General features: G+C 62.2%; 38 protein-coding genes (1 of these 38 running past the window's edge). 17 read left to right on the top strand and 21 right to left on the bottom strand.

Annotated elements, in window-relative coordinates; all coding sequences use genetic code 11:
* Positions 1–157 precede the first annotated feature (157 nt).
* Together L0U80_RS24125 and L0U80_RS24130 are read left to right on the top strand one after the other, a co-directional pair.
* Positions 158–1,999, top strand: coding sequence for an alkaline phosphatase family protein (locus L0U80_RS24125; protein ID WP_373322280.1), 1,842 nt, complete (start codon positions 158–160; stop codon positions 1,997–1,999).
* Positions 2,000–2,243: 244 nt separating this feature from the next.
* Entirely contained in the window at positions 2,244–3,257 is a 1,014-nt protein-coding gene (locus L0U80_RS24130; RefSeq protein ID WP_233871636.1) for a Gfo/Idh/MocA family protein, read from the top strand.
* 84 nt (positions 3,258–3,341) lie between these two features.
* On the opposite strand, the gene L0U80_RS24135 is transcribed toward L0U80_RS24130, so the two are convergent.
* Positions 3,342–5,573, bottom strand: coding sequence for a SulP family inorganic anion transporter (locus L0U80_RS24135; protein WP_233871639.1), 2,232 nt, complete (start codon positions 5,571–5,573; stop codon positions 3,342–3,344).
* 273 nt (positions 5,574–5,846) lie between these two features.
* Between L0U80_RS24135 and L0U80_RS24140 the strand changes: the two genes are divergently transcribed.
* Positions 5,847–9,113: an adenylate/guanylate cyclase domain-containing protein gene (locus L0U80_RS24140; protein ID WP_233871642.1), complete on the top strand. Its 3,267-nt coding sequence runs from the start codon at positions 5,847–5,849 to the stop codon at positions 9,111–9,113.
* A gap of 72 nt (positions 9,114–9,185) precedes the next feature.
* Here the strand turns inward: L0U80_RS24140 and L0U80_RS24145 are convergent, their stop codons facing one another.
* On the bottom strand, positions 9,186–9,608 hold the full coding sequence (locus L0U80_RS24145) for a surface-adhesin E family protein (RefSeq protein ID WP_233871645.1): 423 nt from the start codon (positions 9,606–9,608) through the stop codon (positions 9,186–9,188).
* 54 nt (positions 9,609–9,662) lie between these two features.
* On the bottom strand, positions 9,663–10,247 hold the full coding sequence (locus tag L0U80_RS24150) for a hypothetical protein (protein WP_233871648.1): 585 nt from the start codon (positions 10,245–10,247) through the stop codon (positions 9,663–9,665).
* Positions 10,248–10,721: 474 nt separating this feature from the next.
* On the opposite strand from L0U80_RS24150, the gene L0U80_RS24155 reads away from it, so the two are divergent.
* Positions 10,722–11,795: an MBL fold metallo-hydrolase gene (locus L0U80_RS24155; protein WP_233871651.1), complete on the top strand. Its 1,074-nt coding sequence runs from the start codon at positions 10,722–10,724 to the stop codon at positions 11,793–11,795.
* Between the two features lie 191 nt (positions 11,796–11,986).
* On the top strand, positions 11,987–14,038 hold the full coding sequence (gene fusA / locus L0U80_RS24160; protein WP_233871654.1) for an elongation factor G: 2,052 nt from the start codon (positions 11,987–11,989) through the stop codon (positions 14,036–14,038).
* A 199-nt stretch (positions 14,039–14,237) separates the two neighbouring features.
* Here the strand turns inward: fusA and L0U80_RS24165 are convergent, their stop codons facing one another.
* Positions 14,238–14,879 carry a trimeric intracellular cation channel family protein gene (locus L0U80_RS24165; RefSeq protein WP_233871657.1) on the bottom strand — a complete coding sequence of 214 codons (642 nt, stop codon included), beginning with the start codon at positions 14,877–14,879 and terminating at the stop codon, positions 14,238–14,240.
* Between the two features lie 261 nt (positions 14,880–15,140).
* Positions 15,141–15,410, bottom strand: coding sequence for a hypothetical protein (locus L0U80_RS24170; protein WP_233871660.1), 270 nt, complete (start codon positions 15,408–15,410; stop codon positions 15,141–15,143).
* Between the two features lie 376 nt (positions 15,411–15,786).
* Here L0U80_RS24170 and L0U80_RS24175 point away from each other — a divergent pair, with 376 nt between their 5' ends.
* Positions 15,787–16,878, top strand: a complete 1,092-nt coding sequence (locus L0U80_RS24175; protein ID WP_373322283.1) for a branched-chain amino acid aminotransferase — start codon at positions 15,787–15,789, stop codon at positions 16,876–16,878.
* A gap of 118 nt (positions 16,879–16,996) precedes the next feature.
* On the opposite strand, the gene L0U80_RS24180 is transcribed toward L0U80_RS24175, so the two are convergent.
* Positions 16,997–18,322: a type II toxin-antitoxin system HipA family toxin gene (locus tag L0U80_RS24180; protein WP_233871666.1), complete on the bottom strand. Its 1,326-nt coding sequence runs from the start codon at positions 18,320–18,322 to the stop codon at positions 16,997–16,999.
* A gap of 3 nt (positions 18,323–18,325) precedes the next feature.
* Entirely contained in the window at positions 18,326–18,583 is a 258-nt protein-coding gene (locus tag L0U80_RS24185; RefSeq protein WP_233871669.1) for a helix-turn-helix domain-containing protein, read from the bottom strand.
* A 593-nt stretch (positions 18,584–19,176) separates the two neighbouring features.
* Between L0U80_RS24185 and L0U80_RS24190 the strand changes: the two genes are divergently transcribed.
* The 3 genes from L0U80_RS24190 to L0U80_RS24200 all read left to right on the top strand — a co-directional run bounded on the left by L0U80_RS24190 (position 19,177) and on the right by L0U80_RS24200 (position 21,408).
* On the top strand, positions 19,177–19,779 hold the full coding sequence (locus L0U80_RS24190) for a DUF1326 domain-containing protein (protein WP_233871672.1): 603 nt from the start codon (positions 19,177–19,179) through the stop codon (positions 19,777–19,779).
* Positions 19,780–19,844: 65 nt separating this feature from the next.
* Entirely contained in the window at positions 19,845–20,636 is a 792-nt protein-coding gene (locus L0U80_RS24195; protein WP_233871675.1) for a DUF2182 domain-containing protein, read from the top strand.
* 160 nt (positions 20,637–20,796) lie between these two features.
* Positions 20,797–21,408 (top strand): histidine phosphatase family protein, encoded by a 612-nt coding sequence (locus tag L0U80_RS24200; RefSeq protein WP_233871678.1) that lies wholly within the window; start codon positions 20,797–20,799, stop codon positions 21,406–21,408.
* 424 nt (positions 21,409–21,832) lie between these two features.
* Here L0U80_RS24200 and L0U80_RS24205 read toward each other — a convergent pair whose 3' ends face one another.
* The 4 genes from L0U80_RS24205 to L0U80_RS24220 form a co-directional block, all read right to left on the bottom strand.
* Positions 21,833–22,111, bottom strand: coding sequence for an HU family DNA-binding protein (locus L0U80_RS24205; protein WP_124153278.1), 279 nt, complete (start codon positions 22,109–22,111; stop codon positions 21,833–21,835).
* A 239-nt stretch (positions 22,112–22,350) separates the two neighbouring features.
* Entirely contained in the window at positions 22,351–23,697 is a 1,347-nt protein-coding gene (locus L0U80_RS24210; protein ID WP_233871681.1) for a glutamine synthetase family protein, read from the bottom strand.
* A gap of 109 nt (positions 23,698–23,806) precedes the next feature.
* Entirely contained in the window at positions 23,807–24,364 is a 558-nt protein-coding gene (locus L0U80_RS24215; RefSeq protein WP_233871684.1) for a helix-turn-helix domain-containing protein, read from the bottom strand.
* A gap of 14 nt (positions 24,365–24,378) precedes the next feature.
* Complete coding sequence (locus L0U80_RS24220) at positions 24,379–25,668, bottom strand: NAD(P)/FAD-dependent oxidoreductase (RefSeq protein WP_233871687.1); 1,290 nt, start codon at positions 25,666–25,668, stop codon at positions 24,379–24,381.
* Between the two features lie 318 nt (positions 25,669–25,986).
* Here L0U80_RS24220 and L0U80_RS24225 point away from each other — a divergent pair, with 318 nt between their 5' ends.
* Positions 25,987–26,133, top strand: coding sequence for a hypothetical protein (locus tag L0U80_RS24225; RefSeq protein ID WP_233871690.1), 147 nt, complete (start codon positions 25,987–25,989; stop codon positions 26,131–26,133).
* A 246-nt stretch (positions 26,134–26,379) separates the two neighbouring features.
* Here L0U80_RS24225 and L0U80_RS24230 read toward each other — a convergent pair whose 3' ends face one another.
* Entirely contained in the window at positions 26,380–26,919 is a 540-nt protein-coding gene (locus L0U80_RS24230) for a cupredoxin domain-containing protein (protein ID WP_233871693.1), read from the bottom strand.
* Between the two features lie 323 nt (positions 26,920–27,242).
* Between L0U80_RS24230 and L0U80_RS24235 the strand changes: the two genes are divergently transcribed.
* Positions 27,243–27,515 carry a metal/formaldehyde-sensitive transcriptional repressor gene (locus L0U80_RS24235; protein ID WP_233871696.1) on the top strand — a complete coding sequence of 91 codons (273 nt, stop codon included), beginning with the start codon at positions 27,243–27,245 and terminating at the stop codon, positions 27,513–27,515.
* 8 nt (positions 27,516–27,523) lie between these two features.
* The gene (locus L0U80_RS24240; RefSeq protein WP_233871699.1) at positions 27,524–28,663 is read left to right on the top strand and encodes a nickel/cobalt efflux protein RcnA; all 1,140 of its coding nucleotides are present in this window, start codon (positions 27,524–27,526) and stop codon (positions 28,661–28,663) included.
* A 273-nt stretch (positions 28,664–28,936) separates the two neighbouring features.
* On the opposite strand, the gene bamA is transcribed toward L0U80_RS24240, so the two are convergent.
* From bamA to L0U80_RS24270, 6 genes are all read right to left on the bottom strand, one after another.
* Positions 28,937–31,741 (bottom strand): outer membrane protein assembly factor BamA, encoded by a 2,805-nt coding sequence (gene bamA, locus L0U80_RS24245; protein WP_233871702.1) that lies wholly within the window; start codon positions 31,739–31,741, stop codon positions 28,937–28,939.
* A gap of 309 nt (positions 31,742–32,050) precedes the next feature.
* On the bottom strand, positions 32,051–33,265 hold the full coding sequence (locus L0U80_RS24250) for a TolC family protein (RefSeq protein WP_233871706.1): 1,215 nt from the start codon (positions 33,263–33,265) through the stop codon (positions 32,051–32,053).
* 173 nt (positions 33,266–33,438) lie between these two features.
* Positions 33,439–34,617, bottom strand: coding sequence for an HlyD family type I secretion periplasmic adaptor subunit (locus L0U80_RS24255; RefSeq protein WP_233871709.1), 1,179 nt, complete (start codon positions 34,615–34,617; stop codon positions 33,439–33,441).
* Positions 34,618–34,892: 275 nt separating this feature from the next.
* Complete coding sequence (locus tag L0U80_RS24260) at positions 34,893–37,130, bottom strand: type I secretion system permease/ATPase (protein ID WP_308444887.1); 2,238 nt, start codon at positions 37,128–37,130, stop codon at positions 34,893–34,895.
* Positions 37,131–37,233: 103 nt separating this feature from the next.
* Entirely contained in the window at positions 37,234–38,004 is a 771-nt protein-coding gene (locus L0U80_RS24265; protein ID WP_233871712.1) for an OmpA family protein, read from the bottom strand.
* A 360-nt stretch (positions 38,005–38,364) separates the two neighbouring features.
* Entirely contained in the window at positions 38,365–48,048 is a 9,684-nt protein-coding gene (locus L0U80_RS24270; protein WP_233871715.1) for an Ig-like domain-containing protein, read from the bottom strand.
* Between the two features lie 437 nt (positions 48,049–48,485).
* On the opposite strand from L0U80_RS24270, the gene L0U80_RS31710 reads away from it, so the two are divergent.
* The 4 genes from L0U80_RS31710 to L0U80_RS24290 all read left to right on the top strand — a co-directional run bounded on the left by L0U80_RS31710 (position 48,486) and on the right by L0U80_RS24290 (position 51,905).
* Positions 48,486–48,650: a DDE-type integrase/transposase/recombinase gene (locus L0U80_RS31710; RefSeq protein ID WP_308444895.1), complete on the top strand. Its 165-nt coding sequence runs from the start codon at positions 48,486–48,488 to the stop codon at positions 48,648–48,650.
* Positions 48,651–49,707: 1,057 nt separating this feature from the next.
* The gene (locus L0U80_RS24280; RefSeq protein WP_233871719.1) at positions 49,708–49,950 is read left to right on the top strand and encodes a hypothetical protein; all 243 of its coding nucleotides are present in this window, start codon (positions 49,708–49,710) and stop codon (positions 49,948–49,950) included.
* Between the two features lie 385 nt (positions 49,951–50,335).
* Positions 50,336–50,992, top strand: a complete 657-nt coding sequence (locus L0U80_RS24285; protein ID WP_233871722.1) for a hypothetical protein — start codon at positions 50,336–50,338, stop codon at positions 50,990–50,992.
* A gap of 154 nt (positions 50,993–51,146) precedes the next feature.
* Complete coding sequence (locus tag L0U80_RS24290; protein WP_233871725.1) at positions 51,147–51,905, top strand: hypothetical protein; 759 nt, start codon at positions 51,147–51,149, stop codon at positions 51,903–51,905.
* Positions 51,906–52,132: 227 nt separating this feature from the next.
* Here the strand turns inward: L0U80_RS24290 and L0U80_RS24295 are convergent, their stop codons facing one another.
* Complete coding sequence (locus tag L0U80_RS24295; protein ID WP_233871728.1) at positions 52,133–53,872, bottom strand: Na/Pi cotransporter family protein; 1,740 nt, start codon at positions 53,870–53,872, stop codon at positions 52,133–52,135.
* Between the two features lie 689 nt (positions 53,873–54,561).
* Here L0U80_RS24295 and L0U80_RS24300 point away from each other — a divergent pair.
* A complete protein-coding gene (locus tag L0U80_RS24300) occupies positions 54,562–55,950 on the top strand; it encodes a trypsin-like peptidase domain-containing protein (RefSeq protein WP_233871731.1) in 1,389 nt (462 codons plus the stop codon).
* Between the two features lie 52 nt (positions 55,951–56,002).
* Here the strand turns inward: L0U80_RS24300 and L0U80_RS24305 are convergent, their stop codons facing one another.
* Both L0U80_RS24305 and L0U80_RS24310 read right to left on the bottom strand, forming a co-directional pair.
* On the bottom strand, positions 56,003–57,022 hold the full coding sequence (locus tag L0U80_RS24305; RefSeq protein ID WP_233871734.1) for a flippase-like domain-containing protein: 1,020 nt from the start codon (positions 57,020–57,022) through the stop codon (positions 56,003–56,005).
* 83 nt (positions 57,023–57,105) lie between these two features.
* Positions 57,106–57,671 carry the 3' end of a radical SAM protein gene (locus L0U80_RS24310; protein ID WP_233871737.1) on the bottom strand. Its footprint extends 595 nt past the window's final position, so only the last 566 of its 1,161 coding nucleotides appear in the window; the start codon falls outside the window, past its right edge; the stop codon is at positions 57,106–57,108.

The following is a 57,671-nucleotide window of genomic DNA, read 5'->3' on the forward strand; positions in this document are numbered from 1 at the left end:
GAGTCAGATATCGACATCGCGACGCAAATTTCATCCAGTTCCGGCCTTGCTTGCGACTGTTTCTCTAGCGGCTGGAGCGCTCTACTGCTCTGCTGCCGATAGCCAGGTTCAACCCGCAATAAATCCTTCTTCGGCAACAGCAACGCCGATCAAGCATGTGATCATCATCGTCGGCGAGAACCGCACGTTCGATCACGTGTTCGGTACGTATCAGCCTCGCCCGGGTGAAACCGTATCGAACCTGCTGTCCAGGGGCATCATCAGAGCAAATGGCGCTCCCGGGCCCAACTTTGCGCTCGCTGCGCAATACATGGCGACTGCAAGCGATCCAACACAGTTCGCCGCAAGCCCTGTTTCGAAACAACCCTACTCGGTGCTGCCGGCACCGAATACCGGCTCCACACCGAGCGCTGCGAGCGATACGAATCCGCCACCGTTCGCCACACTCGCCGCGGCAACGGCGTTCGAAGGTAACGCGCTCGAACCGAACGACCTCGTTCATTTGACTACCGGAGCATCGGGAATCGCCCAGGATGTGCCCGATACGCGTTTCGGATCAAACCTGTTCAACTTGCCGAACGGTCCCTATCAAATCTCACGTGTTGGTCCGAACTACGACCAGTACATGAATAGTCCAGTGCATCGCTTCTACCAGAACTGGCAGCAATCCGACTGCAACGTGGCGCATGCAACGCACGACAACCCGAGCGGTTGCAAGATGGACCTTTTTGCGTGGGTAGAAGTCTCGGAAGGCGCCGGATCGAACGGCAACGCGCAGCCGGCCGGCTTTACCGACCAGTCAACCCACGAGGGCTCAACGGCCCTTGGGTTCTATAACGTGAATACCGGCGACATGCCGTATTTCACGCAGCTCGCACGCCAATACACGATCAGTGACAACTACCACCAGCCGGTGATGGGTGGCACGGGCGCGAACAGCATCATGATCGGGACGGCCGACGCGCTCTATTACACGGACGGCAATGGCCACACGGCCACACCGCCGACGAACCAGATCGAGGACCCCCGGCCGCAGAAAGGGACCAACAACTGGTACGCCCAGGATGGTTACTCCGGCGGAACGTACAGTAACTGTTCCGATCCCACGCAACCCGGCGTGGGCGCAATCCGCCAGTACCTGGGCAGCCTGCCGTATCACCCGAATGCGAATTGCGCGCCGAACACGTACTACCTTCTGAACAACTACAACCCCGGTTACAACGGGGACGGCACCGTCAACACGAGCACATTCACCATTCCGCCTTCGCCGGTGCGAACGATCGCCGACACCCTCCTCCAGCGCAATATTTCGTGGAAATACTACGGTGAGGGGTGGACGACATTCGTGGCCAATTCTCCAACGTCTGTCTACTGCAACATCTGCAACCCGTTTCTTTATGAAACGGCAATCATGACCAATTCGACGTTGCGAGCGAACCATCTCCAGGATACGACGAACCTGTACTCCGACATCGCGAACGGCTCGCTGCCGGCGGTCTCATTCGTGAAGCCCGGAGGATTACTCGATGGACACCCTGACTCTTCGAAGTTCGGGCTCTACGAGGGATTCGTGCGCAAGATCGTCGATTCGGTTCAGGCGAATCCGGCTTTGTGGGCATCGACCGCGATCTTCATCACGACCGACGAGGGTGGCGGTTACTACGACTCCGGCTACATTCAGCCCGTGGACTTCTTCGGGGACGGGCCGCGCATTCCGCTGATTATCGTGTCGCCTTACTCGCGCGGCGGCCACGTTGATCATCAGTATTCGGATCACGTGTCACTCGTCAAGTTCATCGAACGCAACTGGTCGCTCCCGCCGATTACGTCGCGCAGTCGCGACAATCTTCCTGACCCGGTCCAGCATCCGTCCAATCCTTATGTTCCAACCAATGCTCCGGCGCTTGGCGATCTCTTCGATGCTTTCCAGTTCCATCCAGTCAAGCACTCCGATCCGGACGACGATATTCGAGGGGCGATTGGCATGCCTCCGTTCTGATTGCGATCGATTTGACTGACGCTATCTAGCTGCATTTTTTGCGGCGGGGACGAGTCCCCGCCGCGCCAACATGGTGGCTCGTTTACCGCCTTAAACACTTCACGGCCTCGGGACGATCCGGCGTCCGATTGGCGCCGACCCAATTTCAACAGCCTTCCATGACTACGTGTAGACTGGCGCGATTAGACGGTTCGGGTGCGCTCGTCCAGTCCACTACTCACATACGGAAATCGAGGGGTAAGTCATGGCGAAGGATGCGATTGTCTGGGGAATACTCGGCGCGGCGAAGATCAACGACAAGGTCGTTGTACCTATGCACAACGCGCCAAAATGCCGAGTAAAGGGCATCGCGTCACGAAATCCGGAGAAGGCCCGGCAAGCCGCCGCGAAGTATGGCCTGGCTGTTGCGTACGACAGCTACGAGGCACTGCTTGCAGACCCAGAAATTGACGCGGTGTATATCCCGCTGCCCAATCACATTCATATGGAATGGGCAATCAAATCCGTCGAGGCCGGCAAGCACGTGCTGTGCGAAAAACCGATCGGTCTGGACGCCGGACAGGCTGAGAAACTGATCGCCGCGCGCGACAAGCACGGCAGGTACATACAGGAAGCATTCATGGTTCGCACCCATCCGCAATGGCTGAAAGTGCGAGCCATGATCGAAGAAGGCGTCATCGGTGAATTGCGCGCGGTGACGGGGGGATTTACCTATTTCAACACCAACCCGGACGATATCCGGAACCATAGCGAAATGGGCGGCGGCGGGCTGCTGGATATCGGCTGTTATCCGATCACGACGTCGCGCTTCGTCATCGGACATGAGCCACGGCGAGTGGTCGCCACGCTGGAGCGCGACCCTGCGTCAGAGGTGGACCGGCTTGGCTCCGTGATAATGGATTTTGACCTGGTCCAGGCCAGCTTCTTTTACTCGACTCAAATCTACAATTACCAGCGCATGCAATTTCACGGTACGAAGGGGCGGATCGAAGTCGAAATTCCGTTCAACGCGCCAAATGATCGACCGACACGTCTGTTGGTGAGCGAACGAACGAGCGCGGGCGAAAATACGGAACGCTGGCTGGAGCTTCCGGTGTGCGATCAATACGGCGTAGCGGCCACAGCGTTCGCAGAAGCGATATTGAGCGGTGGTACGCAGGCTATTCCGCTAGAAGACGCGCACTCAAATATGCGCGTGATCGATGCCGTTTTCCGCTCGGCTCAATCGGGTGCCTGGGTGAGCATCCCGCAACCATAAGGTTCATCGCCCGGAACCTTAAAGCGTCGGCGCGCAAATTCGCAGATATGCGGGCGTCTCGTATCGAGAGAGTCTTCCTGCAACTCAATACGCAGCGCGCAACGCCTCGTTCGCAACCGCGAGGCGTGACGCGATCACCTTGACGATAAAACGATGGAACTGCTGCGCGGTGACGGGATCGTCCCGCTCGAGTGCCGCGAGCGCGGCGATCGACAAGCGGTGCACACGTGTCGGCATTTCCGCGAATACATTTGCGCTACGCGACTGCTGCGTGTACACGGCCATTTCACCGACAACCGTACCCGGGCCGAACGAGCGCAATCTGACTGCCTTGCCGTTACCGAGCGGCAGCGAGATGGCGACCCGACCGCGCTCAACGATATACACCGCGTCACCCGGCTCGCCGCGCAGAAATAGTGGCTGCGACGCGAGCAGGTCACACACCTCCAGGCGAGCCGAGAGCGCGTTTAGCGCGGCGGCCGTGAAGTGCGGCGCAAGCAGTGTGTTCAGGGTGTCGCTATGCGTTGAAGCGAGCGTCGAGGACGCGAGCAGCTGATCTTCAACCCACTCCAGACCTGCGTCGAGGGTGTCGAATTCGCGAATACGCAGGTTGAGCGTGCCGGTTTTCACGAGGAGTTCGCGCGAGCGTTGCGGCAGCGCGGTCAGCACGAGGTCGGCGTTGTTCGTCGCGCAAAGCTGCCGCAGCTTGACAAAGCTGATCGATACCGACGCGTCCATGCCATGAGTCGATGCGAAGTCGAGCACGACGAAGCGCACCGGCAACGGATCGTGCGTGGCAAGCCGGGCGTGCAGTCGTTGCAGTATCGAACTGGCCGTTCCAAAGAAGAGAAAGCCTTGCAGGCACATTCCGCATACCTGCGCGCCGCGTGCACGCAGTGCCTCGGTTTCCTCTATGCTGCGCTCGACATTAGAGGTCCGGTTACGAAGATCGAACGCCATGCGTATGCAACTGACCCTGCCGTAAAGCAACGTGAACATCACGCACGCGGCGATGACACCGACCCCCACCCCGACGATCACGCCATAAGCCGCAATCGCACCGAGAATGACGGGCACGAGTAGATACTCGTACCAGTTTAGCTTCGCGTAGGCGCCGATAAGCCAATGCACGAGCAGGCGCAGCCCCATGAACAGCTGGAGGCCGACGAGCACCGGCACGGGAAAGAGCGCGACGAGACCCGGCGCCGCGCCAAGCACGACGAGGCACGCGAGTGCCGCAAAAACGGCCGCCATCCGGCTCGTTGCTCCCGCGCGCGCGTTTAGCATCGAGCGATTGAACGACTGATAGCCGACCATCCCGCCGAGCAACCCGCTTGCGAGATTGGCGAGACCTGCAGCCCGCATTTCACGATTGAGATCGACCTCCTCTCCCGTCGCCGCGCCAATCGCCGTCGAATTCATCAGGATCGTGACCGCCGAAACGGACGTGACCACGAGACTCTCCGGAAGGTGCGCGGCAATCGCCTGCCAGTCGATGCCGCCTTGCACGAGCCGTGCGGTCAGGTGCAACTCCGGAATCCCCACAAGATGCATCGTGACACGCGGCAGCAAGAGCCCCATGCTGCGCGCGTCATCGATCGACAGGCCGGCAACTCGCAAGAGCACGTAGAACATGACGATGCCGAGGGCGAGTGTGAGCGGCAGCGCGGCGATATGCTTCCAGGTGCGCATTAGAAGCGTGGACAGCACGCCGACGCAAACAGCGGGCATCCACGCGAGCCAGTGAAGACGCGTCAGCAGCGCGAGCGAGTCCCAGTGCAGGGACTCGCCCGTCATTACGCGAAATGCGCCAGCGAGGAGCAGGTAGCCCGTTCCCGCGAGAAATCCGCCGAGTACCGGGTAAGGCAGGAACTGCAGCGAGCGGCTGCGTTTCGACGATCCAATCGCGTAGAGGATGATCCCCGTCACGACCGAACAAAGCGCGATCGCCAACAGCACGGTCAGAAGGACGGTCTGGGCGGAGCCGCCATCCGCGCGCACACTGCTCGCGACGCCAGCTGCAACGCCCGCGAGAAACGCAGCCGCATTGCTGTCCGGGCCGCCGATGTTCAGGCGCATAGAGCTCGTCAAGGCGATCACTAGCGCCGTGACGACGCAACTGACGAGTGCAGTCGGCACGCCGAGCATCGTGTAGCGGGCGAGATCGGCGCTGAAGATCATCGTGCCGAGGCTCATCGCGTAGCAGAGCATGACGAGCGTCGATACCATGCCCGCCGCGAGGTCGCCGGAAAGGTCGGCGACGCGCGAGCGCAATGGAACGGCGCTGGAGACGGAGACAGGGTTGCCCGGCTTCACTTGAATTCCCAGAGGAATGCGTTCGCGCGGTGGGGTGCGATCCAGTATCCGTCCACGCCCGAAATCCTGTCAAACGCCATACGACACATCGGACGGCGGCCTACACTGGCTATTGTGGAAATTTGCGCGGTTCGGTCCTGCACAGACTCCGGGCCGCTCGCAACGGCAATATTTGAATTCTTTTCGTCTGCTTTTTCGGCCCCTGCGATTCGAACTGAAAACGCACGGACCAACAATCGATGCACCGCACAACATCGGATGCAGGCAACCTCTATGAACATCGAGCAATGGCTGCACGGGTTGGGCCTTGACCAGTACGTCAGTGCGTTTGTCGCGAACGACATCGACGTGTCGCTGATCGCGCAGTTGACCGATGCGGACCTGAAGGAGCTTGGCGTGCTGTCGCTCGGCCATCGCAAGCGCATTCTGGCGGCCGCCGCAACACCCGCAGCCCAGACATCGCAGGCGGTGGCCGACACGCAGGAACGCAGACTGGTCACGATCGTCTTTGCCGATCTGTGCGGATTCACGGCGCTGTCGCACTCGCTCGATCCGGAAGAGCTGCGCGCGCTGATCGGCCGTTACACGACGCTCGTCGACGGCATCGTACTGGCCTATGGCGGAACGATCGACAAGCACATCGGCGATGCCGTGATGGCGTTATTCGGCGCCCCTCGCGCGCACGAAACGGACACCTTGCGCGCGGCCCGCGCGGCGCTCGACATTCATGACGCGCTCGCGCAATTGAGCGTGCAGTCGGCGCGGCCCTTGCGTGCGCATATCGGCATCGCGAGCGGCGAGGTCGTCGCGGGCGCACTCGGCCGCGCCGACGCACAGGACTACACGGTGCACGGCGATCCGGTGAACCTGGCCGCGCGACTCGTGGCGGCTGCAGGTGCCGGCGAGACCTGGCTCTCGGACGACGCGGCACACGTGCTCGGCGACGCGGCGGTCTGCGAACCCCTCGGCGAGCATCACTTCAAGGGCATCGACACACCAGTGCGAGCGTGGCGCCTCTGCTCCGTCGCGAACGAGCCGCCGAAGGCGAGCCGCAGCCGATTCGTCGGACGCGATGCCGAACTCGAGCAGTTTCGCGGTATCGTCCACGCCTGCGTCGCGCGGCGAACCGGTCATGTCATCCACGTGCGCGGCGAAGCGGGTATTGGCAAAACGCGCCTCGTCGACGAGATGCGCCGCCATGCCCAGACGCAGGACTTCACGATCCATCGGGGCCTCGTGCTCGACTTCGGCGTGGGCAAGGGCCAGGATCCGGTGCGGGCAATAGTCGGCAGCTTGCTCGGCCTGCCGGACAACGCATCGATCGATATGCGGCAAGCCGCCGCCGCGCGCTTTGCTTCAGAAGGAATCCTGAATACCGAGCAACTCGTGTTTCTTCACGACCTCCTCGACCTGCCGCAGGAGGGCGAATGGCAATCGCTTTACGACGCGATGGACCACGGCGCTCGCAAGCGCGGCAAGCAAAAGCTCGCCGCAAGGCTGACCGCACACACGTGCGGGCAGACTGCAACGATGATTGTCGTCGAAGACCTGCATTGGGCCGACCCTGAAGTGCTCGACTATGTCGTGGCCTTCGCATCGGGCATCGCCGACGGCACTGGCCTGCTCGTGACAACCTCGCGCGTGGAAGGCGATCCGCTGGACGCGGCGTGGCGGGCCCGTTGTCGGAGCACCCCATTCGCGACGATCGATCTCGGGCCGTTGCGCAACGATGAAGCCCTGAGTCTCGCAGGCAACTTCATCGATGCAACCCAGCGCATCGCCCTAGCGTGCATTGACCGCGCCGGCGGCAATCCGCTGTTCCTCGAGCAGTTGTTGCGTAACGCCGAGGAAGGCAGCAGCGCCGTGCCCGCTTCGATCCGGAGCCTCGTGCTGGCGCGCATGGACCGGCTCGCGCCGGGCGATCGCGTGGCGTTCCAGGCCGCCGCCGTGATCGGCCAACGCTTCGGCATCGACTTGCTGAGGCGGCTCGTCGACGATCAAGATTACGTGTGCGACGGTCTGATCGCGAACGCGCTCGTGGTCCCGGAAGGCGACGACTACCTGTTCGCCCACGCGCTGATTCAGGAGAGCGCGTATTCCACACTGCTGCGCGCGCGCCGTCGCGAGCTGCACCAGCGCGCCGCCGAGTGGTTCGCGCACAGCGACCCCACGCTGCACGCACAACATCTCGACCGCGCCGAGGACGAGCGCGCACCAGGGGCCTATCTGGCCGCCGCGCTCGCGCAGCGCGCGGCCCACCTCATCGAGGCGGCGCTGCGCCTCGCCGAGCGAGGCCTCGAACTCGCGCGCACGGACAAGGACCACCACGAACTGATCTGCTGCAAGGGCGAACTGCAACGCGACCTGGGCGATATCGCAGGATCGATCGCCACGTACCGCACCGCGCTGGCGGCCGCGCCGGACGATGCCGCCCGGTGCCGCTGTCAACTCGGGCTCGCGGAAGGCCTGCGCGTGAGCGAAGGACTCGATGAAGCACTCGATCTGCTCGCGGCCGCCCAGCCGGTCGCCGAGCGCGACGACCGGGTGGCCGACCTCGCGACCCTTCACCATCTGCGCGGCAACATCCTCTTTCCTCTCGGAAAAATCGACGCTTGCGGTGCCGAACACGAGCGAGGCCTGGAATACGCGCGGCGCCTCGGCCTGCCGGAGGCACAGGCGCGCGCACTCGGCGGGCTGGCAGATGCCGCGTACGCACAAGGACGCATGCGGACAGCGTTCCACCACTTCAGCGATTGCGTCGAGTTGAGCCGCGAACACGGGCTCGGTCGCATCGAAGTCGCAAATCGTTCGATGCAAGGCTTTAGCCGCATGTATCTGAACGATGCCCAGCACGCGCGCGAGGACGCAGACGCAGCGGCACGCGCAGCCGAGCTGATCGGGCAGCCGCGCGCGCAATTGCTCGGCGAAACGCTGGGTGTGTTCGTCTGCTATGAACTCGGCGATGAACAGGCTGCGCGGGTCCATCTCGCGCAGGCAATGCGGTTGATCAGGCAGTTGGGCGCGCGCCGCTTCGAGGCGCAGAATCTGGAGATGCAGGGACGCCTGTTGCTGGAAAGCGGATCTCGTCGCGAAGCGATCGAAGTGCTTTGCGAGTCGCTCGCGGTGTCGCGCGAAGTGGGCATGCAGTTCTGCGCGCCAAAGGCCATGGGTGCACTGAGCCGGGCGCTCGACGACCCCGTCGAACGCATGCGGAACCTGACCGAAGGCGAAGAACTACTGCGCCTCGGCGCGGTCGGTCACAACCACCTCTGGTTTTACCGCGACGCCATCGAAGCGATGCTCGCAGTTGGCGACGTCGCGGGCGTGCTGCGCTACGCGGCGGCGCTCGAAAACTACACGCGGCGAGAGCCCTTGCCGTGGGCCGACCTGTTCACGGCGCGTGGTCGCGCGCTCGCCAGGGCGCTGCAGGGCCGCGCCGACGAAGCTACAAAGCGCGAACTGGGGCAAGTGCGAAACGCGCTGCAGGAAACCGGCTTTCGACACTACCTGGCCGCAGTCGATGCGGCGCTTGCGGCTTGAGAGGGCATTCGGTATGGGGCACCTCGTCCACCGGAGGTGGTGAAGCGCGGGACGAACAAAGTAGAAGTGCGGTCAGGAATGGCAGACCGTTTTTATCAGCACGGCATCGAATGTGCCTGGCGTGACTTCCGTCATTGGCAGTGGAGCCGCTTCAAGGTTGATCACTTGCAGGTTCCGGTGAGTCTCCCGCTCGGTCCCGACCATCTGCCGTTTGCAGTCAAGCACATGAAGCGTCGTGATGTTCACGGTCTCCGCACCGCTCGGCTCGCGCAGCGGCGCGAAATAGTCGTAACGTGCCCACACTTTCCGTATGGCGCCCTCCTTCACAACGGACGCCATGTCGACAGACATCACGGACGCCGCATTTTTCGAGAGCGTTTTCCAGTTTGCTGCCGATGCGGGTAATGCGCTGACCAGCAGACCGCATGCAGCAGCACAAAAGACATAGTCCGGAAGGCGAAACACTTTCAATCGAGTACGGCGCAACAAATGCATTCTGCTTGTCCCCTACGGTGAATTGGCCGGGCCGCCGATCAGCGCCCGACTTGACTAACCTCGACCCCGAATGGTCGTCAGGCACCGATCGAATGCCGCAACGGCCGGCGTGCTGTCTTCCAGATTCAGTGTCCACGTGCGAGGCGGTGACGCCTCCACGGTGGCTGTCACGCTGACTGCCTCACCGAGACGCTTGAGGAACGTGTCCCGTGCTTCATGATCGAGAGTGAGGCTAAAACGAAAGTCGTTGATACGCACGTTCCGGAGTGCGTCAGGCACGGGTTGTCCATAGACGGCGGCATGGCCGGCCTCGTCAGTGAACGTCAGGGTTTCATACGTTGCGTCGTGAATGTCATCGCCATTCACTTCGTCGATGGAAAACGACACCGAAACGGAACCGGCGTTGCGCAATCCGCCGACGTGGAGGTAATAGCCTGGCGCCGCGTCGAACGGCAACCGTATGCTCGTCAGCACACAATTGGACGAACGCTTCGCTTTGCTGCTCGTCCCGTTCAGTTGCCAGCCTGAAGGCGTGTCGATGTCGCTGATGACAGGCAGTAATTCGTCAGTTGCCCCTGCGAGGCTCGACGCGACGAGTATCACTGCAGCTACGCCTGCTTTCCGGAATTGATCCTGCATGTCCCCGTTCCCGTTGCGTTCCCGACCAGCGGCTGGTTCGTCCGCCGTGTGATGACCGGTAAAGACGTGAGCGCGATCGCATGTCGATGCCGGTTCAAACTAGCTGAAGGCCGGTGGTATGTGCGTTCGCGGCGGTTCTCAAGACTCATGGTCCAAAGAAACCGCGAGAAGCCAACCAATCTCAAAACTTGTTAAGCTACCGGCGCACACCCGCAGGCATCAATCGGACAAGGACGAAATCGGCGGTCGTACGAACGCGTGCGTAGCTGCTCGGGCTGGTTCGAGGTGGTTCGAGAATCGACGCGGGGAATTGCGAAAACAGCAGCGCAAAAAACGACGCCATCCGGCGCTCGTCCGGTTCACCCAGCCAGCGAAGGTCTGCGCATCGGGTACATAAGACCAGGCGTCGAGCGCCCGCGAGTTCGCCCGTGTACGCTCATCACGGGCCGCGGGCCGCCACAAGGGAGTGGGATCATGCCGATTTTCCGCCAGTTGATCGACCCGCAGTCGTCCACCTATACCTACCTGCTCGCCGATAGCGAATCGGCCGAGGCGATCCTGATCGATCCGGTATTCGAGCAGGCGCGCCGCGACACGGCTCTGCTCGCCGAACTTGGGTTGCGCCTCGTCCAGACAATCGACACGCACGTTCACGCCGACCACGTCACCGGGGCCTGGATGCTCAAGCGGCTAACCGGAAGCTCGATCGCGATATCGGCCACCAGCGGAGCCGAGGGCGCCGACCGCTACCTGACTCCCGGCGATCGCTGCCATTTCGGAACACGTCATCTCACGGTGCGCGCGACGCCAGGCCACACGGGTGGCTGCATCAGTCTCGTGCTCGACGACGAACGTATCGCGTTCACGGGTGACTGCCTGCTAATCCGTGGCACTGGCCGGACGGACTTCCAGCAAGGTGATTCGCGGGCAATGTTCAGATCAATCCACGACCAGCTATTTACCCTGCCCACGTCCACCCTGCTTTATCCGGCCCACGACTACCGCGGACTGACGGTCACGAGCGTCGGCGAAGAGCGGCGCTTCAATCCACGCCTCGGCGGCGATCTTTGCGAAGACGATTTCGCCGGTTACATGCGGAACCTGAATTTGCCGCATCCACGGCAGATCGATATTGCGGTGCCCGCCAATCTGAAATGCGGCGCTGCCGCAAAGGACCCGACACAGATCGCCGAGCCCGACTGGCCCGGTCTGACCTACACCTTCGCAGGGATATGGGAGATCAGCCCGCAGTCGCTTGAAGAACAACTTGCCGACGTGCAGATCGTCGACGTTCGCGAGCCGGACGAATTCGATGGCCCGCTCGGACGGATTCCGAACGCCGTGCTCATCCCGCTAGGCGAGCTTGCGCAGCGTGCCGGCGAGATCAAACGTGACCGGCCGACTGTGACCGTCTGCCGGGCAGGAGGCCGCTCCGCACAGGCAACGACGATCTTGCGGCAGGCCGGCTTTCCGGCGATCGCCAATCTCGCGGGCGGGATGCTGCGCTGGCGGGCGGAAGAACGCATCGTCGAAAACGCCAGTCCGTGATTTTCGTTTTGTGCAGTGCGGGTAGCCTTCCGGCACGAAGAACGTACCTTGGCGGGAACCCTTAGCGCCGAGGCCGCAACGCTCTCAACGGCCACCGCGGCGCCCCGGTACAGCAGGCTTCGTCGACGGAATCTGGCAGAACGTCGGATTTTCGCCAATAATTGCCGAACACCCACTCAACGGTGGCGAACATGGATTACTACAGTCCCGAAGCCATCCGAACCATCGCTCTGGTCGGGCACGCCGGATGTGGCAAGACCTCCCTTGCTGAAGCGCTGCTATACCAGGGCGGCGCGCTGCGAGCGCAAGGCAGTGTGGATCGAGGCACCTCCGTGTGCGACTTCGATCCACTCGAACGCAAGTATCACCACTCCCTCAGTTCCTGCATCGCCCACCTGCATTACCGCGACACCCGCATCTACCTCACCGACACACCCGGCTATCCCGACTTCGCAGGCCTTTCGATCAGCGCATTGCCCGCCGTCGAAACGGCGGCCATCGTGATCAACGCGCGCACCGGCATCGAAATGACCACGCGCAGAATGATGGCGTATGCGCAGGATCGCAAGCTGTGCCGGATGATCGTCGTGAACGGCATCGATGGGGAAAAGATCGATCTACCAGGGCTACTCGCGCAAATTCAGGAGATGTTCGGCAAGACCTGCCTGCCCATCAATCTGCCGGCGAAGGGCGGTAGCGAAGTGGTGGACTGCTTCTTCAATCCTGCAGGTGACGCCGATTTTCTGTCCGTGGAATCCGCGCACAATGCTCTCATTGATCAGGTGATCGAACTAGACCCTGAGTTGATGGAGTTGTACCTCGAGCAGGGTGAAGCGATTCGCCCGGAGCAGTTGCACGAACCCTTCGAGCGCGCATTGCGCGAAGGCCATCTGGTGCCGGTCTGCTTCACTTCCGCGGCCACAGGTGCAGGCATTGCGCAATTGCTCGATGTCTTTGTCAATCTCCTGCCGAATGTGACCGAGGGCAACCCGCCGCTTTTCTACCGCGATGTCAACTCGAAGGTGGAAGCCGTTCGTGCCGAGCCGAACGCGGACAAGCACGTCATCGCGCACGTCTTCAAGATCGTGATGGATCCGTATATCGGCAGGATGGCGGTGTTTCGCATTCATCAAGGCACCGTCGCGCGTGACGGCCAGCTGTATATCGGCGACGCCCGCCAGCCGTTCAAGGTCACCCATCTGCTGATGCTGCAGGGCAAGGAGCACGTGGAGATCCAGCGGGCGGGACCCGGCAACCTCTGTGCCGTGTCGAAGGCCGAGGACATCGGCTTCGACGCTGTGCTGCACGACGCACCCGAGGACGGCAACATCCACCTCAAACCGCTCGACTTTCCGAAGCCGATCTACGGTCTGGCCATCGAGGCCGCGCGCCGGGGCAACGAACAGCGTCTATGGGAAATCCTGCAGAAGCTTGCCGCCGAGGACCCGTGCCTCGTGATCGAGCACCCGGTGGGCACCAACGAGACGGTGGTTCGCGGACTCGGCGAGCTGCATCTGCGGTACATGCTGGAGCGTCTGACCGATCAGTACAAGCTGGAAGTCACGACGCGGCCGCCGACGATTGCGTGGCGCGAAACCATCGGCGGCAAGGCGGAAGGACATTGCCGCCACAAGAAGCAGACGGGCGGTGCCGGACAGTTCGGCGAAGTGATGCTGCGTGTCGAGCCCCTGCCGCGTGGCACGGGGTTCGAGTTCGTCGATGCCGTCAAGGGCGGCGCCATTCCTTCGCAGTTCATTCCCGCGGTGGAAAAAGGCATTCAGCAGATCATCGAGAACGGACCGCTCGCCGGATTTCCGATGCAGGACGTGCGCGTCGTTGTGTTCGACGGCAAGAGCCATCCCGTCGATTCGAAGGAAGTGGCATTCGTCACGGCGGGCCGCAAAGCGTTCATCGATGCCGTGATGAAAGCGCAGCCCATCGTGCTCGAACCGATCGTCGACATCGAAGTGATGACACCGGAAGCGGTAATGGGCGATGTCATCGGCGATCTGTCCTCACGGCGCGGCCAAGTCCACGGCACGCGCGCGCTGGGTGGCGACGCGATGGTCATCGCAGGCAAGGTCCCGCTCGCCGAACTCGACGACTATCAGTCGCGCCTGAATGCCCTTGCAGGCGGACACGGCAATTACAGCATCCAGTTGAGCCACTACGACCCGGTGCCTCCAGCGCAGCAGGAACGGCTGGCCTCACAGCACAAGGCCCGGCAGGTCCCGGACGAGTAGCGTCGCAACAGGCTCGCGCACATTTCGGCTTCGATACTGCGATTCAGATGCCCTCACGTCGCTTCGGATGGCGATTGGACCTGACGCGAAAGAAGTGGATCCGCCGACGTCGGAGTCGCGCGGATTACGTCATTCTGCGAAAAGAATTAACTCGACCGGACAGGATGCACGAGCCGCTTCGGACCAGCACACGATCCAGTCATTGCTCTCCGCGATTACCATTCTCACGCGCATGGAACACCGGCAGTCGCCAGCCAAAATAGAGGGAAGAGAGGCGCAGCAGCACGCAACCGATGGTCGCAACCCAGGCGGTCCAGATCGACGACCAACCGACCTCGGTCAAACCCACTTCGAGCGCTGCGCCAAGCAGCGCCGCCGAAGCATAGATCTCGCGTTCGAGAATCGCAGGCACGCGTGAAAGCAGCATGTCGCGCAGCACGCCGCCGCCCACGGCGCTCACCATGCCCATCAGGATCGCAAGTTCGGCGCTATGGCTGTAGGCAAGTGTTTTGTCCGCGCCCGAAACAGCGAAGAGCCCGAGGCCGATTGCATCGAAGAAGAGGACGGGTTGGCGCAGGCGGCGCACCGGCGCATACGCGACGATGGTGATCGCAGAAGCCGCCAGCGACACGGCAAGATAACGCCAGTTCGAGAGCCCTGCGGGCGGCACGGCCCCAATGCAGATATCGCGAATGATGCCGCCGCCGCACGCGACCAGGAATGTAACGGACGCGATGCCGAACAGATCGAGCCGCTTCTGGCGGGCGGCGACCGCACCGCTGATCGCAAACGCGAAGGTGCCGACGAGGTCGAGTACGGTATAGGCGGTATGGGCGTTCACGGTGCCTCGGTGTGCAGACCTGGCCGGCAGGTGGCCGCTGCCAGGTCGGGTTGTTCGATGTTCGGTTGGGCAGCGGGACGTCGAGGGTCTGCGCAGTAGTTTTATTCGCCGGCGGACTCGACGGCTGTGTGCTCGCCGCGCGGTTATATCACGTGGAGGCGAGCGCTGCGCAGCTCACCGCGACGCCACACCTCTCGCCTCGCTCCGGACGTCGGCGGCCGCGAAACGGCGATGCTCCGGCGGCAAGCCGTCGGTGCGCGGTCATGTGGGCAGCGTCTGCATGAATTCGCGAAGCGCGGCGTCAATTTCATCCGGCGCATCCTCCTGCGGGTAGTGCACGCCCTCGACCCTCAGTTCACGCTGACTCGGCCATGGCCGGGTGAAAGCCAGGGCGCGAGCGATCAGCAATGAGCCAGGCATGGCGCTCACGATCAGCTTCGGGGTCTCGCTCGCGGCGAGCCACGCACCATAGGCTTCAACGATCGCGACCGCCTCGTCCGGTACGCCCTCCACAGATAATAACTGGCTCAATAACAGGACCAGACCCGGCTAAATAGCAGGGCCCTGTTTTTCACACCGGGCTTGCAGGGCCCACACGCGGTTTGCACGAGCTACGGCGCGCGCTGTATCCTCAGTTTCGCGTGGCCGTCGTCGATAGACAGTCGCCCGCAGCGCCCGGATAACGCAGCGCGACGCGATGCAAGGCGCGGCCAATCAAGGTTTTGGAGATGACGGGCGACGCGCCGTCAGACGGGCAGGGCCACCTCCCGCGCGCCCATACCCCCGTCCCGAAAGTGCCGCCGCCCCGGCGAACTGCCGGAAAATCTGCACGAAATGTCGAAAAGAGCCGAAAATAGCAGGATATCCGCCATCAACAACTTCGAGACCGTGAAATATGAGCAGTCGCATGCAGTTTGTCGTTGAACAGCACCCCAATCCCACGCCCGCGGAACAGATCGCCGCTCGTCTGGAGAGCCCGGTCTTCGGCCGCATGTTCACCGACCATATGGTCACGATCCGCTGGAGCGAAGCGCGCGGCTGGCATGACGCCAAAGTCGAGGCGCGCCGTCCGTTCCAGATCGACCCGGCCTGCGCGGTGCTCCACTACGCGCAGGAAATCTTCGAGGGCATGAAGGCGTATCGCCGTGAAGACGGCTCGATCGCGCTGTTCCGCCCCGATCAGAATGCGAAGCGCTTCCGTACGTCGGCGGCCCGCATGTCGATGGCTGATCTGCCGGAAGAGTTGTTCCTGCAGGCCATCGAGGAACTCGTCGACATCGACCAGGCCTGGGTGCCCGGCGGCGACGGCAGCCTGTACATCCGCCCGTTTATGTTCGCCAACGAGAGCTTCCTCGGCGTGCGTGCCTCGTCGGAGTACATCTTCTGCGTGATCGCCTGCCCGGTTGGCCCGTACTTCAAGTCGGGCAAATCGGCTGTCACGGTGTGGGTGTCGGATCAGTACACACGCGCGGCGCCCGGCGGTACGGGCGCAGCCAAGTGCGGCGGCAATTACGCTGCCAGCCTGATCGCGCAGACCGAAGCGTCGGCGAAAGGCTGCGACCAGGTCGTATTCCTCGACGCGGCCCAGCATCGCTGGATTGAAGAACTCGGCGGCATGAACGTGTTCTTCGTGATGGATGACGGCTCGCTCGTCACGCCGCCGCTTTCCGGCACGATTTTGCCGGGTATCACGCGCGCGTCGATCATCGAGCTTGCGCGCAAGGAAGGCATCGAGGTCAAAGAGGCGCCCTACGCTTTCGACTCGTGGCGTGAAGACGCCGCGAGCGGCCGCGTGAAAGAGGCCTTCGCGTGCGGCACGGCAGCGGTCGTCACGGCGATCGGCGAAGTGCGCCACGCGGGCGGCGAGTTCAAGATTGGCGACGGCGGCGAAGGTGAAATCACGCGCCGCATCCGCACTGTGCTGACCGGCATCCAGCGCGGCAAGGAAGCTGATCCGTCGAACTGGGTCTGGAAAGTGAAGTCGACGAAGCAGGCCTGAGGCAAACGGCCTGCGGACGTGCAGTTTGGCGGCCAGCGGCGGATTTCAACCGTCGCGGCCGGACACGAGGCACAGCGGCGCGCGTCCTGCGCGCCGCGCCGTTTTTCCCTCTTCCCTCTTATCCAGCCGCCAACCGTTGCGCGGATAGCCTCAGCCCATCGAACAAACGTTCGGCGATGCGCTCCGAGAAGCCTGCGGGTAGCGACGAAGCAACCCGCTCGATCACTTCCGGCGTACGTCCAGTGAACCGTTCGATGAGCGGCTCGACGTCCTGCCCGTAGTGGCAGAGTTGCACCGTCGCGTCGAAATGGGCGCGTTTCACATCGCGCATCCGGTAATGACGCGCCCGCCCCCAGACGGCCATGGCGAGCGTCGCCTTATGCCACGACCACTGGTTGCCGCCATCGCCCTCGACCGGCCAGATCGACATCACGTCATAGAGCGGTGCGAGCTGGAAACGTCCACCTGGCAGCAGACGGATGCTGAAGTTCTTTGCGTGGCCGTCCGGTGCCGCAAGCATCCAGAACGCGATCTGCGCCCCGAGAAAGGTTTCGATGTCTTCCTGCGGGCGCTGCGATTGCCGCAGGATATCCGCGATGTCACGCATCCCCGGCCCGCCCTGCGACTCGTACTTGCGGTGCGGCGGCACGCCGAGCGCCTGGCAAAAATCCTCCTGCGGCAGACGCAACAAGGCACCGTTGCGCGACCACGCGCGGTCGAAGCGCTCGACGCATAGCACTTTCTGCTCGCCGAAGCGAAGAATCTGCGCCGACGACACCGGCAACCCATAAGCCTTCAGCACGGCGAGACAGAGCCATTCGTTTTCGACGGACGTCTGGAAGTCGACCTTCCTGTGCCCGATCAGGCCGAGCGGCAACTTGAGGATGTGCGTAGTTGGCGTGGCGCCGTGCGGCAGGCACCACCGGCCATCGTGGTAAAGCAGTGCCGTCTTTTCCTGTGCGCCCGCCAGCGAGATGCGCAACTCGTCGCCGGTTTCGCCCGCACCTGACACGGCGCCGGACGTTTCGAGCAGCAGACGCTCGATGGCCGCGTCGGTCAACGGCGTCCCCTCGATCGCGCCGACGTTTTCCGGCGACTCGTCCTCACCCAGCAATTGCACAGCGCCAACGCAGTCGCGCCCAATCGCCTTGAGCAGGTCGAACGCTTCCACGGTCTCGGTGCTGAAGCGGGCTGCGATGCGGCGGCGGATCTGTGGGCTGTCTGGCAGCAGGTTGTCGAAGTAGTTGAGAACGCGTTCGCCGCGCAACGGTCGCTCGCCGACGCCGAACGGCAGTGAAAGCGACAATGGCCGTCCGGCGGCGGACTGCTTCCAGGCGGCGTCGTAGCGCAGTTCCATGTCGCCCGTGGGCGTCACGACCCAGGTGCCGACGCGCTCGCCGTTGGCCCAGACCGACAGAGCGCGCGAATGCGATTTGCGCCCCATCGGCTACCACTCCGGCCGATCGGTACTGTCGGGGGCACCGGTGCCGCGCGACTGTACGCAAAACTCGAGCCCGTAAAGCGCGAGCAACGCCAGCATCTGGTCAAGCGAGATGCTGGCGGTTCCGATGGTCTCGAGCGCGGAGAGCCGCGGCTGTCCGATGCCGACGCGCGCCGCCGCCTGAGCCTGGGTCATCCCGCTGGCCTTTCTGGCCGACTGGAGAATCTCGGCAAGGCCTGCCGGCGTATGAACGATGATTTTCATTCAATATTCCTGTGAGGCATAAACCAAGTATATGCCTGTCAGCAATAATTCGCCAATATCTCTCACAGTAATAAACCGAAAATATCGCTGACACGAATAACCAGATAGGAGTTACACGGGCAACGGACGGCTTCGTCATTCTCACCGAGTGGCCGCACCGGTTGCTCGACCGGTCCAAACGCACGCAACCTGCCTCAACGCACTCTTGCGGGGACTTTGCACGGGGAGTGAACGGCGCTCGCAATCGCGATCAAGGGCGTCCTGTGCCCCGCCGGATATCTCTCGACGACATGAGGGGTCAGCAGTCAACCGAAGCATAAGCACACGATGCGACCACGCCGACGTAGTTCCTTTATTGTGTATATACACTAATTGGTATTACCAAACAGATAAACGAGACGTAGGCAAACGTCGATTCGATTCCGCGTTAGCCAATAATCGCTTCAATGCAGCAGAAACAGCAAGCCAAGTGTGACCGCCCGTTAGTCCTTCAAAGACCTTGAGTGTCCGTTTCGATTTTCTACAATTCCACACATAGCGCACTGACCAGACAACGGTTATGAAGCGCGCTATCCGTTTCGATGGAGGACGCGATGAGCTATCACCTTGAAGGTCGTCTGCTTGAAGTCTGCAACTGCCGCGTACTCTGTCCTTGCTGGATCGGTGAAGATGCCGATTTCGGAACGTGCGATTCCATCGTCGCGTGGCACATGGATCAAGGCACAATCAACGGTGTCGATGTCGCCGGCAATACGGTTGCCACGGTATGCCACATTCCGGGCAACATCATGCAGGGCAACTGGTCGGTGGCGGTCTACATTAGCGACACCGCGTCGAAGGAACAGGAAGAGGCACTGCTGAACGTCTTTACGGGGCAGGCTGGCGGTCCTGTTGCGGAACTAGCCAAATTGATCGGCACGGTGGTGTCGGTGGAACGCGCACCCATCGGCTTCGATGTCGTCGGCGGAAAGGGCACGCTCAAAATCGGCGCAGACTATTACGCCGATCTCGAGCCGTATCTGGGACCTACCGGCGCAACGACGACCCTGTCCGATACCATATTCTCTACAGTACCTGGGGCCCCGGTATTCGTCGGCAAAGCTCCTGTCTACCGCTCGAAGAACGAAGCGTTGGGGATCGACGTCAACCTCAAGAACCATAACGCGCTGCAGAGCACCTTCCAGTTCGATGCCTGACCCGCGCCCGGGTGCAGCCATCCACGATGGCGGCACCGTCACAGCCTGGATCAGCGGAGCTGAACATGCGCGGCATGTCGCGTCATCGACGTATCTTCCTGCCCGTGGTGGGCAGCGTAGTCATGCTCGCGTGGATCATCTTGTGGCTCTGGTCGCGCAGCCCCTATGGAAGCTATCTGGATCACGGCGACTGGGCATCGTCGGGGCCCGCGGCGGTATTGTGCCGGGCCGTCCCCGGTGGGTCTCCGGTCGTGCAGGCCGTGCTGTACGCGCTGTCGTGGACGCTGATGATCACGGCGATGATGCTCCCCACCACGCTGCCTCTGTTCAATGCATTTGAGCGCGTGGTCGCGGGGCGGTCCGACCAGTTGCGCCTGTTTTCTTTGCTCTGTCTGGGCTACATCGTGACGTGGAGCGCGTTCGGGTTGCTCGCGCATGGCTTGCATGCGCTCTTGCTGAACGCAATCGCGCGCGTGCCTGCGATCAGCGAATACAGCTGGTTAATCGGAGCGGCAACGCTCGCGGGCGCGGGCGCATTCCAGTTCAGCAAGCTAAAGTACCGCTGCCTCGAAAAATGCCGTACGCCGCTGAGTTTCGTGATCACGCATTGGCGCGGCCGTGCAACGCAGCGCAACGCGTTCACATTGGGCGCACATCATGGACTGTATTGCGTCGGTTGTTGCTGGGCGCTGATGCTGCTGATGTTCGTGGTCGGCGCAGGCAGTCTCGGCTGGATGCTCATGCTTGCGGCCGTGATGGCGGTCGAGAAGAACATTTCGTGGGGCAAACGACTCAGTGCGCCACTCGGCGTTACATTGTTGACCTGGTCGGTGCTGCTCGTGGCAAGCAATGCCTGAGGCATCCCGGTACCATTGGTCCTCGTCTTGAGCGCGTCACGGCACAGCGGCTTTCATGCCGACCCGGCCCGGAACGACCACTAGTGGCACACGTTGGGCCGGCTGCGGGCATCACTGCCCCGAACCGGACACGCGCGCCCGGACCATTGGGGAGTCACTCATGCCAGCCCAACCCGCGAATACCCCGCACGCGCTGCGCGAAATATCGCTGATCCGTCACGGCGAGACTGCCTGGAGCCTCTCGGGCCAGCATACGGGCCGCACTGATATTGCGCTGACCAATCGCGGCCGCGAGCAAGCGCGCGCGCTCGTACCGTTGCTTGGCGAACAGCCGTTCGATACCGTGCTGTCGAGCCCGATGTCTCGCGCCGTCGAGACTTGCCGGCTGGCTGGATTCGGCGACCAGATGACCGAAATGCCCGATCTGCGTGAGTGGGACTACGGTATCTACGAAGGACGAACTACCGCGGACATTCGCGCGACCGAGCCCAACTGGAGTGTGTGGCACTCGACCATTCCCGAAGGCGAAAACCTCGAACAGGTTCAGTTACGGGCAAGCTCCGTGATCGAGCGGCTGATGATGATGAAAGGACGCGTGGCCCTGTTCTCGCACGCCCATTTCCTGCGTGCGCTTGCCGGTTGCTGGATGAGTGGCGACGCGGCGCTGGGCGCGCATCTGTATCTCGATACCGCATCAGTCAGCGTATTGGGCTTCGATCGTGAAGAACGCGCCGTACGGTGCTGGAACGTGCGATGCACGGCAACCACATAAGGACGACACGTTGCGAAGTCGCGGCACAAGTGTGCCGCCTTCAACGCCGCGTTGGAGAAAAACAATCGGCGGCGATTGTCTGCCTCATCCGAATATTGACGTGGGGGCGCAAGTCTTTATCACGCGCATCGTGCTCAATACGGCGAAACACAAACAAGGCCTGATAGATTAAACACGCGATGTCGCGCTTCTCGCGGCCATGCCGGATTGATTCGGACTACGATATAAATAGATGAAAAACGCGCGAGCAACAAAAAGCCAGGGACCTTCTGTTGCTCGCCGTGCCGGCGCAACGCCGCGATAATGCGGCCGGCGCGCCAATGCTAGAGCGTCGAGAGGGGCAGCATCGAAGACGATCAGACGCCGCGCCAGACGGCGCGGCCATCTCCCAATGCGTCACGCGCACCGCACCTCGATGCGCATATCACGACGCGTTGACGGCGTCCTTGAAAGCCTTACCGGCGGTGAACTTCACCGTCTTGGCAGCAGCGATCTGGATTTCCGCGCCCGTTGCCGGGTTGCGGCCCACGCGGGCAGCACGCTGGCCGGTCGAGAACGAGCCAAAGCCGACGAGTTGCACGGAATCACCCGACGTAACCGTGCGCGTGACGACTTCGAGGATCGCGTCGATGGCTGCGCCGGTGGCTGCCTTGGTCTCGCCCGTGCTTGCGGCGACTGCGTCAATGAGTTCCTGTTTGTTCATCTGCTACCTGTGTTGAGTTGAGAAAACCTGCATACCCTACCGCACAAGGGCGAAACAGGCAAATCACGTTTCACGTCGATACGGGTCTTTCATCGGTCAGGGATGGACGTTGCGCACCGTTTCGGGGATGGTTCAGATGAATGACACAACACCAAACCGGAGCGTGAACGAACCATCCAGATGCGCTAAGTACATGGCCGGGAACGATTTATGCGCATTTACATACAGCCGTTCCCGCGTCACAGGAACCAGCGATATTCCCGGCTACTGATCGAATTCATGAAGTCGAGATGATCTTGGCGTCTATTTTCGCAATAAACCATCACAAAATCGTCACCAAGTCCCTCGCCCACCGCCGGATGCTGTCGCATGGCCGCCACGGCCGACAGCATGTCGCCCGGGAAATCGACGCCGCTCGACCGGTTTTCGTTGAGCGGCGCAATGGGTTCTTGCCCCGCGTCGAGTCCGTGTTCGATACCCGTAAGAATCGCGGCTAGCACGAGATAAGGGTTTGCATCCGCACCTGCGAGACGGTGCTCGATGCGCAGATTCGCGTCGTCGGACTCGGGAATGCGGATACACGCGTCACGATCCTCGAAACCCCAGCTCGCCCGGCTCGCAGCATTCACCATCGCGCCATACCGCCGGAACGCGTTGTGATTGGGCGCGAATATCGGCATGCAGTGCGGCAACAACGCGAGGCATCCAGACACAGCGTGACGGAGTGCACGCTTGCCATTCGCAGCGAACACATTCTTTCCCGCCTCATCGTAGAGACTCACGTGTACGTGCATCCCACTTCCCGGTGCGTCGAGCCACGGTTTTGAAATGAAGCTCGCACGATAGCCGTGTTTCATCGCCACGCCACGCGTACTTCGGCAAAAGAGAGCGGACCAGTCGGCGGCACGAAGCCCATCGTCGCAATGACCAAAATTGATTTCGAACTGGCCCGGCCCGAGTTCTGCCGTGATAACGGTCGCGTCCACGCCCTGCTCGCGCGCCGTGTCCACCATCTCATGCAATACGTCCGAAAAACGCGAAATGCGCTCGATATGCATGTTCGCCTGATCGTCCTCGTCGTCGCACAGTGGATCGCGCGGATATTGAGGCAGGCCGTCCTTGAGCTTGCCGTCGAATAAATAAAACTCCAGCTCGAAGGCCACGACCGGCCGAAGGCCGCGACGCTCGAGTCGCTTGAGCACGCGCGCCAGGACCTCACGGGGTTCGAAGCCGATCGGCGCGTCGGTACCGTCGGAGGTGATCAGCATCTGCGCCAGCGGCTGCTTTTCCCAACGCACGCGCTTGAGTGTGCCAGGCACGAGGCGGCGCACCGCATCCGGGTCGCCGTCATTGAGGCAATAGTCGCCAATCGGATAAATGCCACCCTGCGTGCCGAGCAGTATGGTGTTCTGCGGCAACTTCAGCATCGATCCGGCAGCAAGCTTTTCGAGCATCTCGATGGGACAGCGCTTGCCGTAGAAATGGCCGGGAATGTCGAGGCAGATGAGATCGACGTAGCGTACATCGGCATGTGCTTCACGAAACGCACGCACTTCGCTGACGAGACCGGCTGCGGGAGATGTCACGGTAGAGTCCTTGGTTGCGCAATTGGAAACAGTTGATAGCCTGACGTTCTGTACAACTTATTTTTTGCTAAAACTGCATTGCACGCATCGGTGCAAAAAACACGCGATATCAGGTGAATACCCAGAGCACCCGTGCCGGCTTGTCGCCGAGGTTTGCGTAGCTGAACCGGCAACGCGCCGGCAACTGGAAGCTGTCGTTTGGCTTGAGCGTGACGGGTTCCTTCTCGCCGTCGATCCAGATGGTCAACTCGCCTTCCAGCACGAAACCACCCTGCTCGTCGCTATCGTCCACGGGGCGATCGCCGCTCGTGGCGCCCGGCTCCAGCAGACTCTCCAGCATCGAAAATCGCGACGACATCGTGGGCGATACGAGCACATCCGTAATGCCGCTCGCGTAGTACAGAATGCGCCGCTCGCCTGGACGCGTCACCCAGGGTAGCGCGCGCGGCTTGCTCAAGCTGTAGAAATACGTAGTGGGCGTCTGCAGCGCCTCGCCGATGGCGGTCAGATCCGCCACGCTCGGTCGCGACAATCCGCGCTCGACCTGCGAAAGAAAGCCGACCGAGCGGCCGACTCGCTTCGACAACTCGCTCAGCGTCACCTTTTTGTGTTTTCGCAAATCGCGAATCAGGATCGCGAGTCCTTCTATTTCTTCGTCCTTGTCCATGCTTGCGTACTCCGTCACACAACGTCCCGCAGGCGATACCACAGCTTGCCCAACGCCTCCAGCGGCGCCGCGAACCGCTCGCCACCCGGAAAGCCCGGATTATGAATGGCCTGGTAAAGCGCGAGCAAGCGGTTATCGCCGAGGATCGCGTCGGTAACGGCGCGCGCCGCAGCGAGCGTGGGCAGCACACCGTGCCCGGAAAAGCCCTGTAGCCAGTAACGTTGCCCTTCGCACCCGACGTCCGGTGTCCGTCGCATGCTGATGTCGATGTGACCGCCCCACGCGTAATCGAATTCAATGCCGCGCAGCTGCGGGAACGCACGTTCGAGGTTCGGCCGGGTCGCGGCAGCGATGTCCCGCGGAATGCCGCCGAGATACGTGCATGCACCGCCAAACAACAGGCGATGATCGGGGCTCAGACGGAAATAGTCGGGCACGAACTGGTTGTCGATGACACAGCTATTGCGCGGCAGCAGCGATTTCGCGAGTTGCGGGTCAAGCGGCCGCGTCGCGACCTGATACGTGCCCACGGGCAGCACGCGGTTCGCCAGCCGCCGATCGAGCCGATCGATATACGCATTGCAGGCAAGCACGAGCGTGTCCGCGCGCACGGTCCCCCGGTTCGTGTTAGCGATAAAACCGCTATCGGTTTCATGCCACGCCAGCACGCGGCTTTGTTCGAAGATGCGGCCGCCCGCCTGCTCGACGGCGTCGGCAAGTCCGAGCGCCAGCTTGAGCGGATCCAGATGCCCGCCCTCGGGATCGTAAAGTGCCGCGCGATAACGGCGGCTACCGATCCACTCCGGCATCTCTTCTTCGGGAATGAAGCGCAGCTTGTCGTAACCCCACTTGTGCACGGCTTCGTCGCGCGCCTCTTCCAGCATGCTCACACGGTTGCGCTTGACGGCTGCCCACAGGCTGCCGGGCCGGTAATCGACGTCAAAACCGTACCGAAGGGGCAATTCGCGCACCTCGGAGGCGGCCCAGCACATGCTGTCCCAGAGCTGACGCGTGCGTTCGACGCCCAATGAGCGTTCGAGCGGACCCATATCGCAGGACCAGCCGAGGATTGCCTGCCCACCGTTTCGGCCCGAAGCAGCCCAGGCCACGCGGCTCGCTTCGAGCAACGCGACGCGCTTGCCCGCGAGTGCGAGCCGGAGCGCTGAATGCAGGCCGCTAAACCCACCGCCGACGACCAGGACGTCGACGCTGCAATCGCCCTCTAATGCCGGACGCACCGGCAGCGAGCCGGGCCAGTTGCCGGCGTAATAACTCTCTACGTGATGAGCCGATTCGACGAACATGCCGACATCCGTGAAAATTAGTTAGTGGAATTTCATGAAAAAATACCACGACAATTTCACGAACGCAACTCATCGTGTTGCAGCGCGAGGAACTAGCTCGAATGTGTTGTGCGTTCCTGAGTTCTCGGCTCGATTTAGTTCCGCACGCTGCTAGAGGATCAGGAATACCGCGCCGGTGCGCCGCGTTTATATCAATGTCGATGCATGGCGTTCGCCCGCCATGTGCTGTGAGTTCGACACCCCGGAAATTTTGAAGTGAATGGCTCGCTCGAATTCTCTGCGCGAAATTTCCCGCGGGCTTCCCACCAGGAGATCGGCATGAAACGGTTTCGGATGGTTCTTGCGTGTCTCGTCTGCCTTGGCATGGTCGCGATGTCCGGGTCGGCGGTTGCGGGCAGCGACATGAATCGTAGCTCCGACGGCGCGTCTGGCAGTTCAGCGAATTCGTCAGGCGGCGGCTACTGAGCGCTGCAAGACGCCTTGTGCGGTCCGTCCCCCGAGGCCGGACCGCCTGTTTCGGTCAGCAGGTGCATCGCGTCCGCGACGGCCCGCTCCTCGCTCGACAGAACAGCGTAAGAAGCAGCCAGAATCAGCACCCCTTACGCCGCCCTACGTCATAGCGATACCCTGCTTCCTTTCCATTGTCCCCAGCGGAAGCATGTTCATGGTCGTCATGAATGACCGTGGAAACGCCTGCAAAAACTAGCTGCATCACTTGACAGTGATCGTCCCCTTCATTCCGGCCTCGAAATGTCCGGGTTGAAGGCAAGCGAAATCGAAGGTGCCAGCACGAGTGAATTGCCACACCAGATCGCCAGTCCGCCCAGGCTCGACCGTCACGCTATTGGCGTCCTGATGCGCCATGTCTGGCATCGCACGCATCATGTCGGCGTGCTCCTTCAGTTCCTGCCTGGAGCCCAACGTCATCTCGTGGCGTACCGTGCCAACGTTCTTGATGACGAAGTGGACCGTCTCGCCTTTCTTGACGGCGATAGTCGGCGGGTCGAAGCGCATGGTGTCGAGCATGGTGACCGCGACCGTGCGCGTAGCGTTCTTTGCGTCGCCGGGTCTGCCGACGGACGAGCCCTCATCATTTCCGTGGGCGTGCACACTGGAACTCATCCGCGCGGTGTGTTGTGCCGCCTCCGTCTGGTGTGCCGTGTCGTCGGCGATCGCGGACGACGAAAGCGCGGAAGCCATGAGCAGAACAACGGTCGATGCCGCGACTACAGCGGCTGAAGGGCGTTGCATGGACTACTCCTATCCGATGAGAAATCGCAGTCTAGCGTCAGTATCCCGCTCCCGCTATGACGGAAATCCTGCTCAGCGTTGTACGCCGTTTGTCAGAAAATTCGCCGCACAAAGTCAGCGGAGCGTCCGCCGACCAAAGTGACGAATGGAGCAATCCGGTGGCAGATTCGGCGACAGCGAGGGTATTCGAACCCACACATAAGTCCGGGCAACCGTTGCCGCGCAAACCGGCCACGTTTCAACGAAGCCGTGCCAACCCGAATGTATACCCCCTTACCCTATCCGAGGTAATATAGCCCCCTACCGTATTCAGGGGATCAGCCGTGAGCCATACAATCCGCGAGAAGCAGAAGCTGCTTAACCGGGTGCGCCGCATCAAGGGCCAGGTCGAAGCCATCGAGCGAGCGCTCGAGGAGGAACGGGGCTGCATGGACGTGCTGCAGCTCATCACAAGCAGTCGTGGCGCGATGAATGGATTGCTCGCCGTGGTGCTTGAAGACCATATCCGCACGCATCTCGTCGATGTGGAATCCGACGACGGGCACGGCAGCGCTACCGAGCAGCTAATCGAAGTCGTTCACAGTTACTTCAAGTAAGACAAACAATGACGGAATTCTCCACTCTCCTCCAGCAGGGGACGTCCAGCGCATGGCTGTTCATTCCCAGTGCAATCATGCTGGGCGCACTGCACGGCCTCGAACCCGGCCACTCAAAAACGATGATGGCGGCGTTCATCGTCGCGATTCGCGGGACCGTGTGGCAGGCAGTACTGCTGGGCCTGTCCGCGACGCTCTCGCACACTGCGGTCGTGTGGGCAATTGCGCTCGCGGGTATGTACTTCGGACGCAACTGGAATGCCGCGACCAGCGAGCCGTATTTCCAGGTTGCGTCGGCAGTGCTGATCGTTGGTGTCGCTGCGTGGATGATCTGGCGCACGTGGCGTCAGCAGCAGCACTCGCACGCCCATGATCATCACCATCATGATCATGACCACGATCACGTTGAAGAAGCGAAGCTGATCGACACCGGCCACGGCATCGTGCGGCTCGAGGTCTTCGAGGACGGCGTACCGCCACGCTTTCGCCTGCGCACGGAAGGCGGCCGGGGACACAGCTGGAATGCAGCCGAGGTTCGAATCGAAACCACACGTCCCGACGGCAGCCGCCAGACATTCTTGTTTGCCCAACGCGACGGATATCTCGAATCGCTTGAGACCATTCCCGAGCCGCATGCGTTCGCGGCTCGCCTGACGCTTGGACATGACCGCCACAGCCACGACTACGACATCGAGTTCGTCGAGCACGATCATGGGCATGAACACGGTCACGATCACGCGGGTCTCGATGTCGCGTCGCCGGAGTATCAGGACGCGCACGAGCGCGCACATGCGAACGACATCCGTCGCCGGTTTGCGAACCGGGAGGTGACCACTGGCCAGATCGTGATGTTCGGACTCACGGGTGGACTCGTTCCCTGTCCCGCGTCTATCACGGTGCTGCTGCTGTGCCTGCAACTGAAACAGTTCGCACTCGGCGCTTCGCTTGTGCTGTGCTTCAGTATTGGTCTCGCGCTGACGATGGTGACCTCGGGCACGCTGGCTGCAATCAGCGTCAAGCATGTGTCGAAGCGCTGGAACGGATTTGGCGACTTCGCGCGGAAAGCCCCGTATTTTTCCGGCGCGCTGATCATGCTCGTTGGCCTGTTCATCGGGTACGAAGGGCTCGCCGCGCTGGCGATCGCCTGATAGTGCGCTTGTGCCGCTTGCGTGAAACGGTCATCCTGCGCGGGACGTGAAACATAACGCGTCATCCACGCCGTGGGCGGTACAACCGGCATCGATCCCCGCGACAACCATGTTCGCGCAAAGCACGCCGACGAGCGGCGCAACGAAGTGACGGACTGCGTGTCCGCTTTTCACAACCAGCGAGGGTTTCCATTGTGTGGAATTCACAAAATCTGGTTCCACTCGCTCCGACCATCGTTGTTCTGCACGAGCCGGCTTGCTGGCGTCTCAAGCTCAAAGCTCAGTCTTAAACTCCATCTGAATTTTCTGATAACGATCGAAATGGTGTCTCGTTATCGGCAATCCCAGGCTGACCCTGAACGAGCCTATCGGCGAGTCCCAGGCAAAGCCAGTCCCATAGCTAAAACGCATCCCATTCGATCCCACCGTCGAACCGCTTGCACCCCATGCGTTACCTCCATCGAGGAACGCCACGGCACCCAACCGCGATTCGGGGCCCAGTGTCTTCAGCGGAGCATTGAACTCGATGCTGCCGGCCAGCATTTTTGAACCGCCCAAAGGCTGGTTGGTCTTCGCGTCGCGTGGAGACAGCGTCCCCGCTTCATAACCCCGCACCGAACCTATCCCGCCGGCGTAGTAATTCTTGAATATCGGATAAGGGTGGTCCCCGATACCGTTTCCATACCCGCCCTGAACGCTCGCACGAAGCACGAGGCCGGGCGCGAACGCGTGGTACCAGCGGGCGTTGACGTCGGCTTTGTAATAGTGGTTGCCCGCAACAGGCGTGCCGTATTCGACGCTCGCCTGCGTGAAGTAACCGTGTTTGGGTTGCGCCGCTCCGTCGAGACGATCGCGCGACCAGGCGAACGTAATCGGGATATTGCCCGATTCGCTACCGTGCTTCGCGACGTAATCGACGTACGCTGCCGGGGTGCTCCCGTCAGGAACGAGCCGGTTGTGTTCGAGTGCGGCACCGACGTGGACCTGGTCAGCTTCCCCAACTGGAATGCTGAATCGCGTATCGATTCCGGCGGTCTCGATCTTGAAGCTCGAGTCTCCCGAATAGTAAAGCGGCTCGTTTGAGCGATAGTAGGCGCGCGTCGTGCGCCGAACGCCATTAGAGGTGAAATAGGGATTGGACTGGCTCAGCGTCGCCGAGCGGAACGACTTGCCTGTGGTAAAGGCGGCGCCAAGGCTCGTTCCTGTTCCAAGCACGTTGTCGTAGGCGACATTTGCCGACGCCACAAATCGCTCCGAGGACGAGTAACCCGCGCCCAGCGAAATCGGCGCGCTCGGCTTTTCGCCAACCCTCACCTGAAGATCGACCTTGTCGGGTGCGTTGTCTGCCGGCACGGTCTTGATATCGACATCGGAGAAATACCCGAGACGATTGAGGCGTTTGCGTGACTGCGCAACCTTTTTGGCGTCGAACCACTCACCCTCCGACTGCCGCATTTCACGGCGCACGACTTCATCGTGAGTGGTGGTGTTACCGGTTATCTCGACGCGGCGTACCGAAATGCGCGGGCCGGGATCGATCTTCAGCGTCAGGTCGATGGTGTGGTTAGTTGCGTCCGGCTGCAGCAACGGATTGACCGTAGCGTATGCGTAGCCCTCGGCGCCGAGCCTGTCGAGAATCGCGTATCGGGTGTTCAGCAGCTTGCTCATCGCCACCGGCACCCCAGGCTGGCTCTGCACCAGCGCTTCCAGTTCCTTTTCGAGTTCAGGCGGACTGCCGACGATCCGCACGGCCGAAAGCGAATACTGCGGCCCCTCATGGAGCGAGACGGCCAGCGCGACACCGTGGCCATCCAGGGTCGTTGATGCTCTTACCGAATCGTTCCTGAATTCGAGGTAGCCGCGATCGAGATAGTATCGACGGACAGATTCGAGCGCCTCGGCCAACCGGTCTCGCGAGTACACATTGTCTTTCGTGTACCACGACGTCCAGCTCGTCGCCGATAGCGTCATTTCGCGGCGCAGGATGTCCGAACTGACTGCGGAATTGCCGTCGAAGCGAATCCAGCCGATCTTCGTGCCGTCGGGCGGTAAGGTATCCGCGGGCGTTTCAACCCGGTCGTGCGTGGATGTGTAGATCGTGGGATCGGTTGCGGAAGATCCCGTGGTGTCCGCTGGTGTAGTCGCCTGCGTGACCACCTTCGTCGTTGCTTCGTCGCCCGCGCTTGCGACGTCTACAATGTGCTCTTCGCCACCCGTGCCGTGGGGTATTGCGGGCAGCGGCGCTTGTTCGTCGCCGCGTTCAGAGTCGTTCGCGGCGATCAGGTTGACGATCGTCCGCGGGTGACTCGCATCCGTGGCGCCCGTTGACGCCGTTGACAAGCGTTCCGCCGTAGTCGGCGTGGCGGATGACGTGTCGGCAACCGATTGCTGGACGCCCTTGGGCGCAGGCACATCGCCTGGTGACGACAGGACAGTCGAGAGAGGGCCGCTATCGGATTCATCGCCCAAATCGCGTGCTGCCGGTACATCCGCAAAGGATCGGCTGCCAGTGGCTGGCTGCTCAACCGTAGCCCTTGTGCTGACACGCGAACTACCGCTCACGCGCGACCGCATCTGCTCCGCGTACGTCACAGTCTGCGGCGTTTCCGGGGTGAGCGTTTCGGTGAGGCGCGAATCAAAGGCCATCCTGCCGGTGTAACTACCCGGCTTTGCGACGCCATCGAGGTAATACGACCCAGCGCCGGCCATCCATGCAGGAATCGCGCGTTGCGCTGTCCAGTCGCCGATCCCTGCCGGTCGAGCATCCGGCCGACGTGTGACTTCGTAAAACTGCCCGGACATTGCGCCGCCCGGCGAGTCGTAGCGAGCCTGGCTGCGATGTACCCTGGTGTGGGTCTTGCGCTTGGCCTTCACCGACGCCGCGCCTTTGCGCTGTCCCTTCGTTCTCGCAGTCGCCGTTTCCTTCGAGCGCTCCACCACAGGCGCCCGGGCAGCAACGGGACTGCTCGCTTGCACGACCGGCGAGCGCCATGGCAAACCACGCTTATCGGCAATGAGACCGTTAGCGGCTGCCCCGTCCGGCCGCTCACCGGCGATGCGCCAGAAATTGGCTGACACGGATGTCGCATTGTCAACCGTAAGCATCGCTACACGTTGCGTAGCGATGCCGGCCGTGTCAACGCCCGGACGATAATGCACCGAGTCCGCTGAGACACCGGTGTCGCGCATTCCCGCGACCATATAGCTTGCCGAGGGCGCGGCTTGCGCGATCCGGCTACAGGGGACACCCAGCGAAACTGCCGCGGCAATACCGGAAAGCGTTACGCAAAACGATCCCTTACCGCCGACCCGTACTGCTCCGGATGCCCCGGCCCAGGTGCCGGACCTGGCATTCCAGGCAATGCGACAAAGCTTGCTCATAGACGATTACGACTTTCCCGAAAGCCACTGCATCAACATTCCCGAATTGGCATACATTTGCATGTTCGCCGCTTCGCCGTCGAAGCGGCTGTTGGTCTGCGCAACCTGATTGCTGTAATGCTCGCTTTCGGCGATCAGGACATCCAGCAGCGTTCGCTTGCCGAGGTGATACCACTGCTCGTAGTACATTTTCCGGACCTGGTCAGACTCCTGGATAACATCGCCGTACAGCTGCACGCGGCTCATGGCCATGTCACGCTGCTCGGCCTGGGACCGCAGCGTGTATTCCAGATCCCTCGCAATGGAATTCGCCTTCTCGTCACCCGCATTGGCACGGGCGCTCGCCGCCCGTTCCTGCGCACTCAACGATCCCCCTGAAAATGCATTCCACTGCACGGAGACGCCCGTCGCCCACGGCTGGGAGTTCCCGTAAGTGTCTTGCTGCGTGGTTTTCTGGACCACCCAGTTCAATTGCGGCCAGCGCGAATCGCGTACGGACTGGGCATAGAGACTCGCCGCCTTCGCCTCGGCGCGAGCCTGCAGCACGCTGGGATTTGCCGGATAGGCCGACAACGCCTTGTCAAGATCCAGAACCGGCACGTCCCACTTCAATTGCGGCGGCAATTCGACCTTCGCACCGACCAGCTTCGCCAGGGAGACCTGAATCTCGCCCAGCTTCGCAACGATGAGATCGCGGCTCGACACCGCCTGAAGACGGCGTGCGCGCGCCTGGGTCAACTCGCTAAAGCGGCCTTGATCGCTCTTCACGATCTCGCTCAGCATGTTCACCAGTTCGTCCATCCGGTTCACATAGGCGTCACTCTGCGCGAGGAGCACGACGTTGCGCCTCAGTTCGATCAACGCGGACGCGGTATCGGCCGCCACTTTGTACTGGGCCAGCACGAACTGCTGGTAGTTCGCGTTGGAGGTTTCCTTGCGACTGTCGACCGTGTCACTGATACGGCCCCAGTCGAACAACGGCGTCGTCATCGAAACATTGCCGATCGTTCTATTGGCCGAGTCGTTCGTGCCGCTGCCAAATGTCAGCGACGGCGATGATCCGCCCAACTGTACCTGTGGCCAACGTGCCCCTTTCGCCTCGTCGACGTCGTATTCAGCCGCCGTCCAGCTTGCCTTGGCCGAGTTGACGTCGGGACTCAGCGTGAGTGCCTTTTTGACCATCATCGCGAGCCATTCGCGGGCGTCATTCCCGGCAGACACCGCACTCGCCGCGCTCCGCTGCGTAATCGCTAACGGGGCATTGGCCACGTTCCCCTCAACCGACTCGTCCGCATGGACCAAGGTCGACAATCCGAGCAACGCACACGCCGCAAGAAGACGATGCTGGCAATAACTGCGCTTCCCAACTTTTGATTTACCTCGCACTGACACAGTTATCGCTCCCGGAATGCTTCGCGCGCCTTGAGAACCGGCTTGAGAAGATAACTGAGGATGGTCTTTTCACCCGTGCGGACTTCCACAGTGGCGGTCATGCCCGGAATAATCGGAAACTTCTTGCCGCCCGCGGTCAACCACGACTTGTCGGTCCGGACGAGGAGGCGATAGTACGAAGCGTCCCCGCGCCCCTGCCGCGATTTCTCTTCATCCTTGATCGTGTCGGGGCTGATGAGCTCGACGTGTCCGTTGAGTCCACCGTAGATCGAATAGTCGTAGGCCGATATTTTCACTGTCGCGGGCAACGATGGCCGAATGAACGCCACATCCGATGGTTTGATCTGGGCCTCAACCAGCAACTGATCTTCGAGCGGCACGATTTCCATGATGTCGCCGCCCTGCTGGATCACGCCGCCGATCGTATTGACACGAATGTTCTTCACGATTCCCTTTAGCGGCGCCTTGATGACCGTGCGTAGCATGATGTCCTCGCGCGCGCCGACGTTTTCTTTTGCCTGGGCGAGATCACTTTCGTAGCGCGTCAGATCGGCATTGGCGTCCGTGCGGAATTTGTTTTCCCGGTCCGCGATCTGCAGCCGGAATTCATTCGCCTGCCGTTTCATGCGCAGGATTTCCACTTCGGAAACGAGTCCTCGCTGCGACAGAGGTTCCGACATCTCTATTTCCTTGTTTGCCAGATCGAGACTGCGCTTCAACGCGGCTACGCTTTCGTCGAGCGCCTGACGCCGCGCGTTGTACGCCTGCGTTTCATCGCGAACGATGCCCGGCACAGCCTTGACGTCATCGGGAAAAACCAGCGGCTGCTGGTAGGCCTCTGCCCGCAGGCGGGCAACGGAACCTTCGAGTGCCTGCACTTTCGACAGTCCCTCTCGATAGGACGCCGTGGCCCGCGTCGGATCGATTTCAAGCAAGACCTGGCCGCGCTCGACGATTTCGCCCTCGTGAACATTCATCACGGCGAGGATGCCGCCCTCCAGGCTCTGAATCACCTGCTCGCGACTGGCGGGAATGACGCGGCCTTCCCCAATCGTGATTTCCTCGACCTTGGCGAAGTGCGCCCACAGCAAACCGATGACCAGGATCGCGGCAATGAGGTACAGAATCGCGACGCTGTGCGGCGTCTTCTGTACCAGCATGGCCTCTTTCAGATCCTGCATGAACGCGAGATCTTCATTTTTTGCCTCACCCGCTGGCGCCCCTGCCTTCGCGGCGTCGCCAGCCGGTTTCACAACCTGCACACTTGTGCGCTGACTCGCCTTGGCGGCGTCGTCTTTTTTTGCTTCATCCATAACAATCTTTGCGTGTCCGATCCTTGAAGACGTCTGCCCGCGCCCGAAACCATCACGTTCGCCTCCAGGCCGCACTCCTGGTTAACTCGTGTTCCGCTTTGCCCGGACCACTGCCGGTCGATTCGGGCAAAGCCGTTTTATTTTTAGTGCGCGCCTGCCCGCTCACCAGCATCCGAAGACGCCGAACCTTTCTCGGGACCGGGTTGCGGCGGCGCTGCTAGCCGCGCCAGCACAGCGTCTTTAGGACCGTCCATGGCGACTTGCCCGTCATTCATGACGATGACGCGATCGACCAGATCGAGGACCGACAGCCGATGTGTCGCAACAACCACCGTCTGCCCTTTCGTGGCCGCCGCCATTCGCGTGAGAAAGTAGCGTTCCGTTTGCAGGTCCATCGAGCTGGTCGGCTCGTCCATGAGCAGGATGTGCGGCCGCAGCAGCAAGCACCGTGCGAGCGCCACCAGTTGGCGTTGTCCGCCGGACAGGGCCTGCCCGGCCTCACCAATGGACATGTCGAATCCACGAGGATGCCGCGCCGCGATCGCATCGAGACCTGTCAGGCGTGCGACTTGAAGAAACTCCTCGGTCGTGACCGCCGGCTTCCCGATGATCACGTTCTCCCTGAGCGTTCCGTAAAAGAGACGCGAGTCTTGCCCCAGCATGCCGACGGCGGCCCGTACGTCGGCCGGATCGATTTGTTGAACGTCGATGCCGTCCATCAGGACCTGGCCGCTGCCCGGCGTGTACAGATTCGCCATCACGCGCAGCAGCGTCGACTTCCCGCAACCGATGCTGCCAAGTACCGCGATCCGTTCGCCAGGCCGGACGTCGAAACTGACGTCGCGCAGGGCAGGCGGTAACACCTGCATCGGCGGCGCGGGATACGTGAATTTGACGTTTTTCAGGGTGATGTGACCAGTGAACTCCGGTTTTGCCAGATATCGCCGGTCCGGCAAGCGGTCCGCGGGCAATGCGACCAGCCGGTTCAACGAGGCAAGCGCGACTTTGGCCTGCTGGAACCGGATGGCGAGACCGACCACCGCCGCAAGGGGCGATATTGCCCGCGAGGCCAGCATAACGGTACCGACCAGCGCACCCTGAGTGAGTTGTCCTTCATGAATCAGGTAGACGCCCCAGACCACGATGATCACCGTCTGCAATTGCTGAATCAGGGTGACCGTGTTCACGGCGAGGCTCGACAAGGCGCGGGACTTCATCGAACTGCTCGCGGCCAGCGCACTGAAGTTGTCCCATTTCCCCTGCATGACGCCCTCGCCGCGGGTCACCTTCAGCGACTCGATCCCCTCGATGGCTTCAATCAGCAAGCCCTGCTTGAGCGACGATTCGCGCTGGTTCTCGCGCATGACGCGTGCGAGCGGCCACTGGATGATGACGCTCAACGCGACGACGACGGGCAGCGACAACAACGGAACGAGCGCAAGCGGCCCGCCAATCAACGCGATAACGCCGACGAACATCAAGCAGAACGGCAAGTCGGAAAGCGAGGAGACCGTTGCGGAGGTCACGAAATCGCGTACGGACTCGAACTCGCGCAACTGATTCGCATGCGACCCCGCCGACGGCGGCCGGTATTCCATGCGCGTCGCGAGGAGCTTGCGAAACAGCAAAGCACCCAGAACGAGGTCGGCCTTCTTGCCAGCCACGTCAACCAGATGCGCACGGATATGACGCGTGGTGAACTCGAACAGCATGGCCAGGATGACGCCGACGGCCAACGACCACAAGGTCGCATAGGCCCGATTCGGCACCACGCGGTCATACACGTTCATGGTGAAGAACGTGCTGGCGAGCGTCAAAATGTTGATCAGCACTGCAGCAACGGCGGCGCTGTAGTAATACCGGCGATAACGCCACAGCGTCGAGAAAAGCCAGTGACCCTCACTTTCCTGATGTACCGGACCGGCGCGATCGTCGAGTCGCGGCAGCGGCTTGGCGAACAGAGCATGCCCGCCGTAAATCTCCTTCATCGCTGCGGCGTCGAGATTGACGCTTCCGCCTCCCGCCTCCGGGAAAATCACTTCATAGCGGGCTGAATCGCCGCTGCCTTTGCGGGCAGTCACGATGAAAGCGCCACCGTTCACGCGCTGTGCGATGACCGGAAACAGATACGGCAGAATGCTGCCAATATCGCGCTTGACCCACCCAGCGCCAATCCCGACATGTTCCAGCGCTTTCAATGCAAGCGCAGGTGAAAATGGCCTGCTTCGCGGCAAGCCCGCCTGCAAGGCCGCAAGACTGACCGTCACCCCGTGATGGACGCATAACCACTTGACTGCCAGCAGCAGCGTGTCCTGCTCGTCCTGAACGGGAATAGCACTCTGCTCCCCGACTACCATGCCCGGTGTCATACCCGGTTCCATATACTTTCCTGTTAACTTGTTTTGCTGATGAATTGATCAGCGCAAAAATCTACACACCCAAACGAATCGCGGGGGCAGAACTTCGCCCCCGCTCGCGTCAGCGTTACGTCCCGTTCGTTCCGTTGACCGGCCGCGCGTGCTCCACCTTGATTTCAACCCGGCGATTGGGCGCATTACAGAGAGCCACTTCCGAACGCGCGCCTTTCGACGGACAGTTCACGACCGGCTCGTCACTCCCCATCCCCACCGTGCGGATCATCGAACGCGTGAGCCCGTACTGGCTCAACACCGCACCCACTGTTCGCGCCCGCTGTTCGGACAGCGTTTGGTTGTGAGACCGGGAACCCATGGGGTCCGCGTGACCGACCACCGTCACGCCAGCGACGCTGCCGGGCGGCAACAAGAGAATCTGCTCAGCAATCTTCTTGAGTTCGTTGCGGCCTTCCGGCTTGAGCGACGAAACATCGCCGCGGTCCGTGTCGAACAGAACCGATGCGTTGAGTTCGAATCGGGTCGGAGCCTCCACCACGGGTGCTACAGGTGCGGGTCGATACCGGCACGGCACAACGGCACTGGCCCGGTTGATGATGTAGGTTGCTTCGTGGCTCGTTTGCAGCAGACGCTCCGCGTCGTCACGACGGTATGGAACGGGTCCGCCCGTGCCGTTTTTGGAAACGCCGATGAAATAGGTGGCGCCGCCCTGAAGGGTTGCCTGCGTTTTCGGATCGAACTTGCCCGCATACAGCGGCGCATCGCCGATATAAGCCTCGATCGAATGCGCGCCCTTTGTGACGCAGAAGCGCGTGTAGCCATCCGGCATCAACGCACCTTCCAGCTCGCCATCGACGTAGACGTGCGCAGCGCCGGTCCCCATGGAAATTTCGCTAGCAGGCCGGAAGAAAATGATTTGCGCCTGGTCTGAAGCCACGGACGGAACCGGACGATACAGTCCGCCTTGCGTGCGCGGCTGCGAAGGGGCATTCGCCTGAGCGAATGCTGCCGTTGCCGCTGTCAAGGACAGAACGGAGGCGGCAAGAACAAGCAAGTTCTCGCGAATACGCATACGTCGAGCGAAATTAAAAGTGTTGGATGTTTTCATAAGGCATTACCCGTGCGCGCCACGGCACGCACTCCGCGAAAAATTGGGTTGAAGATCAATGGCGTGTTCGTCGCGGTGGCGGGCAACAGTGGTCTTCCCCCCGTTGCCCGCCTCGCCGCTTTCCCGGCAACCGCGTTAGACGACGATCTGGTGATTCGCGAGCAACGTCTGCAGATCGGTTTCCACGCCGTTCAGCACAACCAGCGCCGTAGAGGAAAACGCACCACCGTGTCCATCGCGATCGATAGAAACGATCGTATTGCCGTTGTTGTGCGTCACCTGCAGGTAATCGCCGATGTTGTCCGACGCGTCGATCGTCGCAACGCCGTTGATGTACTTCGCACCCGCTCCCTCCTGGTAGCCGATCAGCAGGTCCTTCAGGTCAATGCGGTCGGCGTTCGCCGTCGCCTCCCAGGTGCCGACCATGAAGTGATCCACGGTATCCGCGCCGTTTCCGCCAGTCGCATTGGAGTTATCCAGCACCTTGTAGAGCAACGTGTCATGACCGCCGTGGACCAGATCGAAATAGTCGTTGCCGCCACGACCTTCGAACTGCTCATACGCACCGCTTCCATCGATGAACCGGTCGTTCCCCGAGCCGCCGGCGATCCCTTCGATGTTGACGAAGGTGGCCGTATTGAAGCCCGTGTTCTGCGCGGTCGTCAGGCTCAAATCGATGCTCAGCGCCGTCGAACCGGCAAGCTTGTAGTCGACGATGTCCATGCCTCCGGTGTTGCTCCAGGACTCCACGCCAGAAACGGTTGTCGTACCGCCACCGCCGTCGTACGCGGCCGCGCCGGCCGTTGCGAAGAAGGTATCGTTATAGCCGGTGCCGACAATGCCGTTACCGGTCGTGGCGTTGCTGGCGGTGTCTCCCGCCTGGGCTGTCAAGACGTAAGCGTGGTTGGCCGCCGCGGGCGCCAGGTCCGTCCACGCCACGTTGACATTCTCGATCGTATTGCCGCCGAGGTTTTCAGCGCCGCCAACGTCGGCCGACACGCCGTTCACGGAATTCAACAGCACCGCGCTGTACGTCTGGTTCGCGTCGAGGCCGTAGAAGTCGACGATCGCCGTACTGTCGTTCGTCTGGTTGCCCGACTGCGGATTGATGATCTGCGTCCCCACGAGGTGTCCTGTGGAGTCAAACAGCTGGACCGTATTGCCGTAGAAACTGTTGATGCCATCGGTGTCCAGAATCCGCAGGTGCAACGACGTACCGTCGGCAACGACATTGTCGTTGTGGATGTACTGCGTGTTCCCCTGGAGGGTGAACACGAGCAGATCCTTGGCACCATCCCAGTCCATGTCGATCGCCAGCGCCCCGGTGACAGGATCGCTGTTCGAGCCGATCGATGCGATCAGCGCGTTCGTGGTGAACGAGACAACGCCATTCTCCGTGGTGTTGGTATAGAGGTTGACCGGACCGGTCTGCGCTGCGGTGCTGATGCCACCAGCAGCGGTCGATGCGCCAGCCATCCCCGGCGTCTCGATCACGTCCATCTTGCCGTCGTGATTCCAGTCCACCGCCAGTGACGCACCGCCTGCGAGGTTGTCGGTGAACGTGTACATCCCGTTAGCCGTCGGGTTGCCGATCCCGTCGTTGTTGGGATCGTCGAACACGAGCTTGCCGGTTCCGTCGTTGAAGTAGATCCGGCTTGCATATTCGCCCGCATTGCCGCTGGCTTGCGACTCCGTCGTGGTGCTTTCGTTACCGCGACCGAGGAACAGGTCCATGTAGCCGTCGCCGTTGAAATCGGCCCAGGTCATGGAAACACCATTGCCGACACCTGGGTCGACGTCGCCTCCGCCCATCTGGAAGACGTTGTTGACGATCTGCGTCACCGCCCACGAATCATCAGCGGTCTGGCTAACCACCACGAGACGCGAGTTGTTGGTGCTGTTGGCCCCGTTCGCCGTGATGACCGAACCATTCGGCGCGACGATGTTCGTGCTGTGCATCACGATATCGACCATGCCGTCGTTATTCAGGTCGACACCCGAGAGTTCCTGGTCGGGTTGCGACTGCGTGACTCCGCCGATAGGCTGGTGACTTGCATCCGTCGCGTACGTGTCGGCGAAGGTGCCGTCCTTCGTCATTCCTGCGACGGTGCCGTTGTTGTTCAGAACGATCTGCGAACCATAGCCACCCCGGATAGCGCTATCGTTCGGCGTCTGGTCGCCGTTGACGACGTCGACGTAACCATCACCTCCCTTGTCGATCGCAATGACGCCGCCATACCAGCTCCATGTGTTAGCACTGTTCGCTGTATTGGCGTTACCAGCGAAGTCGCCCGTCTGAGGTGCATACGTAAATGCACCCACCTGATAGGCCGTGTAGGTGGTGCCGTTGAAGTAGAACATCTGCTGGCCGTCGTCATAGTTACTGTCGACGCTGAAGATGTCCATTTGCCCGTCACGGTTGTAGTCGATGAAGGTCGCGTTCTGGACGTAGTTGTTCGCGGCGTAACCCGTGCCCGAATTGCTGACGAGCTTGGTGGCCGAGAATGCTCCGAGCGTGGAGGAATCAGTCGCCGTCGAATCCAGAATGACCTGGTTCGAGAGGATCCGCCACTGACCTTCGTCGCTCAGCGTAACGGCAGTCGCCTTCTGGTTCGGATCACCCGCACTAGGCACCGCCGGTGCCGCAGGCGCCGCCGCAATGGTCAGTTCGCCCGTCGTGTGATCGGAGACAACCGTATTGCCGCCGGCATCCTTGATGACGGACGCGACATCGTAGACACCCTGCCCAAGCGCGTTCGCATCAGGCACCTGGACGTACCAGGTGTTGTTGAGCGGATCGATCACGACCGCGCCGTCTTGCGAGCTGTACGTCACGCCATTTACCGTGACTTGCATGTACTCGCCGGGCATCAGCGCAAAACTGGTCGCGCCGGTGATAATCGGCGTGGTGTCGAGCGTCGTCTCCGAAGTCACCGTGACATTCAGCGCGACAGAGAACTCCAACGAATTCGACACTGCACCGAGGTTACCGGCCGCGTCGGCCACGCGAGCGGTGTACGTGTGAGTGGTATCGGTTTGCAGACCGTCGAGCTGATACGTCCACTGGTTGGTCGCCGAGTCCACGGTTGCAGCACCCAGCAGCGTCGAACCGTCGTACACATAGATCTGCTGACCGTTAGACAACGCCTGCGTGTGGCCCTGCAGAAGCGGCGTCCGGTCGTCGGTCGTCGTACCCGAACCGAAACTGCCCTGCTGCGAACCAACGTCGTCGTAGTAAGTATCGATGGCCACCGTTTGCGTCGGCGTCGCCGTGCTCACTACAACGCTCTGCTCCACCGTACTGCCGATATTGCCTGCCGTGTCCGCGACCCGGACTTGCACGTCATAAGTGCCGTCCGTGAGCATGTTCGACGTGTTGTCGTAGGTCCAGCTCGTCACTGACGACGACGCGGCTTGCCACGTATGACCACCGTCCAGGCTGATCTGCACGGATTCGCCCGTCGCGAGCGGTGCACTGAGCGAGCCACGGAACACCAGCGTGTTGTCGTTCGTGATGAAGTCGTGCGCGGACGGACCGTTATCATCCGTGATCGAATCGATCGTGACTGTCGCAGTGGGCGCCGTGTAGTCCGTCGTCACCGTGAACGGCGTCGAGGCCGGGCCCGTGTTGCCCGCCGCGTCCGTCGCCGTCGTCGTGAACGAGTGCGCACCTTCGCTCAGCGACGTCGTCGGCGTGTAGCTCCAGGTGCCCGTCGCATCCGCCGTCACCGTGCCCAGCAGCTTGCCGTTGTCGTACACCGACACCGTGCTGCCCGCCTCCGCCGTGCCCGCAAGCGTCGGCGTCGGATCGTCCGTCACCGCGCCATTGGCCAGCGCACCCTGCACCGCCCCCACGTCGTCCGTCACCGAACCCACGACCGGCGCCGACGGCGCCACCGTGTCGATGCTGAACGTGAACGCCGAGGTCGCATCGCTCACGTTGCCCGCTGCGTCCGTCGCCGTCGCCGTGATGCTGTGCGTGCCATCGCCAAGGTTGCCCGTCGGCGTGAACGTCCACGAACCGGCACTGTTCGCCGTCGTCGTGCCCAGCACCGTCGCGCCGTCGTACACCGTGATCGTGCTGCCCGCCTTGCCCGAGCCGTTGATCGTCGGACGCGTGTCGTCCGTCACCCCGTTCAGCTGGATCGTGCCCGTCACGCTGCCCACGTCGTCCATCAACGTGTTGATCGCCACCGTCACGTTCGACGTGTCCACCGTCAGGTTCAGCGGCGGATTGCTCATCGCGCTGCTGTTGCCTGCCGCGTCCGTCACCGTCGTCGTCAGCGCGTGGTTGCCGTCGACCAGCGGCGTGCCCGGCGTGTAGCTCCAGTTGCCCGACGCGTCCACCGGCGCCGTGCCGATCAGCGTGCCGTTGTCGTACACCGATACCGTGCTGCCCGGCTCCGCCTGGCCGCTCAGCGTCGGCGTGCTGTCGTCGGTCGAGTCACCGCTGGCCAGCGCGCCCTGCTTCGCGCCCACGTCGTCCAGCGCCACCTGGTTCGTCACTCCGGCCGGTGCCGTCGTGTCCACCACGAAGTTCCACGCCCCCGTCGCGTCGCTCACCACGCCCACCGCGTTCGTCGCCGTCGCCGTCAGGCTGTGCGTGCCGTCGGTCAGTGCCGTCGCCGGTGTGATCGTCCAGTTACCCGATGCATCCGCCGTCGCACTGCCGATCAGCGTGCTGCCGTCGTACAGGTTCACCGTGCTGCCCGCCTGCGCCGTGCCCGACACCGTCGGCTGGCTGTCATCCGTCACGTCGCCCTTCTGCAGGAAGCCCGTCTTCGCGCCCACGTCATCGAGCACGTTCCCGATCACCGGCGGATTCGGCTTGCCCGAATCCAGGCTGATCATGTACCCCGTGCTCGGATTGGTCTGGTTGCCCGCCGCGTCCTGTTCCACTGCCGTGAACGTGTTCTCGCCCGACGCCAGCGCCGTCGTCGGCTCCAGCGACCACGTGCCGTCCGCACCGACCGTCGTGCGGCCCACCTCGTGCGTGGTCGTGCCCGCCGAGTCCTTCACCGACACGATGATCGTGTCGCCTGCCGTGCCCGTGCCGCTGATCACCGGACGGCTGTCGTCCGTCGTGTCGCCCTGCGCCACGTTGCCCTGCACCAGGCCCACACCGTCGTGCACGCCCGTGATCTTGAGCATCGAGGCATCCGGCGGCGTGTAGTCCGTCGTCACCGTGAACGGTGTCGAGGCCGGGCCCGTGTTGCCCGCCGTGTCCGTCGCCGTCGTCGTGAACGAGTGCGCGCCTTCGGCCAGCGGCGTCGTCGGCGTGTAGCTCCAGTTGCCCGTCGCATCCGCCGTCGTCGTGCCCAGCAGCTTGCCGTTGTCATACACCGACACCGTACTGCCCGCCTCCGCCGTGCCCGCAAGCGTCGGCGTCGGATCGTCCGTCACCGCACCGTTGGCCAGCGCACCCTGCACCGCACCCACGTCGTCCGTCACCGAGCCGATCACCGGCGCCACCGGCGCCACCGTGTCGATGCTGAACGTGAACGCCGAGGTCGCATCGCTCACGTTGCCCGCTGCGTCCGTCGCCGTTGCCGTGATGCTGTGCGTGCCATCGCCAAGGTTGCCCGTCGGCGTGAACGTCCACGAACCGGCACTGTTCGCCGTCGTCGTGCCCAGCACCGTCGCGCCGTCGTACACCGTGATCGTGCTGCCCGCCTTGCCCGAGCCGTTGATCGTCGGACGCGTGTCGTCCGTCACCCCGTTCAGCTGGATCGTGCCCGTCACGCTGCCCACGTCGTCCATCAACGTGTTGATCGCCACCGTCACGTTCGACGTGTCCACCGTCAGGTTCAGCGGCGGATTGCTCATCGCGCTGCTGTTGCCTGCCGCGTCCGTCACCGTCGTCGTCAGCGCGTGGTTGCCGTCGACCAGCGGCGTGCCCGGCGTGTAGCTCCAGTTGCCCGACGCGTCCACCGGCGCCGTGCCGATCAGCGTGCCGTTGTCGTACACCGATACCGTGCTGCCCGGCTCCGCCTGGCCGCTCAGCGTCGGCGTGCTGTCGTCGGTCGAGTCACCGCTGGCCAGCGCGCCCTGCTTCGCGCCCACGTCGTCCAGCGCCACCTGGTTCGTCACTCCGGCCGGTGCCGTCGTGTCCACCACGAAGTTCCACGCCCCCGTCGCGTCGCTCACCACGCCCACCGCGTTCGTCGCCGTCGCCGTCAGGCTGTGCGTGCCGTCGGTCAGTGCCGTCGCCGGTGTGATCGTCCAGTTACCCGATGCATCCGCCGTCGCACTGCCGATCAGCGTGCTGCCGTCGTACAGGTTCACCGTGCTGCCCGCCTGCGCCGTGCCCGACACCGTCGGCTGGCTGTCATCCGTCACGTCGCCCTTCTGCAGGAAGCCCGTCTTCGCGCCCACGTCATCGAGCACGTTCCCGATCACCGGCGGATTCGGCTTGCCCGAATCCAGGCTGATCATGTACCCCGTGCTCGGATTGGTCTGGTTGCCCGCCGCGTCCTGTTCCACTGCCGTGAACGTGTTCTCGCCCGACGCCAGCGCCGTCGTCGGCTCCAGCGACCACGTGCCGTCCGCACCGACCGTCGTGCGGCCCACCTCGTGCGTGGTCGTGCCCGCCGAGTCCTTCACCGACACGATGATCGTGTCGCCCGCGGTGCCCGTGCCGCTGATCACCGGACGGCTGTCGTCCGTCGTGTCGCCCTGCACCACGTTGCCCTGCACCAGGCCCACGTCGTCGTACACGCCCGTGATCTTGAGCATCGATGCATCCGGCGGCGTGTAGTCCGTCGTCACCGTGAACGGACTCGAGGCCGTGCCCGTGTTGCCCGCCGTGTCCGTCGCCGTCGTCGTGAACGAGTGCGCGCCTTCGGCCAGCGGCGTCGTCGGCGTGTAGCTCCAGTTGCCCGTCGCATCCGCCGTCACCGTGCCCAGCAGCTTGCCGTTGTCGTACACCGACACCGTGCTGCCCGCCTCCGCCGTGCCCGCAAGCGTCGGCGTCGGATCGTCCGTCACCGCGCCATTGGCCAGCGCACCCTGCACCGCCCCCACGTCGTCCGTCACCGAACCCACGACCGGCGCCGACGGCGCCACCGTGTCGATGCTGAACGTGAACGCCGAGGTCGCATCGCTCACGTTGCCCGCCGCGTCCGTCGCCGTCGCCGTGATGCTGTGCGTGTCCTGGCCGAGATCGCCCGTCGGCGTGTACGTCCACTTGCCCGTGCCGTCCACCGTCGCCGTGCCCAGCACCGTCGAGCCGTCGGACACCGTGACCGTGCTGCCTGCCTTGCCCGTACCGTTGATCGACGGACGCGTGTCGTCCGTCACCCCGCCCTGCGTCAGGTTCCCCTGGATGCTGCCCACGTCGTCATACACCGACGTGATCTGCACCGCCACGTTCGACGTGTCCACCGTCAGGTTCAGCGGCGGATTGCTCATCGCGCTGCTGTTGCCCGCCGCATCCGTCACCGTCGTCGTCAGCGCGTGGTTGCCGTCGACCAGCGGCGTGCCCGGCGTGTAGCTCCAGTTGCCCGACGCGTCCACCGGCGCCGTGCCGATCAGCGTGCCGTTGTCGTACACCGATACCGTGCTGCCCGGCTCCGCCTGGCCGCTCAGCGTCGGCGTGCTGTCGTCGGTCGAGTCACCGCTGGCCAGCGCGCCCTGCTTCGCGCCCACGTCGTCCAGCGCCACCTGGTTCGTCACTCCGGCCGGTGCCGTCGTATCGACCGTGAAGCTCCACACGCCCGTCGCGTCGCTCACCTCGCCGATCGCGTTCGTCGCCGTCGCCGTCAGGTTGTGCGTGCCGTCCTTGAGGGCCACGTCCGGTGTGATCGCCCAGTTGCCCGTCGCATCCGCCGTCGTGCTGCCGATCAGCGTGCTGCCGTCGTACAGGTTCACCGTGCTGCCCGCCTGCGCCGTGCCCGACACCGTCGGCTGGCTGTCGTCGGTCACGTCGCCCTTCTGCAGGAAGCCCGTCTTCGTGCCCACGTCATCGAGCACGGTCTCGATCGTCGGCGGGTTCGGCGGAACAAAGTCCAGCACCACCGCGTACGGCGTGCTCGGCTGGGTCTGGTTGCCCGCCGGGTCCTGTTCCACTGCCGTGAATTCGTTGTTGCCCGACACCAGTGGCGTCGACGGCTCCAGCGACCAGTTGCCGTTCGCATCCACCGTCGCGGTGCCCACCTCGTGCGTGCCCGTGACGTCCGTCACCGACACGATGATCGTGTCGCCCGCCGTACCCGTGCCGCTGATCACCGGACGGCTGTCGTCCGTCGACCCGCCCTGCGCCACGTTGCCCTGCACCTGACCCACGGCGTCGTACACCCCCCCGATCGACAGCTTCGAGTAGTCCGGCGGCGTGAAGTCCGAGCCGAAGTTGAATGCGTCAGACGGCGCGCTCTCATTGCCCGCCGGATCCGATTCCGTGATCGTGATCGCATGCGAACCTTCGTTCATATCGCTCGACGGCTGGAAGCTCCACGTGCCGTCGTCGCCCACCGCAGCCGTGCCCAGCGCCGCGCCGTTGTCGTAAACCGTGATCGTGTCGCCCGGCGTGCCCTTGCCCTGGAATACCGGGCGCGGATCGTCCGTCACGCCATTCGCTGCAATCGGACCCGTGATCGGACCCACGTTGTCGATCACCGCGCCGAGTCCGTTGCCCAGGCTCGGCGTGTCCGGTGCCGTGTAGTCCGAACCGAAGTTGAACGCATCGGACGGCGCGCTCTCATTGCCCGCCGGATCCGATTCCGTGACCGTGATCGCATGCGAACCTTCGTTCAGATCGCTCGACGGCTGGAAGCTCCATGTGCCGTCGTCGCCCACCGCAGCCGTGCCCAGCGCCGCGCCGTTGTCGTAAATCGTGATCGTGTCGCCCGGCGTGCCCTGGCCCTGGAATACCGGACGCGGATCGTCCGTCACGCCATTCGCTGCAATCGGACCCGTGATCGGACCCACGTTGTCGATCACCGCGCCGAGTCCGTTGCCCAGGCTCGGTGTGTCGGGCGCTACCGTGTCGACGGTGATGGTGATCGACGCAGTCGAATCGCTTACCAGCGTGCCAGGACCCGTCTGAGTGACGGTGAGGTTGTGCGCGCCATCCGACAACGCCTCGGAAGGAACGAAAGTCCAGGTACCATCGTCGCCGACGGTGGCCGTACCGATCGCGTAACCGCCGTCATAGATCGTCACAGTATCGCCAGCCTTGCCGGTACCCGTGAACGTCGGTGTGGAATCGTCGGTCACGTCTCCGGATGCGAGAACCCCCTGCTTGGGCCCGACGTTATCGATCACCTCCACCGTCGGCTTGTCTTCCACCGTCGCTACCGGCGCAGGAGCCGGTTTCGAGTCATGGGACGTAACCTCCCCGACAATTCCTCCGATAGCACCGGCACCAAGCAAAAAGAGCGGCAGAAAACTGACGCCCTTATCGGATTCCGCGTTAGCAATATAGGGAGCACCCGCACCAAGCGAATCGCCACCAAGGGCGACAGGCATATTGCCGCCGTCAGCGAGCGCAGCAATACCAGACGCCCCGTTCGTTGGCGCGTACGCATAGAGTTGACCGTCTTCAGCAATACCGTAGAGCCCGGCCGGCGCTTCTGATGGAGAGAAGTAGCCTTCCAGCACCAGCGACGGCGTCGACTGGCCTTCCATCGTTACGCACAAGTCCTCACCCACGCGAGTCAGCGTGACATCCTCCGGCGCGACCTGGCCATTCTCATCAACCAGCAGGTACTTGACGCCATGATGGACTTTCACCTTGACAGGCCATCGTCCCCCAGCCTCGACCGATGTCGCATTCGCGTGACCGTTACTATTAGATACGAGGGTCATTTTTTTTGAAGACATGGAAGATTCCTTTCTCGATATTGCCAAGACAAAGACGGTTCTGAAAAATATATGCGGTTCGGCGCGATTTTCTCAGCAGAAAGACAGCCATCCAAATCAAACATTGTTAAAGACACACTCGTTTATGGAAATTAGGACACTTCTGAATGTATGGAGTCCGATTAGTCAGAATCAGGTTTGCAAATCGTTCTGAAAAAATAAGCAAGAGAAAATATATTGAAAATTGTTAGGAGATCGGCATTTCGATCGTGAAGTCACCTCCTTGTGCGTTCTTTGGTACCAGCGTTACAAGACAGGTCTTGAGGTCCGAACGGCGGTCTTTCTCGGGCGCACGGAGGATTACGTGTTTCCTCACGCGTTTCACACCGGAGTTTTCCACGCGCCGCAATCGCTTTTACGCGGCTGCTCGCCGGTCGCTGAACGCTTCGTATACCTACGTGAATATTTGCGGCGAAAGCGCTTACCTGTACCGAACAAAAAATCAAGATGGTCAAATTGTGGATTTCGTGCTCCCGGAAAAGCGCGATGTAGCAACCGCCAGAGCCCTTTTTAAGAAAATCAATCAAATATCAGGGCCGGCCGCCGGAGACAATCACGCTTGATGGGTATGGCTCCTCGCATCGGGCCGTGCGTGAGACGAAGGCCGATAGCCTGCTACCTGCGGACACGAAGGTCAGTTCCTCGAACTAGCTGAACGATCTGGCCGATCAGGATCACTGACACATCAAGTCGAGAACGGATGTGATGCCCGGTCTCAAACGGTTCAGGCATGACGCGACCACTCTTTCAGGCATCGAGCTGATGCCTCGCATTCGCAAGGACCAGTTCAACCTCAGCGCTCTCGGAGCGGCCATGAAGGGTTCTCCGTGCGCGCGGCGGGCGGGCACCACCTCGTTCACGCTCGCGACGACGGCCAGTCCTCACGTAAGGTGATCGCCAGTTTCGGCCGACAGTTCACCGCCTGCGTCCCGGGCGCACCAGCGCGACAACTTCATCCCGCTCTTCACGCAACCGGCCACGGACCGGACCCGCCATACCGCACAGGTCGCGGCGGCACTCGAGGTGCGGCGCATCACCCGGATCCCCGCGTTGCAGCCGGCCGCCCCCCCGTCCGCCCGTGCATCACCTCGCGCGGTCGATGTGGGCGGCGTCGGTTCGCCTGCAGCACTGATGCTCCGCATGCGTCGGTGCCGCCGTTGGTGGGAACCGGTATCCAGGCTCGGTGCGAGCCGGCGCGCACGCGGTCACGGCGTGCCTCCACGCGCACCCGAAACTGACCGCACACGCTGCCCGTGTAACAAGCCTGGCTATCCAATGCCGCACCGAATGCCAACTGGCTGCCGACCTGATCAGTCGCGTCGCTGCCTGGGACGCTGGACGGCGCGCAGGGGCGCTTCCGCGCCCCGCACAAGAAGTGCGGTCTCAACGGTATGACCGTCAGCGAAGCGATCTCCGCGTGGCCGGCGCTGCACGACTCACCGCACACGGCGTGTTGACCGCCCTGAGACCTGACGCCTGCTGTTATGGGCCCTTGTCGAACGCCACCAGCCGCTCTCGTCGTAGAACCCATCGCGTACCGCGCCTTCGGTCGACGTCCCGCGCCGTCTGCACGCTGGGTCGAAGCACCCTGCCCGCGCAGCTCACCCGCGTGGCGTCCACTTGCGCGCGGACTCAGCGCGCTGCGCGACGTACGTCGCTGCCCGCCCTGCCGCACGGTCTGCGTCGCTCGTCGGGCAGCACCAGGTCGTCGCCAATCCGTTCGCCGACATGACGGTACGCGGCGGGCCGGCGCGCACCGTGTTCGATACCGCACGAGCTGTCGATCGCCGCAAGCGGAAGCAAGTCCGCGCACTCGCCGACCCGCTCGAGCGCCGCCTGACCGGTCGCGCTCCGTATACCTGAGTATTTTGTGAAGGGACGTGTGGTCGGCCACAGAACAAGACCCGCGTCAGGGAAATCATTCTGTACATGGCGGCGATGGACGCGATCGTGGGCGTCCCTGGCATCGCAGTTGGCGGCCCCCTACGCCTTAGCCAAAGGTGAAGGGTTTGGGAGCAAGGCTTATCGGCTCCCTTGAGGCGCTGGACAAACCAGACAACCCAAAATCGCAATCGCGGTAGTGTGTCTACTGGTGCCTTCGCGTGCAGTCGCATCGCGCGGGTTTGCCCTGGCTAGATGTCAGCGCAACCAGGTGCTGCCATGTTACGTAAGGCCGCGCCGCGTTCGCGAGCCGCCGGCGGGCCGAGCGGCCCGCTCAACCACGCCCCCACTCTGCACGGAGGAAGCCATGCAGAAACTGATTTCGCGGAGTCTGGCTGGCATGGCATTCGCCACGCTCTTCTACGGAAGCGCATCGTATGCGGACGGTCCGCCCGAGGCATACGACAACGGCGCGCCGGTTGCACGCAACCTCAAGCCCGACGACTACCTCGTCAATGCCGACGGCGCGAAGGAGGATCCGAACGCAAGGATGAGCGACATCGCCCGGGCGTATCGCAATGGCTGGATTCATCGCGGCAACACGGACGACCGGATCCTGAAGGAACTCATCCAGAAGCAGCACGATGCGAACATGGCTGCCACCCGCACGGCCGCCCGGCCGGTGAGCGAGCCGCCTCCGGTGGCACCCGCCCAGCCAGTGCGACGGTACTTGCCACCACCGCCGCCATCGTCGTATGCGGACGCCCCGCCGCCGTCTTCGCCGTATGCGCCGCCGATGTATGCGCAACCGATGTACGCCGAACCGCCCGTCCCCGTTCAGCCGGTTCAGTACGTGCCGGTGTATCCGCCGGCGCAGCCCGTTTATCAACCGTACCCGCAAGCCGCGTACGCGGCGCCGCCCGGCTGGCCGGTCGTCGCCGTGGCAAGTGCGTACCCCGTGGTGCAGGCCGGCTACTACCGGGCGCCCTGGTGGTACGGCGGAGGTTATCGCCGGTGGCGCTAGCGATGTTTGCGTGAGCGATCCCGGGCGCGTTGCGATCTGCCCGGACGCCGTTCCAGTAAAAGGATAGCTTCGTACAAGGAGACGCGGGCCTGGCTGGCGATACGCCGGCGTGCTATCCCTCCCCGTCCGGTCGGGCGGGTGCCCGCACGACAATATGAACCTACGCTTACAGCCTCTTGCGGTCGTGTCATTGATGGCGGTATGTGGTTCGTTGTCCGTGTCCGCCATCGCGGCCAGTAGTTCCGGCACGATGACACCGGCGGAATTGAAGGCCGTCCGGGAGGCGTATGAGGCCGGGTACAAGGCCGCACATGCCGAGGTCCCGGCCAGCCAGTCCGGCGGCGCAACTCAGGAGGCGGCGGCCGCACCGCCTCGACGCACCATCGTCGATATGAAGGAGACGTACAGCGATGCGGGGGATGGTGAGACGGTACAGGAGATTCCGGTCTCGAGCGCTCCGCTGCCCGATAACACACGGGCCGTGCAAAAGGCGCCAGCGCCCCGCGTGGCGAAAGTCGCCCAGGCGCCACACCCCGCTGCAGCCGCCGCGCATGCTCCTTCGAGAGACCAGTTGATCGCCGAATTCTGTTCGGCGGCGACATCGGTTCACGCCTCGGGAAGTCCGGCTCCGCAGCCCGCTCGCCCAGCCGCTGTAACGGCACGCGACGATCAGGTTCCCGCCGATGGGGAAGATGACACCGAGGCGCAGGCCGTCACGCCCCAGCAGTTCGAGGCCGATGCGCAGGCCTACGCGCGGGAGATGTCGCGAAGCGACGACTCCCAGGCTGACACCCAGCCAGCGATACAGACTGCCTCCGCAGAAGCACCGCCGCCTTCGGCTCCGGCGGCTCCGCGACGCTTCTGGTCCGCGCAGTATCACACCTGGATCACAGTCGGGAATTCTGGCCAGTGATGCAGTATCGGGTGCGGCTGGTTGCTCAGCGGCACCCGGTTTTGTACGCCTCTTCTGTTGGTCATTCGCGGCGCGGAGCTTGTCCGTCACCCGGCGGCACGCTTTAACCCGCACCGCACCTCATCGCGTGCTTCTGTCGATGCGCAATGCTTTCAGGCCGAACGACGCACGCAGGCATTGTCGTTGCGAACCTGAACACAAATGAACCACGCTTGCTCTCGCGATCGCTAACGCTTGCGCATCTGTCCAACGAGTTTGCCGATCGCCCGGGAAAGCCGCGCAATCTGCCTGTACTGCTCGATCAGATCAACGGCCAGTTGATAGTCCAGCACGTCCGATTTCTGCGCCAGTTGCACATTACCGAGAATGCTCTCCCGCGTCTGTGCGACGAGCGCCTTGATCTCGGGCTTCGAGCCAAAGCTTCGAGAAGCGGGACGCGCATTCGCATCCGTATCGCCCTCTGCATCCACGTCTGCGTCTGTTTGCGCGTCGCCGATCGCCTCGACGACCTGTGCCAGATTCTGAATCACGACTTCAGCAAATCGCGAATTCGCGACGCCTTTCAGGCGCGTGAATTCAATATTCTGCGTCAGCCGTTGTTGACTCATGGACACCAGATTAGTCCCGATAGTGGCACTGATGTTCTCGAGACAGGTGACGATCTGCGTAAAGCAGACTATCTGCACGCCTTCCTGCTCTGATGGCTCATCCTGCGAAATCAGCCCGACGTAGTGAAGAATTTCGGCGGCGAGCCGGTCCACCTCCTTGTCCCGATCCAGCAGCCGGTTGATCTCTTCGATGGACCCGCCCACGACGACGTGTGCGCCGCTACGCACGATATCGACGACCTCATTGCCCAACCGGCTCGATTCCATCCGGACGCGTTGAAGCCCGAGCGAAGGCATCTCGAGGGACGATTTGTCGAGATAGACGGGGTCGCCGATCCGTTTCATCTCCCGCGCGCGCGGACGGACGATCATGCGCGCGAACCGGGCAATCCAGTCCGAGAACCAGATCAGCACCAGGGTATTGCTCACGCTGAAAATCGTGTGGATGTTGGCGACCTGCCGCGGCGTTTCGGCGGCCAGTCTGGCAACGCCTTCCAGTTCAGGAAACGACGGAGATACGAACCGGCCCATCTCGGCCATCTGCGGAATGAAAAACGCCCAGACGACGACGCCAAGGACATTGAATATGAGGTGTACGACAGCCACCTGAATGGCTTCCGCCGACTTCCCTATCGAAGCAAGCAACGCCGTTCCGCAAGTGCCCACGTTCGCGCCCAGAATCAAAGCGATACCGGCTTCAAGCGGCATCAACCCCTGCGCGCCGAGCGCGATGACAATGCCCAACGTAGCGGCAGAGCTTTGCACGATCGCGGTAAAGACCGCGCCGACCACAATACCCAGCAGTGGATGCTTCATGTCCTGCATCGCATCGATGAACGGGGGGAATGTTCTCAGCGGACGCGTGGCGTCGCCCATAAACTCGATGCCAATAAACAGCAGCCCAAGCCCCATCACGATTTCGCCGGCCCGGCGAATCAACATGCGCTTGCCGAATGCGTACATGACGAACCCGGCCGCCAGCATGAAAGGCGCCAGCCTGGAAACATCGAACGCAATGATTTGAGCCGTGACCGTCGAGCCGATGTTCGCGCCCATGATCATCGGCACCGACTGCGTCAACGTCATCAACCCAGCGGAAACGAAGCCGACCATCAACACGGTCGTGATCGTTGACGAATTGAGCAGCGCGGTCACCACTGCACCGGCCAGTACACCCCGGAAGCGGTTGGCCGTGAGTTCGCCAAGCCATGCCTGCAGTCTTGAGCCCGCGATGGCCTTGAAGCCTCCGGTCATGAATTGCAGGCCCAGCAAGAAGAGCGCAAGTCCGCCGACGAGGAGGCCGGACATGTGAACCAGATTCAGGTTTGCCTGTTCGATAGCCGAGGGATCGGGAGTCATGTCTTTGCGCCTCGTGTCATTGCGTACACACCCTGTCTGCCCGCTTCAATGTTCACGCGACCTCGTGCCCGTCCGATTCTTTAGTGGCACGACGATAGCCCCGTTGATCCGGATCGCGACCGTCAACCCGCCTATTCTGTTTCAAAACGGGAAAACGGGGCGGATCCCGGTCATGCACCTGCCAGGCACCATCACTACGCCGTCGAACTGCGTGCCGCTCACCCGTGCAAAACCTGTGTCCGGCACGTGAACGTGAACCTGAATCGGCCACGGTGTCTTCCAGTTCGAGTGGAATTGCCGATGACTTCATCGGCGCGCTTGCACACTGCACCGCAGCAGCAAAGCACACGCTGTCTTTCCAGCTCGGCTGGCAAAAGCCTCCGATTAGCGGCACCACCGCGTTGACTCATCTACGGCAGCGTGCGATCTGGCGGCGGCAAAATCATCGCCGGCTCACAAGCCGCGTTCGCTTCTTCCGCGTCAAATCTCGGGCGACGGATTTTCAATGCGTGCGCCAGCAAAGGTTGCCTCATCAGCAACCTTGAAGCCAGCCCGCAGACGATGAACCGACCCCTTTGAATTCGCCTGTGTACCGCTGAAATGCGCTGTTTCGTCGTTATTTTTAAGTCACGTTTAAGCGGCTATGAGTACCTTACACACCATTAGCCAAACTCCCTTTCATCATAGCCATGACTACAAGTAAAAATCGGAGCCGCGGATTGATCGTCGGCGTTGCAGTGGCGGTCGCCGGGGCCTATCTCGTGGGTCACGAACGTGCCCGCGCAGAAGAGGACCCCAGCGCAAAAACCACTCTGTCGAGTCCTGCCGCAGGCAACAATCAGGCCCCGAATTTTTCGGCGATCGTGGCGAAGTATGGCCCAGCGGTCGTGCACGTCGAGGCCAGAAGCGATGAACAAACTTCGGACGGCGGTCATTCCGGCGCCTTGGGAACGGGATTCATCGTCAGCCAGGACGGCTACATACTGACGAACAATCACGTTGTCGAAGGCGCGGCCCGAGTGACGATCAAGCTCACGGATGGGCGCAAATTTCCGGCACAGGTGATTGGCACGGACAAGCAGGGCGACGTCGCCGTGCTGAAAATCGCCGGCAGTGGATTCCCGACCGTCAAGATCGGCAACCCGGCGAATAGCCACGTCGGCGACTGGGTCGTCGCAATCGGCTCGCCTTACGGCCTCGACAACACCGTGACGTCCGGCATCATCAGCGCGAAATCGCGCACGATGTCCGAAGACAACCCGATGCCGTTTATCCAGACCGATGTACCCGTGAACCCCGGCAATTCGGGCGGACCGCTCTTCAATCTCAACGGCGAGGTCATCGGCATCAATTCGATGATCTACTCGCGCACGGGCGGCTTCCAGGGGCTCTCGTTTGCCATTCCGATCGATGAAGCCATGCATATCAAAGACCAGATTGTCGGGTCCGGACACGCGTCGCATGCCCGCCTCGGCGTTGCCGTTCAGGCGCTCGACTCTTCCACGGCGAACCAACTCGGACTTGACTCGACGCATGGTGCGCTCGTAGCGCAAGTCGAGGATGGCAGCCCCGCGCAAGCTGCAGGCGTCCAGCAAGGTGACGTCATCGTCGCGCTCAACGGCCAGGAAATCGCATCGCCTGCCGATCTGCGCGCACGCGTCTCGCACCTCGACCCCGGCGCGAATGCCAAAGTGACCGTGCTGCGCAATGGCGCAAAACGTACGCTCACGCTCGCTGCCAGCGGCGATGCAACAGGCAACCCAGCGCCTCAAGCCCGCGCGCAAGGCGAAGCGCCGCGTCCGCGACTCGGCGTGGCCGTGCGTCCGCTCTCGGACGACGAAGCGGCGCAGATCGGTGTCGATGGCGGCGTGCTCGTCGCGCGCGCGTCGGGTCCGGCGGCAGCGGCGGGCGTTAGCGTCGGCGACGTGATCCTCGCGGTCAATGGCGTCGAAGTGAGTAACGTCGAGCAGTTGCAGCAGACCATTGCCGAGGCGCGTGGCAAGGTGTCGATCGTGGTCTATCGCGACGGCCAGCAATTGACGCTCAAGGCACAACTCGCGAACACGCGCGAGGGTTGAGCGCGCCACACATCGATTACGTCGATGTGACGGCGAGACGGCAGGCGAAGCGTCAAGGGCGCTTGCGCGGGAAAAGGGTACGCGAGAACAGGTACCGCAACCCGCCAGGAACCTGCGGCGCTTCGGCAGCCTGCCACGCCAGAAGGCCGGGTACGAAGATGACCAGGTCGCGGATACGCCGCGCCCCGGCCAATGCGAGACATATCGCGGGGTCGAGTCCGAGCGCCCCGCCGATCACGATGAATCCGCCTTCTTGCACACCCACTGCGCCGGGCACGAAGAACGCCGCGCTGCTGAGTGCCTGAATCAGCGATTCAATAACGAGTGCTTCCACGAACGTGACGCGCGCGCCGAGAAAAAATAGCGCTGTCCAGATTTCGAGCGAAGTAATCGTGTAATGCAGCGGTTGCCAGAAAAACAGATAGCGAATAACCGCCCCGCGACGACGCCAGATCGCCTTGATAGCTTCGTCCACTTTCCACGACGCAGTCACAGTGCCGACAAGCTTGCCGCTCAACATACGGTTGAGCACGCGCGTCACCCGCTCGAACGGATTGGCGTGCTGGATTAGTGCGAACGCCGCCAGCAGCGGAGCAAGAACGGCAACGCCCAGGGCGAGTTCGCCCGCAAGTCGAAAGTTGCCCGACTTCCCGTGACCAAACAGAAAGCCGATGCCGACAATCGTGAACATCAGCTGACTGATTACGGTTAGCTGCGTATCGACGATCAAACTGGAGGCAGCGAGGGGAACGGGCACGCCGCGTCGCAGCAGGAGGCGAAAGGCTTCGATGTCGCCGCCCACGCGTATCACGGGGAGCAGGCTATTTACGGACTCGCGGATCCAGGTCAGCAGAAACAGGAACCTGTACGACGGCCGGTTCACGCGCTCGAAAAGGATTTGCCACGCCCGTCCGTTGCTCAATATGTGCAGAACGTGAATCAGCGCGGCAAGGACGAGTCCCCAACCAGCAGCATGCAGCGCCGCGAGGACAGCACGTGGATCCTCGCGCCACAGCAACCAGAGTGCAAGTCCGGCACCCGCAAGCGCAGCGAGACCGCCCACGCCTTTCATGGGAACGTCGGACAAGACCGGCCGCAGCACGAAACGTGCAGCAGCGCACTGGCTCGACGAATGCTCACGTCCCAGGACCTCCCTTATCCATCCACTTGAGCTGTGGGCGCAGGCGCCACCTTCGCCCTTGGCCGTAGCATCTGACGTGGAAGCGTCTCGCGAGAGAGTGACCATATCGAATACAGCACGCCTTGCTGACGCAGCGCGTTGACCGCTGCCTGCACGTTGCCGCGCCGGAATGCCTGAAGCGCATCGGCCACGGCTATTGCGCCGTGCATCAGCACACTGGCGTGCCGATAACACGACATCATGCAGGCGTTGCAGGGCTCCGTTTCATCTGGGAGGTGATCCAGGTCGAAAACCGAACCCATAGCCTTGGGCCATGCTTCGCAACGCCAGATGTCGAGATTCCAGTCGATATAGAAGTACTTTCTCCCGCCTATGCACGGCACGCGCTGTTCTTCGCCACGCACGAATCGCTCCACCTCGGCGAGCGCTCCAGACGGATCAAGCACGCGAAAGTGGCGCTTCATACGAACAATGGCGCGCAAGGCATCAAGCAACTCCTGCGTATCGAGGTCGATTAGTTTCGACTCTTCATCGTAGACGAGCGACGTGGATCCAAACGGTGCGCGCCGCGGGTATGAGA

This window comes from Paraburkholderia adhaesiva (genome assembly GCF_021390575.1).
Taxonomy (GTDB): domain Bacteria; phylum Pseudomonadota; class Gammaproteobacteria; order Burkholderiales; family Burkholderiaceae; genus Paraburkholderia; species Paraburkholderia adhaesiva.

Bases quoted from the DNA above. Each gene is read 5' to 3' on its own strand.
- L0U80_RS24285 (WP_233871722.1), top strand. From the start codon at position 50,336: ATGCAGAAACTGATTTCGCGGAGTCTGGCTGGCATGGCATTCGCCACG.
- L0U80_RS24175 (WP_373322283.1), top strand. From the start codon at position 15,787: ATGCAGTTTGTCGTTGAACAGCACCCCAATCCCACGCCCGCGGAACAG.
- L0U80_RS24185 (WP_233871669.1), bottom strand. From the start codon at position 18,583: ATGAAAATCATCGTTCATACGCCGGCAGGCCTTGCCGAGATTCTCCAG.
- L0U80_RS24130 (WP_233871636.1), top strand. From the start codon at position 2,244: ATGGCGAAGGATGCGATTGTCTGGGGAATACTCGGCGCGGCGAAGATC.
- L0U80_RS24305 (WP_233871734.1), bottom strand. From the start codon at position 57,022: ATGAAAGGCGTGGGCGGTCTCGCTGCGCTTGCGGGTGCCGGACTTGCA.
- L0U80_RS24205 (WP_124153278.1), bottom strand. From the start codon at position 22,111: ATGAACAAACAGGAACTCATTGACGCAGTCGCCGCAAGCACGGGCGAG.
- L0U80_RS24260 (WP_308444887.1), bottom strand. From the start codon at position 37,130: ATGGAACCGGGTATGACACCGGGCATGGTAGTCGGGGAGCAGAGTGCT.
- L0U80_RS24150 (WP_233871648.1), bottom strand. From the start codon at position 10,247: ATGCAGGATCAATTCCGGAAAGCAGGCGTAGCTGCAGTGATACTCGTC.
- L0U80_RS24215 (WP_233871684.1), bottom strand. From the start codon at position 24,364: ATGGACAAGGACGAAGAAATAGAAGGACTCGCGATCCTGATTCGCGAT.
- L0U80_RS24155 (WP_233871651.1), top strand. From the start codon at position 10,722: ATGCCGATTTTCCGCCAGTTGATCGACCCGCAGTCGTCCACCTATACC.
- L0U80_RS24145 (WP_233871645.1), bottom strand. From the start codon at position 9,608: ATGCATTTGTTGCGCCGTACTCGATTGAAAGTGTTTCGCCTTCCGGAC.
- fusA (WP_233871654.1), top strand. From the start codon at position 11,987: ATGGATTACTACAGTCCCGAAGCCATCCGAACCATCGCTCTGGTCGGG.
- L0U80_RS24265 (WP_233871712.1), bottom strand. From the start codon at position 38,004: ATGGGGACCGGCGCTGCGCACGTCTACGTCGATGGCGAGCTGGAAGGT.
- L0U80_RS24140 (WP_233871642.1), top strand. From the start codon at position 5,847: ATGAACATCGAGCAATGGCTGCACGGGTTGGGCCTTGACCAGTACGTC.
- L0U80_RS24190 (WP_233871672.1), top strand. From the start codon at position 19,177: ATGAGCTATCACCTTGAAGGTCGTCTGCTTGAAGTCTGCAACTGCCGC.
- L0U80_RS24230 (WP_233871693.1), bottom strand. From the start codon at position 26,919: ATGCAACGCCCTTCAGCCGCTGTAGTCGCGGCATCGACCGTTGTTCTG.
- L0U80_RS24200 (WP_233871678.1), top strand. From the start codon at position 20,797: ATGCCAGCCCAACCCGCGAATACCCCGCACGCGCTGCGCGAAATATCG.
- L0U80_RS24255 (WP_233871709.1), bottom strand. From the start codon at position 34,617: ATGCAGGATCTGAAAGAGGCCATGCTGGTACAGAAGACGCCGCACAGC.
- L0U80_RS24225 (WP_233871690.1), top strand. From the start codon at position 25,987: ATGAAACGGTTTCGGATGGTTCTTGCGTGTCTCGTCTGCCTTGGCATG.
- L0U80_RS24270 (WP_233871715.1), bottom strand. From the start codon at position 48,048: ATGTCTTCAAAAAAAATGACCCTCGTATCTAATAGTAACGGTCACGCG.
- L0U80_RS24180 (WP_233871666.1), bottom strand. From the start codon at position 18,322: ATGGGGCGCAAATCGCATTCGCGCGCTCTGTCGGTCTGGGCCAACGGC.
- L0U80_RS24240 (WP_233871699.1), top strand. From the start codon at position 27,524: ATGACGGAATTCTCCACTCTCCTCCAGCAGGGGACGTCCAGCGCATGG.
- L0U80_RS24300 (WP_233871731.1), top strand. From the start codon at position 54,562: ATGACTACAAGTAAAAATCGGAGCCGCGGATTGATCGTCGGCGTTGCA.
- L0U80_RS24195 (WP_233871675.1), top strand. From the start codon at position 19,845: ATGCGCGGCATGTCGCGTCATCGACGTATCTTCCTGCCCGTGGTGGGC.
- L0U80_RS24295 (WP_233871728.1), bottom strand. From the start codon at position 53,872: ATGACTCCCGATCCCTCGGCTATCGAACAGGCAAACCTGAATCTGGTT.
- L0U80_RS24290 (WP_233871725.1), top strand. From the start codon at position 51,147: ATGAACCTACGCTTACAGCCTCTTGCGGTCGTGTCATTGATGGCGGTA.
- L0U80_RS24220 (WP_233871687.1), bottom strand. From the start codon at position 25,668: ATGTTCGTCGAATCGGCTCATCACGTAGAGAGTTATTACGCCGGCAAC.